This is a genomic window from Shewanella septentrionalis (genome assembly GCF_025370265.1).
GTDB classification, from domain to species: Bacteria; Pseudomonadota; Gammaproteobacteria; order Enterobacterales; family Shewanellaceae; genus Shewanella; species Shewanella hafniensis.
In genome coordinates this window covers 1-57,671 of the sequence record NZ_JAMTCC010000014.1, presented here as the reverse complement: position 1 = coordinate 57,671, position 57,671 = coordinate 1, and the positions used below count along the sequence as shown (strand labels likewise).

Here is a 57,671-nt window from a genome sequence, read left to right as displayed (position 1 = left end):
ACAATGGGATTCGGCCTGCCCGCCGCGATGGGCGTAAAAATGGCCATGCCTGATGCTACTGTTGTGTGTGTCACGGGTGATGGTTCCATCCAGATGAACATTCAAGAGCTTTCGACCGCGCTGCAATATGATACGCCGGTTAAAATCATCAACTTAAACAATCGTTTCCTTGGCATGGTAAAACAATGGCAGGACATGATTTACTCTGGCCGTCACTCACATTCCTATATGGATTCAGTGCCAAATTTTGCCAAAATTGCCGAGGCCTATGGTCATGTTGGCATGACGATCAGCGATCCCGCCGAACTTGAGTCAAAAATGGCTGAAGCGCTGGCGATGAAAGACAGACTGGTCTTTATCGATATCATGGTGGATGAAACTGAGCACGTGTACCCCATGTTGATCCGCGGTGGTGCGATGAATGAAATGTGGCTGACCAAGACGGAGAAATGCTAATGCGTCGAATTATATCTGTATTATTAGAAAACCAATCCGGCGCCCTGTCTCGTGTGGTCGGTTTGTTTTCACAGCGCGGTTATAACATTGAAAGTTTAACAGTGGCGCCAACGGACGATATCACCCTGTCGCGGCTTAATATCACAGTTGTTGCCGATGAAATGGTGTTAGAGCAGATAGAGAAGCAGCTACATAAGTTAATCGATGTGTTAAAAGTATCGAATATTACTGAGTCTGCTTATATTGAACGTGAGCTTGCCCTTGTTAAGGTCCGTGCCCAAGGCGAATTTAGGGAAGAAGTGAAACGTATGGCGGATATTTTCCGCGGTCAGATTGTCGATGTCACCGCCAATTTATACACCATCCAAATGGTGGGCACGTCAGATAAACTCGATGCGTTTATTCATGCGCTGGGAGAAGTCACCAAACTGGTCGAAGTCTCACGCTCCGGCGTGGTGGGTTTGGCCCGCGGCGAAAAGGCCATGAAAGCCTAGTTTTCCCTCGGAAATCTCGCGGACATTTTCGCATAAGCACAAAAACATCAAGGGGAGCATAATGCTCCCCTTGTTTTTAAGCGGTTATCACAGCGTCAATTATGACTGGCTGTCTAACAAGCGCGATGAGGTGATCTCAATTTTGCGTGGTTTCAATGCTTCAGGAATTTCACGCACTAAATCAACATTGAGTAAGCCATTTTCTAAACTTGCACCAAGCACAGTAACATAGTCTGCCAGCTGGAAAGTACGCTCAAAACCGCGTTCAGCTATGCCTTGATACAGGTATTTACGCTCGGTTTGGCTTTCGGCTTTATTGCCTTTCACCAGTAATTTTTCACCTTCACTGCTGATCTCAAGTTCATCCATCGAGAATCCGGCTACGGCCATCGTTATGCGATAACGATTTTCGCCGAGTAATTCGATGTTATATGGAGGATAACCTGAGTTACCATTATTGGCGGCGGCATGTTCTGCCAATTGCGCTAAACGGTCAAAACCAATGGCACTGCGGTAAAGTGGTGTTAAATCATAAGTACGCATATTCATATCCTTGTCTTAAGCAATATGGAGAATTGGCGGACTGTTTTCAGGATGAAAACGGTTGTAGAGTCTGCCGAATTAAATCTTCTGTCCTTACGGCACAGAATTCACACTAGGACCCTCATCGAGCGATCCTGAAATAGATATAAGGACGGGAGAGAAAATTTCAAGCAAGAAAATTAAAAAAATGTGCAGAATTTTAAAAGAACAATAAAAACAAGCGCTAATTCAACTTTAAAACCGTGAAGCGAGACGTAATTGGTATCGCGGCATTAGATTCATTGCGCACGGCAAGCAGTATTCGCTAAATTGTAGCCAATAAAAAAGGAGCCTAGGGCTCCTTTTTCAGTCTTAGCATCGAATTAACGAGTGCGTGGACACAGTTCTTCAGCGCTGAAGAAGTAAGCAATTTCACGAGCAGCAGATTCAACAGCATCAGAGCCGTGAGCCGCGTTTTCGTCAATGCTTTCAGCGAAATCAGCACGGATAGTACCAGGAGCCGCTTGAGCTGGGTTAGTTGCACCTAAAATTTCACGGTGAGCTAAAACAGCGTTTTCGCCTTCTAATACTTGGACCATGATAGGACCAGAAGTCATGAATGCAACCAGAGCACCGAAGAAGCCGCGCTCGCTATGCTCAGCATAGAAACCTTCAGCTTGTTCTTTAGTCAGGTGTAACATTTTTGATGCAACGATCTTAAGACCAGCAGTTTCAAAACGATTGTAGATAGCACCGATGTGGTTTTTTGCAACAGCATCAGGTTTGATAATAGAAAATGTGCGTTCGATCGCCATAACTAGCTTCCTTTGTCAGCAAGTTTAAAAAATTCGCGCGGATTATACGAAATTTAAAAGCTAAATCCTATCTTTATAGCAAATTAGTCTGAGATATTGCGCACATTCGCTTTATTCGTAATCAGCTTGATCACGCAAAAGACCCCGCTAGGAGGATAAATCCTCAGCAGGGTCCATTAACTCATTAAAAAATGGGATTATTTTCTATTTTTTGCCCAAATACCTGCCCAAGCAATCAAAGCGACTAAAATGATTGCGGGAGCAAGATCTAACAAGTGATGGAATAAACCGACACCGCCATGTCCTGGATGAGCCCAAGCCATTGAAGGGACAAGCATACATAACAATACAAGCAAAAGTTTCATGTGAACATCCTTGCAGTTGCGATAACAAAGTTAAGCCATTTAAATGCCTTAACCAATATACAACAAGGTACGATATCCGCTAAAAATGAACTTGACTGTGATCAAACTCTCGCCAAATATCCTCTGCGCCACTGCAAAAACGTGAGGTAAATCACCTTAGTTAAACGTCAAATGGACAAGATGCCTCACATAAAAAACCGTATCGCCACTGTGCTCACTACTTTTCCTCAATCCAACACTGCTGAATCGCTTCCAGTATTTTTTCATTACAGTGCTTAGGATCATCGGCAAAATCATCCAAGGCTAACACCCACTCATACAATTGGGTGAAATGCAGCTGAGTGGGATTCACCTCTGGGTGTGCTTCGAGTAATTCCAACGCAATATCTAACGAATCTATCCAAGTTAATGTCATCGTTTACCCCTATTCGGTTCGCTTTAATGGGTAAGCGATTGCTTAACGGCGTTACCCATAAGGAGGTGAATCAAGTGTTGATGTTCCGCAGTCAATACTCGACAGCAAGAGCATTAACCCTGTGCTTGCGTCACCTTTTTTACTTTTATCGCATTTTTTTCAACAAAATCAATAATAGCACCCGCCACATCTTTCGTGGTGGCGCCTTCAATTCCTTCAAGACCGGGTGAGGAGTTCACTTCCATGATCACAGGACCGTGGTTTGAGCGTAGCAAGTCAACACCAGCCACATTAAGCCCCATAGTCTTAGCCGCACGAATGGCGACTGAGCGTTCCTCTGGGGTTAATTTGACTAAACTTGCCGTGCCACCACGGTGCAAGTTAGAGCGGAACTCTCCGGGCATAGCTTGGCGCTTCATGGCAGCGATCACTTTATCGCCGAGCACAAAGCAGCGAATATCTGCGCCATTAGCCTCTTTGATATATTCCTGCACCATAATGTTGGCTTTAAGGCCCATAAAGGCTTCAATCACGCTCTCAGCCGCTTTACGGGTCTCGGCTAATACCACGCCAATACCTTGGGTGCCTTCGAGTAATTTAATCACCAGAGGCGCGCCACCCACCATATCAATTAAGTCGGGAATATCACTCGGTTTATTGGCAAATCCAGTAATGGGCAAGCCAATGCCGCGGCGTGACATCAACTGCATAGAACGCAATTTGTCACGTGAGCGCGAGATCCCTACAGAATCATTTAAAGCATAGACGCCCATCATCTCAAACTGACGCAACACCGCCGAACCATAAAAGGTAATCGACGCCCCAATACGGGGGATCACGGCATCAAATGCGGGTAACTCTCGCCCACCAATGTGGATACTCGATTGCCGCATGTTGATATTCATATAACATTCAAGGGGATTAATTACGTGTACTTCATGACCACGTAATTGAGCCGCTTCAACGAGTCGCTTCGTTGAATATAGCTCAGGCCCTTGCGATAAGATCGCTATTCTCATTTGGTCTCCGGCAACCATTAATTTTGAGCGCATAATACGCCTGCGCAGGGATAAATCAAACAACTAGAGGCATAGACAAGATTAGTTGCACAAATGCTCAACGCCAAAAGCAAAAAACCAGTCACATGGACTGGTTTTAACAATTATCGCGGCAGCATTAATTGCCTTCGCTGACCATGTTAACCGTGTATTTAGGGATCTCAATCACCATGTCAGTGTCGACCACTTTCGCCTGACAAGATAGACGGCTTTCGGGCTCAAGTCCCCAAGCTTTGTCTAACATGTCATCTTCCAGCTCATCACTTGGCTCAAGATCATTAAAGCCTTCACGCACAATACAGTGACACGTGGTGCAAGCACAGGACTTTTCACAGGCATGCTCGATATTGATGCCATTACGCAGCGCAACATCAAGAATGGTCTCACCAACATTCGCCTCAAGCACTGCGCCATCTGGGCACAACTCGGCATGGGGAAGAAAGACTAATTGGGGCATTACATCACCTATATGTTGTCGATCGACTGGCCTTTAAATGCCACTCGAATAGAATTGTCCATACGTCTGGCAGCAAAATCTTGGGTTTGCTCATCCAGTTTTTCAATCGCGAGTTTAATTGCATCGGCATCATCGCCCGTAGCCACTTGCGCCACATTGGCCATGATGGCGTCAATTTGCCCACGCTCATCGGCATTCAGCAAGTCGCCATCTTTCGCTAACGCGGCATGTAAAGACTCGAGTACCCTCGCCGCCTCCACTTGCTGCTCGGCCAGCATACGACGACCGATATCGTCTTTGGCATACTTCATCGAATCTTTCAGCATAGTGGCAATTTCAGTATCCGATAAACCAAAAGATGGCTTAACTTGAATGCTAGATTGCACGCCGGTGGATTTCTCCATCGCGGTCACGCTAAGTAAACCATCTGCATCCACTTGGAATGTCACACGAATATGCGCCGCGCCTGCGGCTAACGGCGGAATACCTTTTAGCGTAAAACGCGCCAGTGAGCGGCAATCGGCAACGAGCTCACGCTCGCCCTGCACCACATGGAATGCCATGGCCGTTTGACCATCTTTAAAGGTGGTAAATTCCTGTGCTCGCGCAACCGGAATCGTCGTATTACGCGACACCACTTTTTCCACTAAGCCGCCCATGGTCTCAATGCCTAATGACAAAGGGATCACATCGAGGAGCAACAAATCAGATTCAGGTTTATTACCCACTAAAATGTCGGCTTGAATGGCCGCACCAATCGCGACAACACGGTCGGGATCGATAGACGTCAGTGGTGGTTTACCGAAGAAAGCTTCAACCTGTTCACGCACTAATGGCACGCGCGTTGAACCGCCAACCATCACAGTTTCAAGCACTTCATCTGTCGTCACGCCCGCATCACGCAGGGTACGGCGACAGCTAGCAATGGTCTTCTTAACCAACGCCGCAATCATGGCATCAAATTCAGCTTTAGAAACGATTTGCGTGAGTTCAGTCCCATCGGCAAGGATCACTTTTGCTTCAGTTTCTGCTGCATCCGTTAAGGCTTCTTTGACTCGACGCGATTCAATCAACAGTTGACGGCTTAATTGTGAGTCGATGTCGCTAAGCTGCCACACTTGTTGCATATGTGCTTGGAGTAAATGATCGAAATCATCGCCGCCAAGCGCAGAATCACCGCCGGTGGCTAACACTTCGAATACGCCGCGATTCAAGCGCAAAATAGAAATATCGAAGGTGCCGCCGCCTAAGTCATAGATGGCAATTACGCCCTCTTGCTTAGAGTCTAAGCCGTAGGCAATCGCAGCAGCCGTCGGTTCATTCAACAGACGTAGCACTTTAACACCCAGCAAAGCTGCGGCATCTTTCGTGCCTTGGCGCTGGGCATCATCAAAATAGGCCGGTACGGTTATTACGACACCTTGCAGCTCGCCACCTAAGGTTTTTTCAGCACGGGCAATCAGCGGACGTAAAATCTCCGCAGACACTTGCACGGGATTTACTTGGCCTTGGGGAGTCACGAATAAAGGTAAACCGTTTTCGCTTTCGGCAAACTCGTAGGGGAATGATTGCTCGCCGGCTTTGATATCAGCCAGGCTGCGGCCCATAAAACGCTTAACCGAAACGATCGTGTTTTGCGGATCCTGCGCCGAACTCAACGCCGCAAGGGCGCCAACTTCGACTGAATCTTGGGTATAACGCACGATAGAAGGTAATGAATGCTGTCCAAGTTCGTCCGGCAGAGTTGCCGTCTCGCCACTTCGAACAGCCGCCACCAAAGAATTGGTCGTACCTAAATCTATGCCAACGGCAAGTCTATGTTGGTGCGGCGCGGCACTTTGACCGGGCTCAGCTATCTGCAAAAGGGCCATATATATCCAACTTAGTAATGCCAACCCAAGCGTGCTTGAGTCAGCAAAGTAACATAAACACGGAAAATCAATCTAACAGAGCGTCTTCGACTCTGGTCAACTCGTCGTGTAATTTTGCCATAAATTTGAGTTTGCGAACTTGATCCGCCGCTAACAATGCATCTTCAGCCTGCTCACTGGTTAACAGTTGAGTCAATTGCTGAGTGAGTTGCGCGCGGTACTGCGCAAACGATTGATATAGTTCGTCAATACTCGCTTGAGGATCGGCACTATCGCGTATGTCTTCCAACGCCTCACGCCATTCCATTTGCTGCATCAAGAAGCCAGTATCTTTCACTGTCGTGGTTTCATGGCTTAATTCAATGCCACGCAGCGACAACATATGCTCGGCGCGGCGAATGGGATCTTTTAAGGTTTGAAAACCATCATTGACTTGCGCCGTGCGCTGCACCGACAGCAATTTTTGCTGCTCAGTATCATTGGCAAATTTATCGGGATGAACCGCCCGTTGCAGTTCGCGATAGCGTTCTGCAAGTAAGGCGGTATCAATATCGAAGGCAGGGGAAAATTTAAACAGCTCGAAATAATTCATGCGTCAACTTTAGCGGTTAAACAGTGAAACTCTCACCGCAACCACACTCACCTTTTGCGTTAGGATTGTTAAATTGGAAGCCTTCGTTCAGCCCTTCTTTAACAAAATCCAGCTCGATCCCTTGAAGATAGATGAGGCTCTTGGCATCGATGATGATTTTCACATCTTCGATATCAAATACTTCATCGTCATCATTTAAAGAATCAACGAACTCAAGTACATAAGCCATACCAGAACAGCCTGATGTTCTTAAGCCGAGACGCAGGCCTACACCTTTGCCTCGATTGACTAAGAAAGATCTGACACGATCGGCTGCCGCTGGGGTCATTGTAATCGCCATCTTAACTCCAGATGTTACTTAGCTTGTTTCGATTTGTACTCGTCGATAGCAGCTTTAATGGCATCTTCAGCCAAAATTGAACAGTGGATCTTCACCGGTGGCAATGCCAATTCTTCAGCGATATCTGTGTTCTTAATCGCCGCAGCTTGTTCGATAGTCTTGCCTTTAACCCACTCAGTTACCAGTGAGCTAGACGCAATCGCGCTACCACAACCGTAGGTTTTGAACTTAGCGTCTTGAATGATGCCATCAGCACCAATTTTCAACTGAAGTTTCATCACGTCACCGCAAGCAGGCGCGCCTACCATACCGGTCACGACCGAAGGATCGTTTTTATCAAAAGAACCAACGTTACGTGGGTTCTCATAATGATCTATCACTTTTTCACTGTAAGCCATGGTACTGCTCCAAAATTATCTATTGTAAAGGTCAGAATTAATGATGTGCCCATTGAACTTGGTTCAGGTCGATTCCATCTTTAAACATTTCCCACAAAGGAGACATTTCTCTTAATTTATCAATAGATTGAGTAATTACTTCGATAGCGTGATCGATTTCTTCTTCGGTTGTGAAACGGCCGATAGAGAAACGAATCGAGCTATGTGCCATTTCATCGTTTAAGCCAAGCGCACGTAATACGTAGCTAGGCTCTAGGCTGGCAGAGGTACAAGCCGAACCCGATGAAACCGCTAAATCTTTCAGTGCCATCATTAACGACTCGCCTTCAACATAGTTGAAGCTGACGTTGAGGCTACCGCTAACGCGCTCAATCGCATCACCATTGATATAGGTTTCTTCAATGTGCTTGATGCCATTCCATAATTTGTCACGCAATGCACCGATACGAGCGTCATCAGAGGCCATTTCCGCTTTTGCGATTGCAGCAGCTTCACCTAAACCTACGATTTGATGCGTTGGTAACGTACCGCTACGCATACCACGCTCATGGCCACCACCGTGCATTTGCGCTTCTAAGCGAATGCGTGGCTTACGACGAACATATAGCGCGCCGATGCCTTTAGGGCCATACATTTTGTGACCAGAAATCGAGATCAAATCCACTTTAGTGGCTTGCACATCGATAGGCACTTTGCCTGCACTTTGCGCTGCATCCATGTGGAAAATAATGCCTTTTGAACGGCACAGCTCACCGATTGCATCGATATCGTGGATCACACCGATTTCGTTGTTCACGTGCATGATGCTGACAAGGATAGTGTCGTCACGCATTGCCGCTTCTAAACGTTCCATCGGAATGATGCCGTTAGCCGCTGGCTCTAAATAAGTCACTTCGAAACCTTCGCGCTCTAATTGGCGACAGGTATCAAGAACGGCTTTATGTTCAGTCTTACTGGTAATGATGTGCTTGCCTTTCTTGTGATAGAAATGAGCAACACCTTTAATCGCTAAGTTGTTCGATTCCGTCGCGCCAGAGGTAAACACAATTTCGCGGTGATCGGCGTTAATTAACTCGGCAATTTGATTGCGAGCAATATCCACCGCTTCTTCAGCTTGCCAGCCGTAGCGGTGTGAACGTGAGGCTGGATTACCAAAGATGCCGTCCATTGTCATACATTGGAACATCTTTTCCGCGACTCTTGGATCAACAGGCGTGGTGGCGGCGTAATCTAAATAGATAGGAAGCTTCATAACACACTCCGTACTGAGCAGTCTCTGGTAGAGGCTACATACAACGTACAAAAATTATTTTTATATATAACAAAGGCCGTTATAAACTGACTCTTTGTTCCTTTTGCATAGTGTCTTGCTTAAGCGAGATAAATTGCACATCTCGTTTCTGCATCAAGCCAGCAAGACTGATACCATCTAAAAAATCTGAAATTTGTTTGCTTAAATCGCCCCAAAGTGAATGGGTTAAGCAGCGAGTTCCACTCTGACAATTGCCAAGTCCTTGGCAACGAGTCGCATCGACAGACTCGTCTACAGCATGGACAACCATGCCGACTGAAATATCATTGGCTTCTAGGCCTAAGCGATAACCACCGCCCGGTCCACGTACACTGGCAACTAAACCGTGTTTTCTTAGCTTAGCGAAGAGTTGTTCCAGATAGGAAAGCGAAATCCCTTGTCTCTCAGAGATGTCCGCTAAGGGAACTGGTCCCGATGCCGAGTGGATGGCCACATCTAGCATAGCGGTTACTGCATAACGACCTTTTGATGTAAGTTTCATAACTACCATAGCTCCCGAACAGGTATGCATTATTTCAACATACCCGAGTAATTCAGTCAAGTATTAAAACCTACTAAAACACTCAAGTATATGAGTGTACAAATAACCAATACCCTTTCATCTTGGTGGGGTATTTAACCTTTTTCCGGCTTAAGATTCAATGCTAGAGCGCCAATTAATCGACATCTAGCACGATATAAACCCAGGATAAAAGTGATCAGTACACTATGGCGCGGTCAAACTAAGGTTTGACCGCTGTATGAGCCTTTATAACAAGATCCGCTAAAGTAGAACCGTTGAAACTAGACTTTTAAGTCACTCAGACCATTACGTTAAAGTTAAATACTCGGATCAAACTCATCGATAGCATTTTGTCGCTTATCGGCGGCGGCTTTCTCTGCATCATTAAACTCGCCCATATCCAGCTCTGGCAGTTTTTCGGTGCAGACATTACCACCTAGCCCTTGAATGGCTTGACACAACTCTTGAACTTTCGAGTCCATCAGATGCATATGATCCAGCATCTGCCCTATCGCATTGGCAACAGGATCGGGATTATCCGGTGATACTGCGTATGCATCAAAACCGTATTTTTTCGCCATCGCGCTACGGCGTTCAGTTTTCTCTTTCGATTGCGGTGACGGTGATGCCACCACGCGCCCAGGAATACCGACTACTGTGGTATCTTTTGGCACATCTTTCACCACAACCGAGTTTGAACCCACACGCGCACCGTCGTGCATGGTAATAGGACCGAGGATTTTTGCCCCCGCGCCCACCACCACGTTATTGGCTAACGTCGGGTGACGTTTCCCCGCCTGCCATGTGGTTCCACCAAGCGTTACACCATGATAAAGGGTGCAATCATCGCCAATTTCAGCCGTTTCACCAATCACCACCCCCATGCCATGGTCGATAAAAAATCGATGACCTATGGTGGCGCCGGGATGGATTTCTACACCCGTCAACCAACGGGAGAAAGTCGATAAACAACGTGCCGTTAAGCGCCAATCGCGCTTCCATAGCTTATGGCTTATCCGATGCAACCAAATGGCATGCATGCCCGGATAGTTAACCAAGATCTCAAACGCGCTGCGCGCCGCAGGATCACGGTGATATATAGATTCAATGTCTTCTTTTAGCCTAGCTATCACGCCCATTGTTTATCCCTTTACGGTCATTCTGTATGGTAATTATTGATGATTAGGATTTGGCTATTTGTCTTTAGAACCCGTCACTTTCTCAATAGAGGTCAAAATACCCCTGAGAATATTCATCTCCTGACTCTCAATCCGTGCGCGGCTAAACAAGCGGCGCAGTTTCATCATCACTTGTCCGGGATGATTCTTAATGATAAAGCCAGTTGATAGCAGCGTCGTCTCAAGGTGTGCAAAGAAACGTTCCTGATCGGCGGCCAAGGGATACTCAGTCAGCTCTTCTTCAGCCACTTCTTTTTGTGCGAGGTGGGCAACACGGGTTTCATAACAAATGATTTGTACGGCTTGCGCAAGATTGAGCGAGCTGTATTCAGGATTTGCAGGAATCGCCACATGATAAGTGCACTGTTGCAACTCTTCATTGCTCAACCCGTGGTTCTCACGGCCAAACACGATTGCAACGGGGCCTTTAAGTGCCTCGGTCGCTAATCTCACCCCAGCTTCTCTTGGCTCTAACATCGGCCAATCTAAGGTGCGACTGCGCGCGCTGGTTGCAATCACGAGGCTGCAATCGGCAATCGCTTCAGCGAGTGAATCCACTTTCACAAGATGTTTCAGAATATCCGATGCACCCGCGGCTAATGCAATGGAATGCCCATCGGGTTCAACACGCGGTTCTGCAAGGTACAGATTTGACAGACCCATAGTCTTCATCGCTCTGGCAGTGGAACCAATATTGCCGGGGTGCGAAGTCCCCACTAAAACCACTCGAATATTACTTAGCATGAAACAACTTAATTTAATTCATAAAACGTTGGGGACGAATATTATCACAGCCATTGCCGAATGCTTATATGAAAATCGGTATTTGATATAACTATCAAATCGGGTATAATGCCGCCCGCTATTTTAACGTTCTTTAACATCCAGGGGATTGCAATGCATCCGATGCTGACGATTGCTGTACGCGCTGCCCGCGCGGCCGGCCAAAATATTATGCGCGCCTATACCGAACTTGACCGTATTGAAGTCAGTTCAAAAGGTATCAACGATTTTGTTACCAGTGTAGACAAGGAAGCAGAAGCGACAATTACTTACCAAATTCGTAAATCTTACCCTGATCACACTATCGTGGGTGAAGAGAAAGGCGAAAACCGCGGTGAGAATAACGACTACGTTTGGATAGTTGACCCTCTGGATGGCACTAACAACTTTGTTAGAGGCATTCCCCACTTCGCGATTTCTATCGCTCTGCAACATAAAGGTAAAACTGAAGTTGCGGTTGTTTACGATCCTGTCCGTGAAGAACTCTTTACCGCCGTACGTGGTAAAGGCGCAAAACTCAATGATTTCCGTCTGCGTGTTACCAACGTGAATGAATTAGCGCCTACCATGATTGGTACTGGCTTCCCATTCAAGGCGCGTCAACACACTGAAACTTATATGGCTATTTTCGGCGAAGTCTTCGGCCAATGTGCTGACTTACGTCGTGCAGGTTCTGCCGCATTAGATTTAGCCTATGTTGCTGCGGGTCGTTTAGACGGCTTCTTCGAAATTGGCTTAAAGCCATGGGATATCGCTGCTGGCGATCTTATCTGCCGCGAAGCGGGCGGTACGGTTACCGATTTCACTGGCAACCATAACTATTTGATTTCTGGTAACATCGTTGCAGGCTCACCTAAAGTGACCACAGAATTAGTTAAAATCATGCGTCCTTTATTGAACGAAGCTTTAAAGCGTTAATTGTAGGCGTTAGTCTCGAAGTGTTAGTCTCGAAGCGTTAGCCTCGATTAACACTTAGCTTTCCAAAACGCATAGATACAAAACGTTAGACATAAAAAAGGCCAGTGGCAATCTCTTCTAAGAGCGCTCACTGGCCTTTTTGTTTATGTGGCTTTCATTCTAAATCCTTCAGTACTCGAGCCATCAAGTCTCACATCCGCAATCGCCAAAACATAGTATTTGAGAAATAGTATAGTGATTGAGAATAAGAAGAGTGTCCTGCAAGCGTCAGCACTGATTTCAGCACCAATCGGCTAACAGGACGCACAACCTCTGATTACGTTATCTACCCGCTAAGGCTTGTGCTGGCGCAATCTGACTGGCTTTCCAAGCAGGATAAAGCGTGGCGATTAAGCTCATCACAAACGCCATCACAATCACCAACACCGCATCTGAGCCATGTAACTCAGACGGTAAAAAATCGACAAAGTACACATCGGCTGACAGCAGTTGAATACCGAGTAACTGCTCCATCGTACTGGCAATCGCACTTAAATTCAGTGCCACACTCACGCCGATAATCCCGCCAAGACCACAGCCAAGCAGACCATTCAAGGCGCCCTGCACCATGAAAATCCCCATCACAGCAAGGCGGCTCAGGCCCATAGTCATCAAAATTGCAATCTCAGAGGCTTTATCCCGCACCGCCATCACTAAGGTGGAAACGATATTAAAGCAGGCGACACCAATCACCAGCACAAGCACTAAGTACATGACTGTGCGAACCAACTGAATATCTTGATATAAATGCCCTTGGGTACGGGTCCAGTCACTGATATACACCGACTGCTTTTGCGCATAACCAAGCTCGCGCACTTTGACGGGCGCATCAAACACTTTATCGACGCTAATACGCACGCCAGTCACGCCGCTCTTCATGTTCAAAATCTGCGCCGCGTACTGCATAGGAATATAAGCCGTGGTCAGCTCAAGCTCGCCGCCAAGATTATAGGCGCCAGACACCACAAAACGATGGCTCTTCGCCGCGCGTAAACTGCCCGCCGCTTCTGGATCCATATCCTGCACATATAAGGCCAGCGTATCGCCAACCTCAAGCCCCAATTTAGTCAACAAACTCTGCCCAAGGACGATGTGATTTTCATCTTGGCCTAGACTCTGCCAGCTGGCATCGCTCATAAATTGCGCCAGTGTCGAGACCTTGATTTCTTCTTTTGGATCGATCCCCACCACGGCTAAGCCTTGAAAGCCGCCGGGCTTTTGCACTAAACCTTGCATGCGGATAAAAGGCGCCGCGCCACGAATACCTTCAATTAACAGCGCCCCCTCGGCAACACTCTGCCAGTTCGCGATAGGTTCGCTCACACCGACGATGTCCGCCTGCGGCACGACGCCAAGCAATCTATGTTCTAACTCGCGCTCAAAACCGTTCATTGCCGACAGGACGATGATCAATACCGCCACACCTAAGGCGATGCCCGCAGTCGATGCGAAGGAAATAAAGCTAATAAAGCTGTTGGATTGGCGGGCGCGATAAAAACGCCAACCAATGGATAAAGCTAACGGTCCTTTCATACTTGGGTTTCCGCCGCTAATTGCAGGAAGCCGTTCTTCATCATCAGTTGACGATCCATACGGGCAGCCAATTTATGATCATGGGTCACCACCACAAACGCCGTACCCAGTTGTTCGGCGAGTTCGCGGATCAACTCATAAACGGCATCGCCGCTGTTGGCATCTAAGTTACCCGTAGGTTCATCAGCCAGCACTAATTTAGGTTTATTAATCAAGGCCCTTGCGATAGCCACACGTTGACGTTCGCCGCCCGATAGCTCGGCAGGAATGTGCGTCATGCGATGCCCTAAACCGACCCGCTCCAATAAGGCTTTAGCATCGGCGAGCGCCAGCTTACGATCTTTACCTTGAATAAACGCCGGCATAGCGACGTTTTCTAGCGCAGTAAATTCAGGCAATAAATGATGGAATTGATAGATAAAACCTAAGTCTTGGTTACGGATCTGCGCTTGGCGTGCACTGGACACTTGATATAAATCTTCGCCTAACAGCAAGACTTTACCTGCGGTTGGTTCATCCAACGTGCCCATGATGTGCAGCAAGGTACTTTTACCTGAGCCTGAACTGCCGACAATCGCCAACTGCTCGCCCTTAAACACTTGCAGATCAACATTAGACAACACTTGCGTGGTCACGGCGCCATCATGGTAACTCTTACTGACACTCTGCACTTGCAGTAACACGTCTTGCATTGAAGTTCTCTCTTAAACAGGCTTTGGCATCGATTTATGTCATCAAATCAATGCATTTAATTATTCGTATATTGAAATCGTTATTCCATCGTCGCTCAGTCGCAACGACAGGTTTAGTCGTATCCCGTTACTCATATCTGAGCGCAGTCGCGGGTTGCACATTGGCGGCGCGCAGTGCGGGATATAAGGTCGCCAGCAGGGTCACCAGCAGCGTACCAATCACGATCACAGACAACTGCATCAATTCCAGTTTCACCGGCAAACTTTGCCCTACGCCTAGAATAGAAATCCCTAAGGTGGTCATAATGCCATTCAGATTCAAGGTGATGAGTATCCCAACCGCCAGCCCCAGCACTAAACCGAGCACTGCATTGAGCGACCCTTGCACCACAAAAATGCCCATCACGGCGGGTGTGGTCACGCCTTGAGTTTTGAGCACCGCCACATCTGTGGTTTTATCGACCACCATCATGACCAGCGCCGAGACGATATTGAATGCGGCCACGGCCACAATCAGACTCAACATCAGCGACATCATGTTCTTTTCCATTTTGACCGCGCTGAACAAGTGGCCATAGGTATCACGCCAATCGCTGGTTGTCGCCTTAACACCTTGTTTAGCTAATATATCCTGAACTTTAGGCGCTAAAGCGGGTGCGCTAAAGGGATCGGCTAAATAGAGTCTAAGCTGATCGATAGCCTCACTGGGTTGGCGCATCAGCCGTTTCGCATCTTGATAATGGATATACGCCACGCCCGCATCGACCTGAGAGCCCATTTCAAAAATGCCCGAGACTAAAAACTTACGTTGGCTCGGCACTGGGCCTAAGGGCGAGTACACCACACCATCGCCACTCAATAATCGCACCGTATCACCGGGGGCGACTTTAAGTTGCCTTGCCAGCTCAGAGCCTAAAATCACCTTGTAGTCGCCGCTCGTCAGCTGCTCAAATGCACCTGAATAAGTGTGCTGGGCAACCGAAGATAACTTTTCCGCTAACTCGGGGAACACGCCATAAACCTGTACAGCACGAATACTCGCCGCCGATTGCACCATGGCCTGCGTCGACACGCTCGGCGTCACGCCTAATACGCCAGGTAAGGCTTTAAGCGCACTCGCCTGCTCAGTCCAATCGACTAAAGGCGCTTCACTATAAAGGGTTAATTGCGGTACTGCGCCTAAGATACGTTGCTTGAGTTGGCCTTCGAGACCATTCATCACAGAGCTCACGACAATGAGCGCGGCAACGCCTAAAAAAATGCCCGAAACGGCAAATAGAGTAATGAACGACGCGAACGCGTTCGCTTTTCTGGCCCGCCAATAACGGTAACCAATATAGAAAGGAAATCCTGGATTCATTGAAAGAGGGTTGCGTCCTGTGTGCTGAACTTGCTAAATCATGAAGATGGGCACGATAATAGGGGTATTGGTCCTATAAATAAAGAGGCAAGCCTTGTTCACTGACACCAATCCGTATTTTAGTGTGCCTCACCCTTTTACCGCCTACTTAAGTCTGTGGCCGAGTTCCGAGCCATTACCCTCTGAAATGGCATTAAGATCAATGCAATCATTGGGTATTCAGCTACTCAGCGAAGTGAAAACGCTCGAAGCCAATTGCTTGCTGCAACTGCGCCATTTAGACAACGACGCTAAAGTGGTGGTGGACTTTTTAAAGCTGCAATCCCGCAAAGTGGATTTAGTGCTGCAGCATGTATTAGAGAAAGAAACCCAAGAAGGCGAAAAATGCATTGGCAATCAGTTTGGTGGCAGCGGCCTAAGACTACTCACACCCACAGCCTTGGACATCGGCTCAAACTATAAAATCACCCTGTTTATTCACGACGAGTTAGTCGCCATTCTTTGTTTTGGCAAAGTGACCGCCTCTACCGCGCAAAAAAAGCTATCCACCGAGTGCAGCGCCGATAGCGATACAAATAGCGGCGACACACAAAATGCCGAACAACATACTCAGGCGGAACTTCACTCTCCTGCCACGCAGTGGCAAACCGACTTTGAATTCAGTCAAATTCTCGAAGCTGACGTGGAGCAATTAGTCAAAGCCAGCCTCAATGTGCAGCAGAAACAACTCAAGTTACGTAAACTCGCCAGAGACGAGCGTCAATAGCCACTGACTTTTCACTGGCACCTGCGCCATCAAGTCTCTACAATGTCTGCAACTCTTTGTGAATGAATCAGTTTATCGTACGCCAATGACTCACATATCAGCCCTAACGCCGCCAGCCGTCAAAAATGGCAATCAAATTCAGACTCTGTCCACCGTGGGCGGCGTTTGCCAAGCCGTTACACTCGCCAGTTTAGCGCGTCAACATAAGGGGACGACCTTAGTTGTCACCAGTGATACGCCAAGCGCCTTAAGCTTAGAGCTAGAACTGAGTTATTTGCTCGGTAAAACAGGCATTAAGGTCAGATTATTCCCTGACCGCGAAACCTTGCCCTACGACAGTTTTTCGCCCCATCAGGATTTGATCTCCCAGCGACTCGAAACCCTGTCGCAGTTGTCTCAGATAGAGCAAAACATCGTTATCGTGCCCGTCACGACCTTAATGATGCGCCTGCCACCTAAGGCCTATTTAAGCGCCAACGTGTTTGTGCTGAAAAAAGGCGATAGCTACAAATTACACGATGTACGCCAGCATTTAACCGACACTGGCTACCATTCCGTGGAGCAAGTGTATGAACACGGCGAGTTTGCGATTCGCGGCTCGATTCTGGATATCTTCCCCACTGGGATGAATATGCCACTGCGCATCGAGCTATTCGATGAAGAAGTGGAGACCATTCGCCATTTTGATCCAGAAACCCAACGCTCATTGCAACCTGTCGACTCGATTCGCCTATTGCCCGCGAAGGAATTCCCAACCGACAGTTCGGCCATAGAAGGGTTTAGGCAAAGATACCGCCGCCGTTTTGAGGTCATAGTCAAAGAGCCGGAATCGGTTTATCAGCTAGTGAGCCGTAACTTGATGCCGGCGGGGATCGAAAACTACCTGCCGCTATTTTTTGATGACACCGCCACCCTATTCGATTACTTACCCAAGGACACTCAACTCGTCACCTTAGGCGATATCGAAAAGTCGGCGCGCGCCCATCTGCAAGAAGTCGAGCATCGCTATCAAGACAGGCGCGTCGATCCACTGCGGCCGCTACTGGCGCCTAAAGAGCTGTATTTACTCATTGAAGAGTTATTTGCCGCCTTTAAACCGCTACCACGTTACCAAATGCACGTGCCGACAGATGGCACTGAAACGACAAAAGCTGTGGTTATTGCCGCCAGCACCCTGCCCGATATCAGCGCCAACCATAAATTAAAGCAACCACTGTTAGCGCTGCAAGATTACGCCAGCAGCGCCAAGCGCATGTTGTTTAGCGCTGAGTCCGAAGGTCGCCGCGAAGCACTGCTTGAATTGCTCGCAAAAATTCAGTTAAAACCTGCGCTGTTTAACCATTTTGATGAATTTATTCAAAGTGATGCCAAGTTAGGGCTCATCGTGTCGCCGCTGTCACGCGGTTGTTTACTGCAGATCAGCGCCAAAGATGGCATCAGTATCATTTGTGAAACTGAGCTCTTTGGCCATCGAATCTCCCAGCAACGTCGCCGTGAAAAACAGCGTCAGATCAGTAACGATGCCCTGATTAAAAACTTGGCCGAACTCAAAGTCGGTCAGCCCATAGTGCATTTAGAGCACGGCGTTGCACTTTACAGGGGCTTAGTCACCCTAGATACAGGCGGACTGGTCGCTGAATACCTGCAATTGGAATACGCTGGCGGTGACAAACTGTATGTGCCAGTGTCTTCATTGCACCTTATCAGCCGCTACAGTGTTGGCGCCGATGAAGACGCCCACTTAAATAAACTCGGCAACGAGACCTGGGCTAAAGCCAAGAAAAAAGCCATTGAAAAAATCCGTGATGTTGCGGCCGAACTGCTCGATGTCTATGCCCGTCGCCAAGCGCGTCCCGGCGAAAGCTGCACGATTGACGAAGAAGAATACGCCCAATTCGCCCGCGGTTTCCCTTTTGAAGAAACCGTCGATCAAGAAAGCGCCATTATCGCCGTGTTAGCCGATATGCAATCGCCGACCGCAATGGACAGATTAGTCTGCGGCGATGTGGGCTTTGGTAAAACCGAAGTCGCTATGCGCGCCGCCTTTGTGGCCGTCAACGCCGGCAAACAAGTGGTCGTGCTGGTTCCGACCACATTGCTTGCCCAGCAACACTATGAAAACTTTAAAGACAGATTTGACGACTGGCCCGTAGTCACCGAAGTGATGTCACGTTTTCGTACCGCCAAAGAACAGAATCAAGTGCTGCAGCAACTGGAAGAAGGCAAAGTCGATATTGTTATCGGGACTCACAAGTTACTGCAATCTGAGGCCAAGTTTGAAAACTTAGGCCTGCTGATCATCGACGAAGAACACAGATTCGGTGTGCGTCAGAAAGAGAAAATCAAGGCGCTGCGTGCCAACGTCGATATCTTAACTCTGACCGCGACGCCAATTCCACGGACCTTAAACATGGCCATGTCGGGCATGCGCGATTTATCGATTATCGCCACCCCGCCCGCCAAACGTTTAGCGGTAAAAACCTTTGTGCGGGAATCCGATCCTGCAACTGTGCGCGAGGCTATTTTGCGGGAAATTCTCCGTGGCGGCCAAGTGTATTATCTGCACAATAATGTTGAAACCATTGAGAAATGTGCCCAAGGTATTATCGATCTACTGCCTGAAGCGCGAGTCGTCGTTGCCCATGGGCAAATGCGTGAGCGTGACCTTGAGCGGGTGATGTCTGACTTTTATCACCAAAGATTCAACGTGTTAGTCTGTACCACTATTATCGAAACCGGTATCGACGTGCCCAGTGCCAACACCATTATTATTGAGCGCGCCGACACCTTTGGTCTGGCGCAGTTACACCAATTACGCGGCCGCGTCGGACGCTCGCACCATCAGGCCTATGCCTATTTAATGACGCCGCATCCTAAACGTATGACCCCAGATGCGCGTAAGCGTTTAGAAGCCATTGATGCTCTTGAAGATCTCGGAGCGGGATTTATGCTGGCGACTCAAGATTTAGAGATCCGCGGTGCAGGTGAACTCTTAGGTGATGAGCAGAGCGGCCATATTTCGAAAATTGGTTTTAGCTTATACATGGAAATGCTCGAAGCGGCAGTCAAAGCTTTAAAACAAGGCAAAGAGCCATCGCTGGCGCAAATGCTGAATCAACAATGTGAAATTGAACTGCGTATCCCCGCCCTACTGCCTGAGGCCTATGTGAGCGACGTCAATATTCGTCTATCCCTCTATAAACGCATTGCTGGTTGCGAAACCGAAGCGGCGCTGGATGAGTTAAAAGTCGAATTGATCGACCGTTTTGGCCTATTACCCGAACCGACGCGCAACTTAATGGAAATGACCCTCTATAAACATGAGGCGACTCGCTTAGGGGCGACTAAAATAGAAGTGCACAGTAAAGGTGGCAGCATCGAATTTAGTCATGATCACGTCATCGATCCTATGTTTATTATTGGATTACTCCAAAGCCAGCCACAAATCTATCGAATGGAAGGACCGAATAAGTTAAAGTTCAGCCTTGCGGCCGAAACCAGCAAAGACAGGCTCGCTTTAGTGAAACTCTTGCTCGAACAATTATCGCAACATCGTCTTGGAGATAAATAGTGTTACGTAAACTCGCGGTCTCTATCGCTACCCTCATTGCACTATCGCACAGTCAGGTCGTCCAAGCGGAAGCTTGGTTCGAAGTTGAAGTCTATGTATTTGAACGCCAAAGTCAGTCAACTGAGCAATGGCCAGATACGCCGATCAAGACGAAAACCGATAAAGCGATAGACTTGATCTCTCCAGCGGTTGCACAAGTCGTTACCCCAATGGCGAGTGAGTCGGCGCCTTGTACGCTAGTATTTGATGCCGATGCCAATAGCCATTGCGCTGAAAGCTTAAACGGTGATCCAACGTCTGAGCCTATAGCCGCCGCGCCAACCAGTGTTGAATATCGCTATCCGCCAGTGATCCCATCAGAAATCAGCAGCGCAACGACCAGCTATGCCAGCGCCAATGGTGGCCCAGTGTTATTAGCACGCAGCCAAAGCCAGTTCGCGAGCATTATCAATAGCATCTCCCGTGAACGCGGCACGCGCAGTTTACTGCACATGGCGTGGCAACAACCGATGCGCGGCAAAAGTGGTTCTGTGCCTATTCGTTTATTTGCGGGTAAAGATTTCTCAGGTACATATCACTTTGATGGCAGAAAAATTGTTACGCCAACTCAAACTGAACCTATGATCAATGCCGATGGCACGCCTATGCTTGCATCTGTGGTCTCACCGGTTTGGGAATTAGATGGCACGTTAAATATCTACTTGAGCCACTATTTGTATATTGAAACTGCACTGAATATGCGAAAAGAAGGCAGGAAGCTATTACCAGCAATGCCAAGCGATGCCGCCGATACCAGCGCAACACTCACGGCGCCTAAAGTCATGACACCGTTTTTAATGTCGGTGCCTTTGGAGCAAAACCGCCGTGTGAAGAGTGAAGAAATCCATTATTTAGATCACCCCGAAATGGGCATGGTGATCCAAATTCGTAAGATGGCACAACCTAGTGCACAGCAAAAAAGTCAGAATGCCGAATCGATACAAACGGTTGGGCAATACTGAGTCAGCAAGTAAACAGCGAAAGGCTTGAGTTTTACTCTAAAATGAATGACTTAGACTGTACTGCTGTTTAAGACTGCACTTTTAGCTTAAGACTGAACTGCTGTTTAAGACTGTACTATGGAGAAGTCGAGGTAGATATCATCGGCTTCGTCTTCTCCCACAGTAACCGTTAATCCCTCGGTACAAGGCACGCCCACTTCGCACCAAGCAATCAAGTTATTCACCGCAATATCACTGCCTTGGGCTAATACTTCGACACTGCCATCGCGGCAATTGGTGACATAGCCTGTAACCCCCAAGGCTCTGGCCTTTGTCAGGGTCGCATGCCGACAACCCACACCTTGCACTTTTCCGGTCAAATTAATTAATACTCGCTTCATCTCACGCTCCTGTTTCACGGAACCTTGTTATAGAAATAAGCATAGCCGCAATTATCCGAAGGCTAAGTGTTAACCTATGGATCTATAGAGCAAAAAACAAACGATATTTAATTTTAGGCAAAAAAAACAGCTAACAAGACTGCAGTTAGCTGTGTCGGGCGACATACGCAAAGGGATATCCAATAAATGGACAAATACAACAGCGACTCTGTAGCATTTTGTTACAAAATAGCAAGGCTGGCTACTTTACACAATAAATAATTATTTTCAAGAGTTTGAAAAATAAAACTATCCCTCCCTAATGAATATAATGCTTTTAGCTGAAAATCGGCTCATGCCTCTGCCTGCATTGTTCATTTAACAAAACACCGCGGTGAAAGTTGCAGAAGTATGAGGACTCGTTGACTTTCAACGCTGGGATTGTGTTTGTTCAGGCCAGCGAGCAATTGCGAAACGAGGGTTTGGGAAGTAAGGGGGTTAGAAGTGAGGGTTGTAGAATTGAAGTGTCGCTATGCCACGCTAATAACGGGTACTGTGTATGGCGAAGCGTTACAGCAAGACAAGCAAAAATATGCAAGCTACACATTCAAAAGACAAAAGTAAAAAACCGGCATAGTCTGCCGGTTTCTGTTTTATTGCGCGATAAGTTGATTACGCGATAACCAGCTAGTCGCTGATCATCTGACCATTTTGATAGCGATACTCGGATGAGGGTTCGCCATTAAAGTAATACACCGACCTGCCGTGCAGTTGATTATCAAGATACTCATCACTTTGTAGCAGGCTGCCATCTTCGTTAAAACTGTAACCTTTACCCTGCAATTGACCTTTATCATCATACTGCGTCTGCCCTAATAAATGGCCGTTGGCGGAAAAGGCTTGCCAGTGACCCACTTCGTGTCCTGCTTTATAGTGACCATGCCAGAGCTTAACCATGCTGTAGCTGCTTTCATCTTGCAGCAGCCATTGGCCTTCACGCTGACCGTTAACATACTGACCTTGGGCTTGCAGCTGTTTATCAAAACCACGCAGTAAATATGCGCCATGTAACTTAGCGTTTTTATAAAACTCTCGGCGCATTATCGTGCCATCGGCTGCGATTTCTGTTTGTTCGCCACTCAACTCACCTTGTTGGTTAAACTGCTCATTGCGCGTCGTGTCACGGGTTTGCGTGACCCACTTGCCGACCTTTAAACCTAAGTGGTATTGGCCGCTGACAAAACTGCCGTCCTCTACATTATCTTCCCGATAGGCACCGTGCATTTGACCTTTGCTATAGCTCGCACGTTGGACAGCGCCATTCCAGCCAGCACCGATATACAAGCCTTCATATTGCCCCTTGAGTTGTTCATCGCGTTCAATCAATTCACCTGCAGAGTCAAAGCGCTGACGTAAACTCCAATCTTTTACAGTATCTTGCTGATATTTATGGGTTAGATTTCCAGTAGCATCGAAGCGCTGTTCCGTGCTAATAAGGCCTTTAGCGAGGTATTGAGTATCGGTTTGGGTGGCGACATTACCAACATCATCATAGGTAATATTTTGTATTTCGCGGCCATCATTATCGTACTCTTGCTGCATGGCTAACAGCCCTGGCCCTTTAAAACGCTGCTGGTTTCCTACCTGCTTGCTATGCTGATAATGTTTGATCTCTTGCAGAATATCTGCGGCCTGATAAATCAACACTTCTCCGTGCATTTTTCCATTCAGGTAAAACTCTTTGGTGTATAACCAGCCCTCTTTGGCCCAATACAGTCGTTCACCTTGGTATTTTCCCGCCACCATATTCACGCTTTGCTCTGGCTTACCATTGTCATAGAAGCTCTCATATCGCCCTTCCATACCGTTTGCGCCATAGTTTGCGCGCGATGCCAGCTGGCCGTTGGCATGATAACTTTCTGCCGAACCCCACTGGGCATCATTCACTCGGTGCTCATAGCGCTGAAGTTGGCCATTTTGATAATAGCTTTTCTGCTCGCCGTTCAGCTGACCATTCTGGTAGTGGTACTCTCCCGACTGTGTGCCATCTTCCCTGTAATGCAGATGCGTGCCCTGATAATGTCCTTGCGCATCGCTGCTGCCCTTGCGAGACAATTGACCGTCGGGGTAGAAAAACTCGAAATCGCCAACGATAAAACTCTCGACTAAATTGGGATTGTTGACACTGCCCTTAAAAACCGGTTTATCCGTTTCTAAATAAAATAGCTGCACTGGCCACTCGCCATTTTGTTCTGTCGGCGCTTGCTCCAGATAATAAATGGCTTCGCCCGGCACATCGCTAAGCCGCCATTCTTGGTCGAGTAAAATTCGCTCAGCCGACAAATTAAACGACATAAGTAGCGCAGATAATAGTAATAAGACTCGCATTTTCTGCTCCTTAAGGTAACGCAGGGAATGTATTAACCCACTGTTTATTTACAGGTTCCCCGCTTATCGTCAGCTGTTCTATCTGTGCTGCGCGCCCCGCCAGCACAAACCAGCGTTGCTCACGTAATACTTGCTGCAACGGACGTTGATAAAAATCACTACTGTCACCTTGCATAGCAGGCGCAAGGGGTAAATTCTGCGCATTTAGAAAACGATAGCGCCGCATAAATTCGGCCACGGTTTGAGTGGTATCCAAATCTGGCAACTGAGTGACATCAATCAACCAACTTTGCTCGGGATGATATGCGAGTGCTTGCCATTGAGGCGTTCCAGTACAGGCCAAGGTGCTGCTGACATTGATGTCGTAAAAATTGCGGCGGATCCCATCGGCGCTACTCAGTTGGTACAGCACAAACTTATCCAGCCCAGCACCAAAACCCGTGTTGTTGCTTGCGCTGGTGTTTGTCCATTGCAGTGTGTGCCCGTTGACCTTAGGGGCATCGACCACACTAAGGGTGCACACCGCTGCCTGCTCAGACGTTAACAGCATACTGACGCCGTATTTGGCGACGATTTGCGGCTCAAGTAAGGCGGGATCGACGGTTGTGCTAGGTTGCGGCTGATTATCATAGGACGCATACATATCATCGCTATAAAGCAGTTGCTGCTGCGCCGGCGGATATGCGACATTTTGCGCGTAATCTAGGGTCGGCATAAAACGAATATTCTTAGTCAGTTCTCCGCTGTCAACCGCAGTATTTATATAGAGTGTCAGCGTCGACGGCGCGGCGGCAAAGGTAAACTGTGTAATCGTTTCATATTGCGCCGATGAAGTCAGCGCCAGCATATTTTGCTCTGCCGACGTTAACCAATCCGGTCCAGTGGCTGGCGGTGAAAGATAGTGCACCATAGCGCCTTCGGCACCGTCATAGCGCCGGTATAACCACGTTTTGTCAGCGCCGCCTCGCGATTTCAGCAGATAACTGAATGGCTTGTCGGTGATTGGCGAAAGTTCCAGCTGTAAATCTTCATACTGCAAGCTCACAGTTTTGTTGGGGTCGGGGGTCAGGTTAAGCTTGACCAGTTTCGCACCATGATAATGGGCCGTCGCGCGAAACTCAGCAACCTGAGCTAAGAGGTCATTTGGTGCATTCCAGCCAATAAGCAGATTTTGCTGCACAGATTGATGGAAACCATCCTGTTCTGGATAACTGTAACTGCCCACCTTGCTCAGTTGCAGTGGCAGCACAGTGCCATCCGCGCTGTGTGCCGTGATATCGGTTAAGCTAAATCCGCCTTCGGGTTTAAAACCTGAAAAGTCATGATGATAGGTTAGATTTAATAGATCATCTTGCTGGTAAAAGTAACCCGCATCATAGGCAAACACAGCATCAAGGCCTAAGGTCTTATTGATGTCATCCAGCACAAAGTCAGGCTGTTTTTGATACTCAAAGGCTGGAAAATCATAATCAAAACCTAAACGCTGTGTTAAATCACCCAACTGGCGCTGCTGCGGCAACATAATAACGTTGCTGCGCACTGTGCCCTTATAGCCGTAACGCTCAAACGGCGCTTCTGCCACTAAAGCTAACTGCGCTAACCAACCCCGCTCACGTTCTAACATCAGCAGACCGTATATTTTGGCTTGCTCACCATCACTTTCAACTTTGGCTAACACATGCGTATCAGTGACTTGCAATACAGTAAGTTTGGCATTGGCGTGGCCTTGATAGGTAGGAAGCGCGACGACCGCCCCCGCTTTGGCGGGTATGGTGCTAAGAAAGGCCGATGAGCTAAAGAGCTTTTTCAGTTCCTGCTCAAGCTCTGCGCCGCGTTCAGCCAGCAGCGCCTGCCATACCGGTTTGTTCAATGCACTGAATTCTTTAACGCTGCCATCGTCTAGATTTAATGTAAATTCAAACCCCTGCGAGAAAATAGCGTGCATTTCTGGATTACGATCAGCCCGCTGGCCACTACTGACGCCGCTCCCTTGACCATCGCGCATGTTCATGTAATCGACGTGCACTTGAAACCGACTGTTTTTGCCCGTTTCGAGGACCTTATAACGCAGTAATTGATGTGAGCTGGTGTTAACCGTTTCGGTACGCTGACCGTTGTCTACAGTGATGTTGGTGGTGCTATACAGCTGATACGAGCGCTCTTCTCCTTTCTCAGGTGTGAACTCAACATCAGCATCCCCAAAAGAACAGGCCGATAATAAACAGCATGCAACTACGCTAACCAAGTACTTCATGGTTATTCCTTGTATCTCAAACAAATAGTAAGCGCCGCATTATGCCCTTTCATGCCTAGTAAATAAAATGCTTTGCTATTTATGCCAGTTCAGCACAACACCTTAATGCACGACTAAAATATCCTTTTAGATAGTCACAGGTACAGCAATGCCAATCTTAACTAACACTTCTGCTGTTCGTTTAGCTAAAAAGATATTTGCCCCAAAGCAAGATAATTTTGTCGTCAGTTTGCGGCTTAAATTGTCATTGCTTCCCCAGTGACACGCCATAAACTCGTCCCTGAGGGCTCGACGGCGGCATCCATGCCGCCAACGGTCACTGGTGCAACAATGCCAATCCTCACTAACCCTCTCGCTGTTCGTTCATCTAAAAAGCGATTGCCCCATTGTGGGCTAGCCTAAGATTTAACACACATTTCCTTTGCTATTAATTGACCTATTTTTTCTAATGATAGAGTATGTACTTAATTTGGTATTAATTCAGTTATTTAAGACTTCTTATATGGATATTAACTTCTCTTGCATTAGAACACATGATGGTAGTAAAAACTCAGGATTTGAAGAGTTGATTTGCCAAATTGCCCATCTTCAAAAGCCAGATGATGGAAAGAGGTTCGTTAAGAAGGATGGCGCTGGAGGCGATGCCGGTGTTGAATGTTACTGGATTCTTGAAGATGGATCAGAGATATGCTGGCAAGCAAAATACTTTTTAAATGGAATGAATTCTTCCCGTTGGCAACAAATAAATGAATCATTTACTACAGCCTTAGAAAAGCACTCCAAGCTAACACATTATATCGTCTGCTTACCTCTAGATAAAGCTGATAGCAGAAAAAAAGGAAAAAGTGGGAAACAAGTAGTTTCTGTCGAAGATGAGTGGCTAGAACATATTAAAAAGTGGGAGGGCCAAGCAAAAGCCGTTGGTCGTAAAATTGAGTTCTCATACTGGGGTAAACATGAGATTACAACTTTTCTTACGCTTGATGACCCCCTTTACTCCGGTAGAGCTTTGTACTGGTTTAACGAACCATTTCTCGGGAAAGAGGTATTCAGAAGTATCGCCAAAAGGTCGCAAGACAGCTTAGGAGATAGGTATACCCCTGAGTTTCATGTCAAACTGCCTATTGCAAAGAGTTTTGATGGCCTTTGTTTGAATTTCTCATGGTGGGATCTTCTCAAAGAGAGAAGATCAGAGCTAAAAGACGCTAGCTCTGATGTTATTTCTTTCTTAAAAGCAGAAGATAAAAAAGGGGATGTTTCATTAAACATTGAAAGCATAAATAGCTTAGCTGATCAGCTTAATGATTTTTGGGATGAATTTGGCAAAGGAATTGCAGACAAAGATTTTCACCATCGAATATCAAAAATAAACTCTTCGCTAGAAGATCTATCTAAGCTATATGCCGAGGTATATAAAGATGTGCATGATAAAATCGATTGGTCTGAAAGAAAGGATAACTCTAAAAGTAATCTGTATAAATTAGACAATGCAATAGATGATCTAGCATCTTTCATAAAGCAAAAAAAGGCTATCTCGTCCCAGACAAAAGCTGCGCTTCTTTACGGTGAAGCAGGAATAGGTAAATCACACCTCCTATGTGACCTGAGCTTACATAGAATCAATATTAATTTACCCACATTGTTTTTATTAGGTGCTCAATATCAAGGTGGGAACCCAACTGGTTTTTTAAAGGAGTCATTAGACTTACAAAACTATAGAAGCTCCCAAGTCTTAGGAGCTATAGATGCAGCAGGTGAAGCATCGGGGGCCAGAGCACTCATTGTCATTGATGCTATAAATGAGGGAAATTACAGAGATGACTGGCATAACCAAATAACAGGATTTTTGTCGGATTTATCACGATTTCCATATATTGCTGTTCTGTTTAGTTGCCGCAGCACTTATCTAAGTTATATTCTTCCCGATAGTGCAAACGAAAGCTTATTGCCTCGTATAGAGCATCATGGGTTTAGGGGGCATGAGCATAGGGCTGCGGAGAAATTTCTTTCCCAGCAAGGCATATCCAAACCAAGCGCGCCAATATTAGCGCCAGAATTTACAAATCCCCTTTTCTTGAAAACATGCTGCCGAGCTCTAAGGCAAAATAAACAGAACTCATTTCCAAAAGGGCTTAATTATATTACCTCATTATTTGATTTCTATGTTTCAAGTATTGAAAGGGTTGTAGCAAAAAAGAAAAGATTCAATCCGAATGAGAATATCGTTAAGTCCACACTTATCAATATCGCTTCAAAATTGTTACCAGATAATCTTGAAGGCCTTCTGAAGCAAGATGTTAGAAAATTGGTCAATAATTACGATCCAAACCCGAATCATGGGGATAGCCTTTTCGACATATTGATCGATGAGGGCATTCTTTCTGAGGATGTTTCTTATAAAGAAGAACAGCGTGGAAATCTTATTGTCAGATTTACATATGAACGATTTAGTGATTATTTTATTGCTCAGGAATTAGTAAATCAGGTAGATGACATTAAAGTAGCCTTTTCAGATGGAGGTTCTATAGGGCAATTACTGAAAGATAATGGTTACTATCGCTTTTCTGGAATATTCGAAGCCTTGGCTATCATTGTTGCTGAATGCTTTAATAGGGAATTAGAAGATTTGCTTCCTGATGATATTGAAGTTGGAAAAAGGCAATTAGATGAGACTTTTCAGAATACTGTTTTATGGAGGAGCCCAAGCTCTTTTTCTGAAAGGACGCTGGAGCTTTTAAATAACCTAAAGAGTCATTCCTATAGTGACCCAGCCCTGGATATCTTGTTGAAATTGTCAACGGAACCCAATCATCCATGGAATGCTGAGTTGCTTCATCGAAATCTTGCAAAAAAAGCTATTGCTGAGAGAGACTACTTTTGGTCTATACACATAGCATACGGTGATAGCTCTGAAGAAGATGATGAATATGAGTCCATCATTAGAACAATTATTGAGTGGTCACACTCTGGCATAGTCGATTCTGTAGAAGAAGAGCGAATTAGGCTCTGTGCTATTACCCTTATTTGGTTTTTGACTACCCCGAATAGAAGAATAAGAGATCGATCTACAAAATCACTGGTAAGAATTCTTTCTATTTACCCTAATCTTGTTGAAAAATTATTAAACGATTTCTCGCATCTAGAAGATACATACTTAACCGAGAGGCTTTATGCCGTTGCATATGGTGTCGTTTGCAATACCAACAAAGAAGATATTATTAGAGGTATAGCGAGTACTACATTTGAATTGATATTTAGAGATGGTGAGCCACCTTCGCACATTCTTCTTAGAGACTATGCCCGAGGAATTTTAGAGTATGCCTTGCATATTGGAGTGCTTTCAGCAGAAATTGCTCCGGAACAATTCAGGCCACCTTATAAGAGCAGCCCAGAACTGGATAATCCATCACCAAAAGAGATAGAGCGCATAGCAGGAGATGAATTTTCATCAAGAATCAAAAGTTCTTTAATGGGCTTTCCTGGTGACTTTGGAAACTACACCATGGGTTGTGTGCATAATTGGTCTGCAACACCTATAGCCTTACCAAAAATTGAGAATGGATATGAGATTAAGAAGCGATTTGCGCACGAGCTATTAACTGACGATGTGCAAGAAGAATATTTGGCAAAAATAGAACCAATGCCAGTAAGTGATAATTCAGTTTCACCAGAAGATTTATTAAAGGCTATTAAAAGAATTGAGTTTGATTCCGAAGACTATAAACGCAGCTTTGAGGAACAAAGAAAAGAACAAGAAAAGTTTGATAGCAGGGTAAGCACACAACTCAGTGACGAGCAGAAAGAGTATTATCGTTGGTTATCTGGGATAAGAAATAATAGGCCAGCAGCCTTTAGTAGGAAATGGGCTCAAAGATGGGTTTGCAAACGCGCTCATGAATTTGGTTGGACTGAAGACCTATTTGCTGATTTTGAAAAAAGGTGTTCTTACGGAAGGGGTGGCGGCCCCAGTGGAGGAGCAATGGAGCGTGTAGGGAAAAAATATCAATGGATGGCCTTCCATGAGTTTTTGGCCAGACTTTCTGATAACTTCCATTGGACTAATAGGGGTTATAGTGATGTTTCAGATGATGATATTTATGAAGGGCCTTGGCAAATAAGCAAACGCGATATTGATCCTACTAACTGGGCAAGACAATCTGGAGAATACAAAACTTATCACAACAAACAATGTACTTGGTGGCAACCTTATCGCTTCCCATTCCCAAAGGAAAATGACGTGGTAGCCAAAACTAACTTCTTGTGGGATGAAGAGATTTTACCTGAGTTCTCTGAGTTGCTTCAAAGGACAATGCCTACTGATAATTCTAACTGGCTAGTTTTGCATGGCTTTTGGTCCGAAAACAGGAAGTATACAGATGATGATATCGAGGGTCCTTATCTTGACGGTTGGTTCAGGATCAACTCTATTTTCATCCACAAAGGTGATTATGATTCATTAGCCAAAGGAGTTGAGGGGAAAACACTTTGTGATCCTCATATTGTCAGCGCACCATCAACGCAACACGAAGGATTTTTAGGGGAATATCCTTGGCACACTATATATCGCCATCTTTCTGGGTGGAGGGAGCCAGAAGAGGTCTTTAGGGATCAAATTGCCGTCGAACACCTTGTCCCATTTTCTAAATATGAATGGGAAGAAGGCGGTAACGACTATTCTCTTAATAGCTCACTCTACTTTCATATGCCAGCCAAGGAATTGATTAAGGACATGGATTTGGCTAGATCTTCTGGTCGATGGGGACGTTGGGAGCATAAGGGGCAACTTGTATTCTGTGATCCAAGCCTTGAAGAGTACGGCCCTTCATATGCATTAATGCGTTCTGACAAGGTACAGAAATGGCTTGATGATAATGATATGGAGATTGTCTGGTTAATAGGCGGAGAGAAGGAAATGTTTTCTTCTGGAGCAAGTCAATTTTTTGGCCGTTTGGCGTATAGCGGCTTGTTTAAATATGAAGATGGAAAACCTGTAGGCAATATATGGTTCAACAAGGAAGAGTCAAAACATTGAGACATAAGCTAGTTCACAACATAATCTTATAGCAATCGTAATCGGAACCACGTTTACATAAGTTTGGGTCTAAATGAAGTGGCACACTAATTTTGGCCACCTAAATAGAGGTGATATTATTGCCTCATAGATGACCTTAGGTGAACATATGAGACCGACAACCAGAAAAATATTTAGTGCTGAATTCAAACTTGAAGCTGCCCAATGTGTTGGTGCAGTAATTTTGAGCAGGCATTTGTAGGTCATTGGGATACTAGAAGTTATCTGAAAACCAAATTTTGTCCGATCTTTGTAACACGGAAATATCCCAAAGTGTGTTGCGTATGTCTTTTAAATCTACAGGTTACGTGAATGCACGAAAGGTGAGCCATGGTGATTGGCGAGACGACCGTCCGCCCCATGGACGGGGCGGTCGAGCATCCAAGGATGGACTGGCTGCGTGTCGGTGAGTAAATACCATGGTGAGCCTATATGCAGGGATATCAGCCAACACTAAAATTCTACTTCATCTAGTAACACTCACAATGTGCGCGGTTTGAAGTATTAAAGCCAAAACCATAAGGCGGAATAGCCGATGAGATAAACCCACTCCCCCTCTTAAATATAAAAAGAGGAGTGTTACCTTTATCAAATCGATATCAATCAAGCCAATTTAAAGGCTTTTATTTTGGGGAGATGTGCGGCGAGTTGGGGGAATTTGTGGGGCTGAACGTCATCCCAATCAATCGAATAGTAGGCGCTTAATTCACTGGCGAGTTGCAGATTATCGAACATCTCATCATTAACAGAAAATATGCACATGGCCTTGTGAGTATTCTTTTCACGAAATTGCGACACGCACTTATTAGCAATGTCGGCATATTCTTCTGGGCGGTCAATCTTGCCCTGCATATTATCTTCTGGATGCAAATTGGGGTTAATCAGCACAGATTTAAGCCCATTTAAAAAGCCAATGCGTTCGGCCCAATAAGCGCCGAGTCCCACGCCGACCATTAACGGCGCGGGATCGTCGCTATGCTTCATTTGCTTAGCGACTTCCTTGAGCAAGTGTTGCATGTCGTGCTTAGGGTGCAAGGTGCTGTAACTGACCAAACGTACGTCAGGGTCGATAAATTGCAACTGACGCATTTTTTCGTGATTACCTGGGCTAGTCGCATCAAATCCATGAAGATAGAAAATCATATCAAGGCCTTTTAATCATTTTTGATTACAGTGAATTAACTAACCCTAGCAAAAGAGTGATCTCACACCTTGCGCTACATCAAACTTTCGCCTGTTGGGCCAAACAAATTTGCTCCGCAAGCTGCTTCGCGTTTTCCCAACGGGCGGTATTATCGAGCGCTGCGGCCGTTTGTGCGGCATTGGGCTTGAGTAAACTTGCAGGATGCTGCGGCGCACTCGCTGGCCATGTAAAACCATCCAGCAGCGACATTACGCCCGCATTGTCATTGCACACTAAAATCATATCGCAACCGGCGGCTAAGGCAGCGCTGGCCCTTGCACGGTAATCGCCCGCAAATCCTGCGCCTTGCATGCCAAGATCGTCGGAGAAAATCACCCCGTTAAAGCCAAGCTCTTTGCGCAGCACTTGTTTTAGCCAGTATTCAGAAAAACCCGCAGAGTTGGGGTCGACTTTAGGATAAACCACGTGCGCGGGCATCACACCTAATAACTTTTCTTTTGCGATCAATTCTCTAAACGGCAGGATATCCTTTGCAAAAATCGCCTCGGCATCGCGCTCATCAATGGGTTTCTCGTAGTGCGAATCCGCCACTACACTGCCGTGTCCGGGGAAATGTTTACCCACGGCGCCCATGCCAGCGGCGGCCATACCCGCAATAAAGCTTTCGGCCAGTGTAATCACCTCGGCAGGCTCTGGGCTAAAGCTGCGTTTACCAATCACTTGACTCACGCCGTTTAAGTCCAATACGGGCGCGAAACTTAAGTCGATATCGCAGGCCAGTAGTTCAATCGCCATCAAGAAACCGAGCTCACAGGCCCAGCGTTTGGCTAACGCTATATCACCCTTTGCCGCAGGTAAAATGTCGCCCATGGCGGGAATAACGGTAAAGCCATCGCGGAAGCGTTGTACTCGACCGCCCTCATGATCGACGGCAATTAATAGTTCAGGGCGGATTTGGCGTATCTGTTGTACCAGACGGATCAACTGATCACGGCTTGAAAAATTGCGGGAAAATAGAATTAAACCACCCACCTGTGGATGACGTAGCATCTCAGATTCAGCCTCACTGACGTCCAACGACAGTAGGTCCAACATTAAATAGCTCATACTTCTCCCTAAAAAATTTCATTAATACTCAAAAAATAACCACTCAAGCCATAAGTAGTCCACGCTCACAAAAATGCTCAAAAAAGCGAACCATCTGCCCTTGTAGCGCGTTTAAATCCTGTATTTTTGGCCATAAAATGGCCAGCAAAAAAGTCCCAATTAAGTTCAGCTTATCCGAACTATAACGAATTAAAAAAACTAATGTGAATTGTCACGCTAATCTATGGGATACTGAGGTTAGAGTATCACACAAGCAGATTTCGCATGAAAGAGCGCCGCCATTGACCAGAGTACACGCGCAAGATTAGCGTGCTTCAATCTGCAGAGCGAGCAATCCCATGCACTCAGACTAAAATAATAAACAAGACACAACAGGACTTCTATCATGATTAGCGTATTTGACATGTTCAAGATCGGCATAGGTCCATCGAGTTCACATACTGTCGGCCCAATGAAAGCGGGCAAAATTTTTATGCAAAACCTGACTGACTCAGGACTCGTGACCCAGATTGATGAATTAAGAGCCGAGCTCTTTGGCTCCCTCGGCCAAACAGGCAAAGGCCACGGCACGGGCAAAGCAGTGATTTTAGGCTTAATGGGTGAAGATCCAGAAACCGTAGACACTGACAGTATCGACGGCATTTTAGAGCACGTCTCTAAGGACGAAACCTTAACCCTGCACTGTGGCAAAGTGGTTAAATTTACCCGCGAGCAAGGCATAACCTACCACAGACGCAAAACCTTGCCAGCACACGCCAACGCCATGACCCTGTACGCTTATTGTAAAAATGAGTGTCTTTTCGAGCGTACTTATTATTCTGTCGGCGGCGGCTTTATCTTAGATGAAGACGAAATCAGCCAACGTAATGCATCCCCAGCATCACAAATCGAAGCGGCACCTTTTGATTTTGGCAGCGCAGCGCAATTATTAGAATTGTGTGGCGAACAAGGTCTGAGTATTTCTTCTTTGATGATGGCGAACGAACTGAGTTTAGCCACCGAAGATGAAGTCAAAGCCAAGCTGTGGAACATTTGGCAGACCATGAAAACCTGTATCGAACGCGGCTATCAGAAGGAAGGCATTTTACCTGGCGGCCTAAAACTGCGTCGCCGCGCCCCTGCCCTGTACCGTCGTTTGAAAGCCGAAGGCCGTAACAATGTCGATCCATTAACCGCTATGGATTGGGTCGATTTATTCGCCCTGTCGGTCAACGAGCAAAATGCAGCCGGCGATCGCGTAGTGACAGCACCCACAAACGGCGCTGCGGGAATTATCCCAGCAGTATTATGCTACTACGATACTTTCGTACAAGAAGTGGATATTGATGTCTGCGCCCGTTACCTATTAACCGCCGCCGCAATTGGTATTTTGTACAAGAAAAATGCCTCAATTTCGGGTGCCGAAGTCGGTTGCCAAGGTGAAGTGGGCGTGGCCTGTTCTATGGCCGCTGGCGCACTGACTGAAATCATGGGCGGTACGGTTGAGCACGTTGAAAATGCGGCTGAAATCGGCATGGAACATAACTTAGGTTTAACCTGCGATCCTGTGGGCGGCCTAGTGCAAGTGCCTTGTATCGAACGTAATGCCATGGGCGCGATCAAAGCGATCAACGCTTCTCGTATGGCCCTACGCGGTGACGGTAACCATAAGGTTTCACTGGATAAAGTGATCAAAACCATGATGGACACCGGCAGAGATATGCGCAGTAAATACAAAGAAACCGCCAAAGGCGGCTTAGCAGTCAACATTGTTGAGTGCTAAGTGCTAAGTGCTAAGTGTTGAGTGCTAAGTGCTGAGTGTTAATTCACTCTCGTTAATCGCTTAAATCGCACCATAAAAAATGCCGCAACTCACAAAGTTGCGGCATTTTTGTTTTAGCGCATCGGCGTGACTGCTGAATCGGCTATTTAAGGCTTAAAGTATAAGCTATGGAACTTAAGGTGCTCTTCAATAAAGCTCGCGATGAAGTAGTAGCTGTGATCGTACCCCGCTTGCATCCGCACATCCAAGGGATAACCCTTGGTATGGGCGATATCCACCAGCGATTGTGGCATCAATTGGGTATCTAAAAAGCTGTCGGCTTCACCTTGGTCAATCAGTACTGGCACTTCGCTAATCGCGAGCTTAAGCAACTCACAGGCATCATACTGGCGCCAATGTTCACGATTTTCACCTAAGTACTCGCTAAAGGCTTTAATACCCCAAGGTGCATTACTCGGATTCGAAATCGGGCTAAAGGCTGAAATTGAGCTGTATCTGTGCGGATTACTCAGGCCAATCACCAAAGCACCGTGACCGCCCATCGAATGGCCGGAGATGGCGCGCTGGGTAGTGACAGGAAAATGGGCTTCAATCAACGCCGGCAGCTCGTGGACTATGTAATCGTACATTTTGTAATGACGATTCCAAGGTGCTTTTGTCGCATTGAGGTAAAAACCCGCGCCTAAGCCTAAATCGTAAGCTTTATCCGCCGCATCGGGCACATCGTCACCGCGAGGACTGGTATCAGGGGCGACAATTGCCATCCCAAGTACCGCAGCCATGCGCTGTGCACCCGCCTTCTGCATAAAGTTTTCATCGGTACAGGTTAGACCTGAAAGCCAATACAACACAGGCACAGGTTTATTCACCGCCTCAGGCGGCAGATAAATGGCAAAGCGCATCTCGCAGTTTAACGACTGAGATTGATGGCGATACTGCTTATGCCAACCGCCGAAGCTCTTGTTACAACTGATATTTTCTATGGTCATACAAGTCCTTTTAAGCTCAATCTTTTAGCGCTTGTCTTAGCGTTAGTAATGGCATTTGTCTTAGCGTTAGTCATCTGCTCAGTGAACACAGCAGACAGATTTGCATCTGTCTGCCGGTTTGTCACATCAAGCTGAAGCATCAATTGACAGTGCGAAACCGCTTATTTATCAAAATGGATCACGCTGCGGATGCTCTTACCTTCGTGCATCAGCTCGAACGCTTCATTGATTTGCTCAAGCCCCATAGTGTGCGTGATAAAGTCATCGAGCTTAAACTCACCCGCCATGTAACGCTCAACAATGTGTGGCAGTTCAGAACGTCCTTTCACGCCGCCAAAAGCAGAACCGCGCCACACTCGACCAGTAACAAGCTGGAATGGACGGGTTGAAATCTCTTGCCCTGCACCGGCAACACCGATGATGACCGACTCGCCCCAACCCTTATGACAACACTCTAAAGCGCTGCGCATCACGTTGACGTTGCCGATACACTCAAATGAGTAATCTACGCCGCCGTCTGTCATTTCAACGATTACCTCTTGGATAGGCTTATCGAGTAATTTAGGGTTGATGCAATCGGTCGCGCCGAGTTTTTTAGCTAACTCGAACTTAGATTCGTTGATATCAATGGCGATAATGCGGCTGGCTTTTGCCATAGTCGCACCAATGATCGCCGATAAACCGATACCGCCGAGGCCGAAAATCGCCACGGTCGCGCCTTCTTCCACTTTGGCCGTGTTCATCACAGCGCCCATACCGGTAGTCACGCCACAACCTAACAGACAAATTTCTTCTAATGGTGCGCTCTTATTGACTTTCGCCAATGAGATTTCCGGCAGCACAGTATATTCAGAGAAAGTCGAGCAGCCCATGTAATGGAAAATTGGCTTACCATCGAGATAAAAACGCGTGGTGCCATCGGGCATTAAGCCTTTACCTTGGGTCGCACGAATTTTTTGGCACAGATTCGTTTTGCCCGATAGGCAGAACTTACACTCGCCGCACTCAGGGGTATAAAGTGGGATCACATGATCGCCCACTTGCACGCTGGTCACGCCCTCGCCCACTTGCTCAACGATACCGCCGCCTTCGTGGCCTAGAATTGCTGGGAATACGCCTTCAGGATCGTCACCGCTCAGGGTAAACGCGTCCGTGTGACACACGCCTGTGGCCACAATGCGCACTAAGACTTCGCCCGCTTTAGGTAACATCACATCCACTTCTTCAATCTTCAGTGGTTGTCCTGGTCCCCAAGCAACAGCGGCCTTTGATTTAATAAACTGCGGATTTTCGTTCGACATTGTTACCGTCCCTTGATAGGTAATAAGAGAAAATTATTGTTGTAATCGATTCAACTTGAGCTAAAGCCTATTGGTTCAAGCATATTGGCTCAAACATACGGACTCAGCATAAAGAGCTCTGCATAAGGGCCAACGCATACGCAGATGCCCATTGCACTTATGCTGTTGAACTGATGCTACTGCACTGATGCTAATCAATAGTAAGATTGTATTTGTTTCTCAGCGAGAGACAATCTAGTATTCAAGCAATTCATTTTTACTGAGCAACAACAATGTATCTCTGGGATGGCATTTCTGAGTTTGTCGCAGTGGCTGAGGCTGAAAGTTTTACCTTAGCGGCGCAGCGACTGAATATCTCCACCGCCCACGTGAGCCGTCAAGTCAGCGCCTTAGAGAATCGTCTCGGCACTAAGCTGTTTTACCGCACCACCCGCAAAGTGTCGCTAACCGAAGAAGGCACCATTTATTATCGTCATTGCCGCCAATTACAAACGGGGTTAGAAGAAGCCGAGCGCGCCATCTCAAACCTAAAGGACTCACCCCAAGGCCTAGTCAAGCTCACGGCGCCCGTGGCCTATGGCGAGAAATTTATCATGCCGTTACTCAATGATTTTATGGTGCAATATCCCAGCGTTGAATTTAGCGTCGACTTGACCAATCGCACCTTAGACTTGATTGAAGGTGGTTACGATCTGGCCATTCGCCTCGGCAAACTCGCCGACTCAAGTTTAATGGCCAAACCCTTAAGCAGCCGTACTCACTATGTGGCCGCCTCACCGAGTTATGTGGAAAAGTACGGTCAGCCCCATACCTTATCTGAACTTAGCCAGCACAATTGTTTGATCGGTAATCATAATTACTGGCGCTTTGTGGAAAATGGCCGTGAGCGCAATATCAAAGTGCGCGGCAATCTCAATTGTAACAGCGGCTACGCATTAAGGGATGCGGCGCTAAAGGGAATTGGTATAGTACAACTGCCTGATTATTATATTGAAGAAGATATAAATGCAGGACGTTTACTGTCCTTACTCGACGGTCACCGCGAAGCCAAAGAAGGCATTTGGGCGCTCTATCCACAAAACCGCCACCTGTCGGCCAAGATCCGAGTATTAGTCGATTACCTCGCCGAAAAACTCATCGAACAGGACTAATCTTTTTCTGAACATCTGGTTGTTGAGCAGTATTTTGTGGAGCAGTCTGTTGCTAAAAAATCTATTGCTGAGAGGTTTATTGTGGAGCCGTCTGTTGTTGAGCGGATTACTCAGTTCGAACAAACGAAGCGATAACAGACAAGACGCCGCAAACTAGCGCCAGTTTTCCCGTAAAGTGTAATACAACATGCCTAACGCCAGCGCTTGATTGCCGAACCATTCATTTAACGGAATACGGATATGGCGCATGCCGGCAAACAAATCAAATTCACGTAATTGTCCATCCATCGCATTGGCCATGATCTCAGCCATAATGTGTGATGTCGCCACCCCATGCCCAGAATATCCTTGGCAATAGAATACATTAGGCGATACTTTGCCGAGCTGCGGGATACGGTTAATCACAATTCCTGCCATTCCCGCCCAGGCAAATTCGATATCAACGCCCTTTAATTGTGGAAACGTACGCTCAATTGCAGGCCGTAATTCCGCCGCCACATTTTTAGGATCGCGGCCGCTGTAGTTAGTGCCACCACCGAACATCAACCGTTTATCTGCAGTCAGGCGATAGTAATCCAGCACAAAGCGACAATCGTACACGGCTAAATCCTGCGGATTGATTTGCGAAGCGATCTCATCAGGCAAAATTGCAGTAGCACAATTGCCTAAGGACGCTGGAAATAACATGCCGCGCAGTTGAGGACGCGCGAGTTTATGGTAGGCATTCCCCGCGATCAGCACGCTATTGGCGCGCACTTTTCCCTTGGCGGTGACAACGGTAGCAAGATCGCCCTCCTCAATATCGAGCACGGGCGAGTTTTCAAAGATCAACGCCCCAAGACCTGCTGCGGCGCGGGCCTCACCAAGACATAAATTGACTGAGTGCAAATGCATATTGCGCCGATTAACTAAGCCGCCGTGATACAAGGGCGAGCCTAAATAGGCGGGCATTTCATCGGCGGAGACCAAGGTCATAAACTCCCCCATGCCGCGACGCTGCGCTTCATCATGCATAGCCTTAAGCTCGTGCATATGCTGCATCTGGTAAGCGGTTTGAATATGACCAAACTTTAAATCACACTCTATGCCGTACTTGGCCACCCGATTTTTAATAATGTCATGGCCGCGCCAACGTAAATTCCACACATAATCTTCAGCTTCATTGCCAATCTGACGACGCAGCTGTTTTGTCATCGCCGCATCGCCAGACAAACTGCCCGTCACCTGCCCGCCGTTGCGTCCGGTTGCGCCCCACGCAATTTTATTAGCCTCAATAAGTGCCACCTTGTAGCCCTTCTCGGATAATTCCAGCGCCGTTGCTACACCGGTAAACCCGCCACCGACAATCACCACATCGACGCGAATGTCACCTTCTAACTGAGGATAATTCGACTCTTGGTTTATGGTGGCATTGTAGTAGGAGGCGCAACGCTGTGCTGGCATAGTCATTCCTTGATGTTGAAAGTTAAGTGTTGAAAGTTAAATATTAAAAGTTGAGTGTTGAACGTTAAGTACTAAAAGCTGTGTGCTGATAGAGTGTTGAACGTTAAGTACTAAAAGCTGTGTGCTGATAATGAGTGTTGAGTCTTAGTTTATAGGCGCGAGTGTTAACACGTTTTCCGCCGACGGTTGTTTTATATTTTTTACAAGCGTTCAGAATTTGAGAGTATATCTGAGTTGAGATCGAGGTCAATAGTGGCTTGTACTAACCGCTTGCTGGATATAACAAAGGGAGTTGGGCTGGCTCCTGCTTGACGAGCCTGAAATCGAAAAGCTTGAGATGAAAGTATCTGAAATGGCGGCCCTGTTATTATGGGGCTAGAGATTAAGGAGCCAGAGATTAAGAACATGAGCTTAGGCGCCGAATATTAAAGCGTGGCTCATTTTATCTTTTAAGCCTTATGCTTTTTGCTGGTTTAAGATAGGCTTGTCCGGCGCCATACTCTTTTAATCTCAACTGCCTAGAGTCCATTATGTCACTATTACCCATTGCCCAGCCACTTACCCAATTGCCGTTTTCACAAGCGTGCGAAAACAACAAAGCGCCGATTTTAGCCGTATTAACGCAGGCATTCTCACTCAACCAACATGTACTCGAAATCGGCAGTGGCACGGGCCAACATGCGGTGTATTTTGCAGCAAATCTTCCCCATTTAATCTGGCAAACCAGCGATCAAGCTGAGTATATTGGTGGCATTAGCGCAAGGTGTGAGCAAGAAGGCGGGCTATTTAATGCTGGGGCAAATCTAGCTTTACCGCTTATCCTTGATGTTACCGCGCCATGGCCGGTGGAGGGATTAACACCTGATATTGATGGCGTATTTACTGCGAACACTTTGCATATTATGAGCAAAAATATGGTTGAAGCGTTTTTTACTGGTCTTGGTCTGTATCTCCCCCAACTCAAGACTCTTTGCATTTACGGTCCCTTTAACTACCAAGGCGAATTTAGCAGTGACAGCAATCACCAATTCGATACCTTTTTAAAACAGCGCGATCCCGCCAGCGGCATTCGCGATATCGAATGGATTTGCAGTTTAGCCAGCAAGCAAGGCTTAACACTCGAGCAAGATGTGGCTATGCCCGCAAATAATCGATTACTGCATTTTGTTAGAGGCTAGTTTCTTGTTAAAAGCTAGCTTTGGTTTAGTCCGTTTTGATCTCGGCGGTTCTATGTCCATAGCTCAACACTCGAGTGGCTTTCCACTGTTCGTTCTGTTTGCGCCATACGATCACAAAGTCAGCTAGGCCATCGCAACTGCCGGTTTCAAAGCTGCAAAAACGGTGAACGCCTTGCTCTATCGCGCCAAACTCTTTCACCGGAAACACTTTCATCGTACCCGCAACTAACTCGCGGCGGTAATGGCCACAGGCGTATTTTTCGGTATTGGCGATCATGTCTTTACGGTTCCACGTTACGCCACCTCTATCGTGGTAGAACTCAACATCTTCAGTGAAAAACGCTGCGTGTTTCTTGAGTTCAGCGGGGGCTGCGCACTTATTGAAACTGTCAAACACTGCAAAATCCACTGCTGCAATTTGGGTAGATAAGGTATCTTCTAAGGCAGCGGGTTGCACAGTGCCTGCATGTGGAGCCTCAGCGGTTTTAACTGATGCTGCATTAGCTAATGCGGACGCATCTGTGGCAACAGCGGGTTCGGTAGTGGCGAGTGACAAAGTTAAAACGGCGACTGTGGCTAGGCTATAGAATGCTGGATTCATATTCTCTCCGTGAATGTTGGCTGTAAATTTTTATGGCGACGCTCCACATCACAAAACTGCATAGCGCCACACATCTGCAGCAGAAGTATCAGCAAAGCGTATGCCAATTAAAATACCCTTTAAAATCATGCAAATATAATTACGGCTTGAGTTAATCTGTAGAAGCTGTCGACAACTTGTGGCTAATCTCACTATTTTTACGCGATTTACCTCACCGCGGCGTTTCACTTTTTCGCATTCGCTATTTCGTATTCGCTTCTCACATTCGCTGATCACACTCACTTTCTCATATTTGTTTCTCAGCAACATCAGCTTAGAAGTGCAAGCTTCCCTCAACAGACATACCCGCTATCATGCTGTTATTAAACAGTAAAATTTACATAGCCTTTACACAAAAGCGGGATCTGTGCTCTTGATGCACTATTTAAGAATAATTATCATTCGCCGAAATTACCCAAGGAAGAATGATATGTCCCGATTTATCCGCCGTACTCGCCTAATCTGTCACGCATCTGCCACAAAATCGACTCTTACGCTGAACCGCCTATCACGCGCCATTGGCTTAAGTCTGTTGTTACCCGCAGCCTGGGCAAGTGCCGCAACGACTCAAGATGCCACAGCAGAAATGGAACGTATGGTGATCACAGCAACGCAAACTAAGCATACAGAACTGTCGGCGCCCGCATCTGTGTCTGTGATAAACCGCAGTGAACTTGAAGCGCTAGTGATTGACGATCTGGCCAGCGCAGTGCGTTATTTACAGGGTGTGAACATCAGCGAAGGCACGCCCTATGGTCGCAATGAAATTAGCTTGCGCGGACTGGATTCGGACTACACGCTGATCTTAATCAACGGTCGCCGAGTCAACTCCCGCGAAGCACTAACCTCCGGTTATGGCAACGATTTTGACTTGTCCTCTATTCCAATGTCTGCCATTGAGCGTATCGAAGTCGTGCGCGGGCCTATGTCCTCCCTGTATGGCTCCGAAGCCTTAGGCGGCGTGGTTAACGTGATTTTGCGCCAACCCACTGACGACTGGCAGACCAGTGTCGGCGTGCAATACGATACGCCCACCAGCGGCAAAGGTGGCGACAGCACTAAGTACAATTTCTACACCAGCGGCGCGCTAATCAAAGATAAACTGCTGGCAAACTTAATCGTCGACAGCAATCAACGTGATGCCTGGCGCTCAGATTTAAAACCCACAATCGATGCGTTAGAAGACAGAGATGAAATCAGCGCCCTCGCTAACCTGCAATGGTTGATTGATAGCCAGCAAGATCTGCAATTTGATTTAAGTTACGCCAACGACGAACGCGAATCGGATTGGAATAACTACGGCACAATTCTCACCAATAACCAACGAGCCGAGCGGATAAGCTCAGGTCTAACCCACAATGGCCACTGGAACTGGGGCGATACTCGCCTGCGCTATTACTATGAAAATGTTGAGGTAACTGACGACTCGGCGCTGATCGCCGAGATTGGGCATATCACCCAAACCAACCACAATCTCGACGGCCAAACCACAGTCTTACTGGGGGATCACATGTTAACCAGCGGCGCGGAATACCGTTGGACTCAGCTTGAAAACAGCCGCAATATTTTGGGTGATGGCACCTTAGACGACAGCCAGTCGGCCTTGTATCTGCAAGATGAATTTAGCTTAGGCGAACTCAATATCACCTTAGGGGGGCGCGTCGATCACCACGATGTGTACGGCACCGAATTTAGCCCACGCGTGTATTTGGTGTATAACTTAAGCTCTGAATGGGTGATCAAAGGTGGCGGTGGCAAGGCATTTAAAGCGCCAAATATGTCGCAATCCCAAGCCGATTATATTATCCCCGCTTGTCGCGGCGCCTGCACCGTTGCGGGGAATCCCGATCTACAGCCCGAAACCTCAGTGAACTACGAGTTATCGACCCAATATCAAACCACGGATTTTGGTGGCTCGATCACCTACTTCCACAATGATGTAGAAAATAAAATCATCACAGAAACTTGGGATAGAACGCCCGGTGCAGTATTAACTTACCAAAACGTGAACGAAGCTAAGATCACTGGTTGGGAACTGCAGGCTTGGTACGATGTAAGTGACACGGTCAGCATTAGCGGTAATTACAGTAAAACCGATGCCGAAGATAAGCAAAATGGCGCGCCTTTTACCCTAACGCCGGATGACAGCTACAACCTGAAACTGCAATGGCAGGCATTGGATGACTTATCCACCTTTATCGCCTACCACTACACTGGCGATCAGTATCTACGCACCAATGTAAAATCAGAAGGTTATGGTTCACTCGACCTAGGGGCAAATTACCAAATTAATCCTATGTTCAGAGTCAAACTCGGCGTCACTAACCTAACGGATGCTGAGCGCGACCAAGTGGCTACCGATCTTGATTACATTCAAAAGAGCCGCAGTATTTATGCGGGCGTGACGGCAAGTTTCTAATAGCAATCAGCCACAGACATGGGTTTATCTAGGTAAAAACGGGCTTGCGAAACTCTCGCCAGCCCGTTGTTTATGAATTCGTTGTAAGCTTTCGAACTTTTAGAACACTTCCTCAAGCGAGCTGCCTTAAGGAATTTGTTTTAAGTGATCGGCTTTAAGGGAGCAGCTCTAAGGGATCTGTCTTAAAAATTCCAGCGCTTTATCTAGGTCGCGGGTGCGCGCCATCGGCGGCAGTGAGTTTAAAAAGGCTTGGCCGTAATAGCGATTCACAATGCGATTATCACAAAGGATCAGCACACCACGATCTTTTTCATCGCGAATAAGACGGCCAACACCTTGTTTCAGCGCAATAATCGCCTGAGGTAAGGACACTTCAGTAAAAGGATCGAGTCCCTGACGACTCACATTGTCGGCTCGGGCACGATACAGGGGCTCATCCGGCGACACAAAAGGTAATTTGTCGATGATCACGCAGCTTAACAATTTGCCGCGCACATCCACCCCTTCCCAAAAACTACTGGTGCCGAGCAATACCGCATTGCCGAGTTGGCGAAACTTAGTCAGCAGACTCTGTTTACCCGCTTGACCTTGTACCAGCAGCGGATACTGAGTGCGAGTTCGCAGTGCCAACGCTGCTTGTTCGAGCATTTTATGGCTGGTAAAAAGAATAAAAGTCCGTCCCTGCGCTGCGTCTATCGCTTGCACGCACACCTCCACCAGCTGTTTTAATGCTTGCTGTTGATTGGTCACGCTGCCAAGTTGTCTCGGCACACAAAATACCGCTTGGTGGGGATAATCGAAGGGACTGTCGAGAATACTTTGCTGCGCATCGACGATGCCCATTTCTCGGGCGAAATGGGTAAGGCTGCGATTAACCTGCAAAGTTGCCGAGGTAAATATCCAGCTGGTTTCAGGCACAAATAACTGCTGGCACTCACGGGCAATATTGATGGGTGAAATTCGCAGCACCACAAAACGACTACCAAATTCAATGCTGTAGGCCGCCAGATTATTATCGCAGTTAAAAAACACACTGAGCTTATTATTCAGCTCCGCCAACTTGATGGCGATATCATCTAACAATTCACTGCGGCCAATATGGGCCATTAATAAATTCTGCAGCGCAGTTAATTCCGCTAATAAATCCCATGACGCCGCCGCGAGCGCTTTATTGCCCAGCACTAAACGCCAGTCGGATTCACCGCAGGAATATAACTGATTATGCCAGTCACTTAATTTAGCGAGGCAACGCTGACAAAATTGGGCGAGTTGCCCCGTATCACTGAGTTCGGTCTGATAAATAGCGAGTAGCTTTTGAATAAAATCATCGATAGTGCGACTCGAACATTGCTGGCCAAAATAGTTAACGCAAATATCGGGTAATAAATGCGCTTCATCGAAAATCACTACGTCGGGATCGGGCAGTAACTCGGCAAAGCCCGTGTCTTTGAGTACGCTATCGGCGAAAAATAAATGGTGGTTAACCACAATAATTTTGGCATCCATGGCACGGCTGCGCGCCTTGCGCGTAAAGCAGGCATCATAAAAATCGCAGCGCTTACCAATACAGCTTTCTTTGGTACTGACCACGAGCGGCAGCGCCGAGGAATTCTCAGGTACTGAGGTCAAGCCGCCAATATCGCCATCTTTACAGGTGCTCGCCCACTGATTGATTTTCAACAAATCATCCAATAAACGCGCATCGATATGTGTCGCCTCGCTCATTTGCTTATCGAGTCGCCACTGGCACAGATAATTATTGCGCCCCTTAAGCAGCGCCAGTTTGGGCTCAATTCCCAACATGGCGACCAGCGCGGGTAAGTCTTTAAAAAACAACTGCTCTTGCAGATTTTTACTGCCCGTACTGACGATAACTTGCTTGCCGCTCAATATCGCGGGGATCAAATATGCAAAGGTTTTACCCACCCCTGTGCCCGCCTCAATCACCACATTACTCTTAGACGCTATCGCCTCACTCACTTGCTGCGCCATTTGCATTTGGCTTGTTCGCGCACTAAACCCTTGAATGTGCTTAGACAATACTCCATCGGGCAAAAATGCGCGTTGCACTTCAGACGCAAGTCGGCTCACCGCAGCAGCGCCTTTTGCGGCAGCAGGCTTAGCCACAATTTCTTTAGAAGAAGCATGCTTTGATGTCGGTTGGCGGGAGCGAGTCAAAGGGAGAATCAATCCTTTATCAAGGTGTTAGGAAACGTTATAGAAACCATGCAGTAAGGCCACACTATAAGCTGCTGCGGGCTGCTGAGCGAGTGCATTGTGATGACTTTAATTAACCACAAGCACTGGTTAGTACCGCAAGCCGCGGCGGTAAACGATAGCGTTAAGCTTAACGGCTCGAAGCATTATGCTGATTTAAGATAAGACTACAAGTTAGCAAGGATAATTTCGCGGGTTCTTTCCCTCGCGCCATACATGAGCCGCCATTTAAAGCTGTTCATTATGGGTAGTCAGTTTTGATACAAAGCTCCCAAAACAAGATATTTGAGTACGCGCAGCATTAATTGCCATTGTTTCCCCAGTGACTCGCCATAAACTCGTCGCTGAAGGCTCGACGGCGGCATATATGGATATATTCACGGCGTGTCACTGGAATGACTGTGCTTAATGATTACATACACATTGACTTCACGACTTTCTCGGTCATTGGAACAGATTACGCTGATGCTAGTTCGGCACGACTTACCAACACATTTCGGCCCACTTTAAACATCCCCTCAACAAATAGACTCAATCGCTTTATTTAGCGATAACCACCTGCCTTTCACAAAAACGCATAAATATTCTCATTTAATTCAAAATTGCTGTTGCAAAGGCTCATAAAAGCGGTTAGTTTAAATCCACTTATACGGATAGACGTCCGTAACAACGCATTCAACGCTTTACTGTATTTCGAGCAGTTGAGCCAATAAAGTTTAATACCGAGAGAGTAAAATGAGCCCACTACTGAACGCTATCCACCACCATCACCACCATATGCGGTAGCCTTCGGATGCTCACTGCCGGAGGACTATATCCTTCTGGCGGACTGATTCAAGATGATCATAAACCCCTGGAAGGAATTCCGGGGGTTTTTGCATTTAGGCGTTAATTTGGGTTTTAATTTTGATTTTAATTTTAATAGAAATTTTAGATATTTTATAAATTATCAATACGTTAGTTAGAGATCTTAGCTAGATTACTTAGCTAGAGCCCATTGAACGGCAAGGCGTATTAAACCGATTAAACAACACACTTTTGAATCTTTTAATTTTGATACTTTTGAGCGAGATAACACTATGACTGAATCGAACCGTTTACGCATCGCCATCCAAAAATCTGGTCGTCTTTCTACTGACTCTCAGCAACTGCTAAAAAGCTGTGGTGTTAAATTTTCCATTAATGAACAACGCCTTATCGCTCACGCCGACAATATGCCTATCGATTTACTGCGCGTTCGTGATGATGATATCCCAGGATTGGTCATGGACGGCGTGGTTGATATGGGGATTATCGGTGAAAACGTGCTCGAAGAAGAACAAATCGAGCGTCAAACACTGAACAAGCCCGCAGATTGCCTCAAACTGCGTCAGTTAGATTTCGGATCATGTCGCCTCTCGTTAGCCGTACCAACAGAATTCAGTTACGCCGATGCCTCCTCGTTAGAAGGATTACGCATCGCCACTTCTTACCCGAACCTGCTGCGCCGTTTTATGCAACAAAAAGGCATAACTTATCGCGACTGTATGTTAAAAGGCTCGGTTGAAGTCGCCCCACGTGCCGGCCTTGCCGATGGGATTTGTGATCTCGTGTCAACGGGCGCTACCTTAGAAGCCAACGGTTTATACGAAACCGAAGTAATTTACCGCTCTATGGCCTGCATCATTCAGTCGACCCAAACCCAAACGCCGACTAAACAAGCACTCATCGACAAAATTCTATCCCGCGTCAACGGCGTTATCCGCGCCCGTGAGAGCAAATACATCCTGCTGCACGCGCCAACCGAAACCTTAGACCAAATCGTCGCCCTGCTGCCCGGTGCTGAAAACCCCACCGTATTGCCATTAAATGATGATACTAACCGCGTCGCTATCCACGCCGTCAGTACTGAAGATTTGTTCTGGGATACTATGGAACAGCTAACCGCACTCGGTGCCAGCTCGATTCTGGTGATGCCAATCGAAAAAATGATGGGGTAATGTATGGAAATCCTAACTTGGTCAACCTTATCAACCGCCGAGCAAAAAACGGCGCTGAAACGCTCACCCTTAATCGGTGACAGTGGCTTAGAGCAAAGCGTTCGCGCCATTCTCGATGCGGTGGCGACGCGGGGTGATGCCGCCATTCAAGAATTTAATCAAAAATTTGATGGCTTCAATAGCGCTAAGATTGGTGAACTCCGTATGGGCGAAGCCGAAATAACGGCGGCAAGCGCACGGGTATCGCCAGAGCTGAAAGCGGCGATATCCAAAGCCATGGCGAACATAGATGTGTTTCACAGCGCCCAGCAATTTCGCCCGATTGATATGGAAACCGAGGCGGGAGTACGCTGCGAGCTACGTAGCGAACCGATTGAAAAAGTGGGTTTATATATCCCCGGTGGCAGCGCGCCATTGATTTCGACCGTGATGATGCTTGCCCTGCCCGCCAAAATTGCCGGCTGCGAACAAAGAGTGTTAGTCAGCCCACCGCCCATCAACGATGCCATTATCTATGCCGCCAATGCCTGTGGGATCACTGAAATCTATCAAGTGGGCGGCGCGCAGGCGATTGCAGCACTGGCCTTTGGCACGGAAACGATTCCGGCGGTCGATAAGATTTTTGGCCCAGGTAACCGCTATGTGACTGAAGCTAAACGCTTAGTGTCACAGGATGGTCGCTGCACTGTGTGTATCGATATGCCCGCTGGCCCTTCTGAGGTGTTAGTGATTGCCGATAGCGACGCCAATTGCGAATTTATCGCCGCCGATTTGCTTTCACAAGCGGAGCACGGCCCTGATTCACAAGTGATTTTAGTGACGGATTCGCAAGCTATCGCCGATAGTGTGAATGATGCGCTGACGAGACAACTCGCCGTCCTGCCGCGTTGTGATATCGCGGCAACGGCGCTACTGAGCAGTCGTACTTTGGTTGTGGACAATATGCTGCAAGCCGCGCAGGTTTCCAATCAATATGGGCCTGAGCACTTGATCATTCAAACGCGCTTACCCCGTGAGGTGCTGAAAAACATTCGCGCCGCTGGCTCAGTGTTTTTAGGCCCCTATACACCTGAATCTGTTGGCGATTATGCCAGTGGCACCAACCACGTGCTGCCGACTTACGGTTACAGCCGCGCCGTGTCGAGCCTGTCATTAGCCGATTTTAGCCGCCGCTTTACCGTGCAGGAACTCAGTGCTAAGGGCTTAATCGGATTGGGGCAAGCGGTCATGACGTTAGCCAGTAACGAATTGCTCGATGCGCACAAAAATGCCGTAGCCATTCGTCTAGCTAGCCTAGAGAAATGATCCGCCTAGATCTTAAATGATTAGCGCTTAAGTGATTGAAAATAGAGCTGAGTGAAGAAAATGAGCCAAGTGAGCAGCATGGAAAAAACAGCAGAACCCGCAGCATTAGCATCGACGTTAGCACCATCAACGTTAGCGCAATCGGCGTCGCTAAATTTAGCCGAGCGCCTAGCGCGCCCTGAATTACTGGATTTAACGCCCTATCAGAGTGCTCGCAGACTGGGCGGTCGTGGTGATATTTGGATCAATGCCAACGAATCGCCGTTTAATAATGTCGATACGGCTGCGCTCGATTTATCGAAATTGAATCGTTACCCAGAATGCCAACCGCCGCAGCTTATCAATGCCTACAGCGAATACAGCGGCGTAAGCGCCAGCAAGATAGTCGCCAGCCGCGGCGCCGATGAAGCGATAGAACTGTTAATTCGCGCCTTTTGTATTCCAGGCGTCGACAGCATTGCCTGCTTTGGCCCGACGTACGGCATGTATGCCATCAGTGCGAACACCTTTAATGTGGGCGTTAAAGCGTTAACTCTCAGCGCGGAATATGGCTTGCCGACAAGCTATGCCGAGGACGTTCGCGGCGCAAAACTGGTGTTTATCTGTAATCCCAATAATCCGACTGGGACTGTGATCGACAAAGCCATTATCGAGCAAGCGATCAAAGCCCTGCCCGATTCGCTTGTGGTCATCGATGAGGCCTATATTGAGTTTTGCCCTGAATACAGTGTGGCGGATTTACTGGAAAGCTATCCGAATCTAGTGGTACTGCGCACCCTATCAAAAGCCTTTGCACTCGCCGGCGCACGCTGTGGTTTTATGCTAGCAAACGAGGCCGTAGTCGAAATTGTTATGCGCGTGATTGCGCCCTATCCTGTGCCGCTGCCAGTGAGTGAGGTCGCCACGCAAGCGCTATCAAGCGTAAGCGTTGCGCGGATGAAAGTGCAAGTCGCAGAATTAAATGAGCAAGGCGCCAGACTCACAGCGGCGATCAGCGCTTATTGTTCAAAATCGAATAGTTCAGATTCGCGCGCCCGCGTGCTTAAGCCTAACGGCAATTATGTGCTGGCTGAATTTGATGATGTCGCCAAGGTCGCGGCGTTACTGCAAGGCAGCGGCGTTGTTGCCCGCGCCTACAAAGATCCAAGGCTTGCCAAGGCAATCCGCTTTAGCTTCAGTTCAAAGGCGGATACCGATGTGTTAGTGAATTTATTTGAATCGCAAAGCACTGAGCAATCACCAGAAACGAATAATAAGTAACTGAACATAAAAACTAATAAAACCAATAAAAAGCGAATGCCGCGCTGAAGGTAAAATCAGCTTAAGCATTAGCTAAACGAATTGAATTTGAAGGTAGAGCCATGAACCCACAATTTATCCCGAACGTTGCACAAAAAATTCTGTTTATCGACCGCGATGGCACCTTGATTGAAGAACCCGTCACCGACAAACAGGTCGATAGCCTGGCTAAATTAGTGTTTGAGCCACAGGTGATCCCCGCTTTGCTACGTCTGCAAAAGGCGGGATTTTGTTTAGTCATGGTCAGCAATCAAGACGGCCTTGGCACACCGTCTTTCCCGCAGGAAGATTTCGACGCGCCCCACAATATGATGATGCAAATCCTCAAAAGCCAAGGGGTGAACTTCGAAGATGTGGTGATTTGCCCACACTTTAATGATGAAAATTGCAGTTGCCGTAAACCTAAGCTTGGGCTAGTAAAAGACTATCTCACCCAAGGCTGCATCGATTTCACTCAATCGGCGGTGATTGGCGATCGCGAAACCGATGTGGAACTGGGCAATGCCATGGGCATTAAAAGCCTTAAATATCAACGCGACACTTTAGGTTGGAACGCCATCGCCGATGCGCTGCTCAATAAAGGCCGCACCGCGACGGTCGTGCGCACCACCAAAGAAACCGATATTCGTGTGACTGTTGATCTCGACAGCCCCGTTAAAGGCAAAATCGACACTGGCATTGGCTTTTTCGACCATATGCTCGATCAAATTGCCACCCACGGTAATTTTAGAATGGATGTGAAAGTCGATGGCGATCTGGAAATCGACGATCACCACAGCGTGGAAGACACTGCGCTGGCCATAGGTGATGCCCTGCGCCAAGCGCTCGGTGACAAACGCGGCATTGCCCGTTTCGGCTTTATTCTGCCGATGGACGAAGCCAAGGGCGAATGTCTGCTGGATATCTCTGGCCGTCCTTTTATCAAATTCTCGGCCGATTTTGAACGTGAGCACGTAGGCGAAATGGCCACAGAAATGGTGCCACACTTCTTCCGCTCCTTTGCCGATGGCCTGCGCTGTACGCTGCATGTGTCGACCGAAGGCGATAACGATCACCACAAGGTCGAAGCCCTGTTTAAAGTGCTCGGCCGCGCGCTACGCCAAGCGGTTAAAGTCGAAGGCGATATTCTGCCATCGAGCAAAGGCGTGCTTTAAGGCATCAGCATAAATCGTTTAAGAGGTTAGGATGCAACAAGACACTCTATTAACAGCCGGCCAGCAATTAACAGCAAATGAATCGCCAGATGCTGAAACCGTCATCATAGACACGGGCTGCGCCAATTTAAGCTCAGTACGTTTCGCCTTCGAGCGTTTAGGCGCTAAGGTATTGGTCACAGACGATAAAGCCAAAATCAAAGCGGCAAAACGCGTGGTGCTGCCGGGTGTGGGTACGGCGGGTGCGGCCATGGCGTCTTTGCATGAAAAAGGCTTAGTCGAACTCATTCAAGGCCTGACTCAACCTGTGCTGGGCGTGTGCCTTGGCATGCAAATGCTCGCGGCGATTTCTAAGGAGCGCGGCGGCAAAGGTCAAGATTGTGAGTGCTTAGGCATAATCCCAACCGACATTTGTGAGCTGGATACGCAGTTACTCAAAGCTGAAAGCCTACCTTTACCGCACATGGGCTGGAACCAACTTAAGCTAACAACAAACTCACAAGGCGCCAACAGCCCTAACGTTCACCCGCTGTTTGCGGGTATTGAAGATGGCAGTTATGTGTATTTCGTCCACAGTTACCGCGCGCCATTAAGTGAATTTACCTTAGCCGAATGTACTTATGGTGAAGGTTTTAGCGCCGCCATCGGCAAAGGCAACTTTATGGGCGTGCAGTTCCACCCCGAAAAAAGTGCCGCCGTGGGCGCGCAAATTCTGCGTAACTTTTTACAGATGGACGAGTTACAGATGAACGAAGCTCTGATGAACGAAGCGCTGCAAAGCAGCTCTGCTGATGGCCAAGCGGGTGTAAAGAAGGCTGACCAATGAATAAATTACTTATTAAAAAACCACTTACTAATGAATCATTTATAAACAAATCAATCAAGGATCTAATCTTATGATTATTCCTGCAATTGATTTAATTGATGGCAATGTCGTACGCCTCTATCAAGGTGATTACGGTCAGCAGACCACCTTTGATTTAAGTCCTTTGGCGCAGCTGCAATCCTATGAGGCACAAGGCGCGAAGTGGTTACATATTGTTGATTTAACAGGCGCGAAAGATCCCGCTAAACGCCAAACTCTCCTTATCAGTCAACTCGTGGCGGGACTAAACGCTAATATTCAAGTGGGCGGCGGTATTCGTACTGAAGAGCAAGTCACTGAATTATTAGCTATCGGCGTAAAACGTGTGGTGATTGGATCACTGGCGGTGAAAGAACCTGAGTTAGTCAAACAATGGTTTATCAAATACGGCAGCGAAGCGATTTGCCTCGCACTCGATGTCAATATCAACCAAAGCGGCGAGAAAATTGTCGCCGTATCCGGTTGGCAAAGTGGCGGCGGTAAGAGTTTAGAATCCCTCGTAGAAACCTTTAGCGCGGTCGGCTTAAAGCATGCGCTAGTAACTGATATTAGCCGTGACGGCACCTTAACGGGCGCGAATACCGCGCTTTATCAAGAAATTGCTGCAAGTTATCCCGATATCGCTTGGCAAGCCTCCGGCGGTATTGCGACTCTTGAGGATGTTGCCGCCGTGCGTGACAGCGGCGCGGCGGGCATCATTATAGGCAAAGCCTTGCTTATCAATCAGTTTAACGTGGTGGAGGCAATCCAATGCTGGCCAAACGACTAGTCCCCTGTTTAGATGTGAAAGACGGTAAAGTAGTGAAAGGCGTGCAGTTTCGTAACCACGAAATTGTCGGTGATATCGTGCCCTTAGCCGCGCGTTATGCCGAAGAAGGCGCCGATGAGCTGGTATTTTATGACATTACCGCCAGCGCCCACGAACGTGTGGTCGATAAATCTTGGGTGAGCCGCGTGGCGGAGCAGATTGATATTCCCTTCTGCGTGGCAGGTGGCATTAAAACCATTAGCCAAGCCCGTGAATTATTAGCCTTTGGGGCGGATAAGATTTCGATTAACTCGCCCGCCTTAACCGATCCGAGTTTGATCTCGCGCCTGCAGGACGAGTTCGGCCGCCAATGTATCGTGATTGGTATCGACTCCTTTTTCGATGCCACCAGCAACAGCTATAAGGTAAAGCAATTTACCGGCGATGAAGCGGCGACTAAGGATACGGTGTGGTTCACCCAAGACTGGGTTGAAGAAGTGCAAAAACGAGGTTGTGGTGAAATCGTGCTCAATGTGATGAACCAAGACGGCGTGCGCGGCGGCTATGATATCAAGCAGTTAAGTCTTGTTCGTGCCATCTGTGACGTACCTTTAATTGCCTCTGGCGGTGCAGGGACTATGGCGCATTTTCGCGATGTATTTATTGAAGCTAAGGTCGATGCGGCGCTGGCGGCGAGCGTATTCCACAAGGCGATTATCAACATCGGTGAATTAAAAGCCTATTTAGCGGCCGAAGGGATCGCGATTAGACGCTAGAGCGGTTCTAGGTTCTAGGTTCTAGGTTCTAGGTTCTAGGTTCTAGGTTCTAGGTTCTACAAACAGATTAAGAGTGAATACTATGTCAACGCAAACAAACACTAAGTCGGATTTCAGCGAGCTGGATTGGGACAAACAGGATGGGCTTATTCCTGCCGTGATCCAAAATCACTTATCGGGCAAGGTATTAATGCTCGGTTACATGGATAAGGCCGCGCTGGAAAAAACCTTGAGCACAGGTGATGTGACCTTTTTCAGCCGCTCAAAACAGCGTTTATGGACTAAGGGTGAAACCTCGGGCAATACCCTAAAGTTGGTGGCTATCGATAAGGACTGCGATAACGACAGCCTGTTAGTGCAAGTGATCCCCAACGGCCCAACCTGCCACAAAGGCACCGAAAGTTGCTGGTTAGATGACAATGCGCACCCCTTTTTGAACAACCTCGCCAGCTTAATCACCTCGCGTAAAGGGCAAAATGCCGATTCCAGCTATACAGCGTCTTTATTTGCGCGCGGCACTAAACGTATCGCCCAAAAGGTCGGGGAAGAAGGTCTCGAAACCGCCCTTGCCGCTGCGACCCACGATAAGGAAGAGTTAGTTAACGAAGCCTCAGATCTTATCTATCACTTGCTGGTATTGCTTGAAGATCAAAACTTAAGCCTCAGTGACATCACAGCAAACTTGCTGGCAAGACATCAAAAGGCACTGCAGAGCAAAGCATAAACGTCTCACTGTCTCTGATTTCAAGCTAGTCTCTGATTTCAAGCTAATCGCTTACATCAAGAAATGCCGCACACTTAAGCCAAGTCTGCGGCATTTTTTATCACGCGATAAACGTGGCGAACTCCTCTTTCTTCTCCCCTCGTTAACCATAAACTCAGTGTGAGTTAGGTATGTCTTTAAGCTTAGTCACATGACAAAAAACAAACAAAATACTGTTGTAATGGTTGACAAGTACACCTCAACTCCCTATGGTAGCCTCCGTTGCCGTTAGGTTATTAAGGCAAGGCATAAAAACACTTATCCGTTTTTACTCAACACACGCTAAGGCAAGTTTTATGTGTTTCACACCCTTTTATTATCCCTATCTGTAGCCGCAATGGCATAGATAGGCTCCCTCGCCTGACCTTCCATTGTGGCCATATCCTTTCGGATCCGCTGAGCGCCACTGTCTCATTTGCTTAAATCATTTTGTGCTTAAAGCGCATCAAAATCCTTTAAGACAGTTGCTTTAGGATCAAATCTTTAGCTCATTTTCTTGCAACACGCTTTTGAGATCATGTTATGACACAGAATAAAATTTTCGGCAGTCTGCTGCTTATCGCAGGCACCACAATCGGCGCGGGTATGCTGGCTTTGCCTATCGCTTCGGCGGGACTTGGTTTTGGTACGTCCTCCGCCATCATGTTGATCCTATGGGCGCTAATGGCCTACACGGCACTGCTAATGGTGGAAATCCATCAATTCGCCCCCAGCGATGCCAGCCTTAATCACTTGGCGCAACGCTTATTGGGTCGTAAGGGCCAGTTGATCGCCAATAGCGCCTTGATGTTTTTACTGTACGCCCTTTGCGCCGCCTACATTGCCGGTGGCGGTGAGCAAGTGAACCAAAAGCTGAGCACTTGGCTAGGGCTAAGTTTGCCACCACAGGCGGGCGCCATCCTGTTTACCCTGCTGATTGGGGCGATTGTGGGCATGGGAACTCACTGTGTGGACCTTATCAACCGCGGTTTGTTTGCCCTTAAGCTATTGGCATTACTGCTTATGTTGGCCTTGTTACTGCCGCAGGTAGAAAGCCCACATTTGCTCGAACTCCCACTCAACCAAGGTTTAATTATCACGGCTATTCCGGTGATTTTTACTTCCTTTGGTTTCCACGGTTCGATTCCATCAGTGGTGCGCTACATAGGGGTTGAGGTCAAAGCCCTGCGCAGGATCATGCTACTCGGCTCCGCTTTACCACTGGTCATTTATCTTTTGTGGCAAGTAGGTAGCCAAGGTGTACTGAGCCAAAGCCAATTGCTCGAAAATCAGAGCTTATCGAGCTTTATCAATCAACTGGCGAGCGTACTGCACAGCGAATACTTAAGCAGTGCGATCAGTTTGTTTGCCGATCTCGCCCTTGCGACTTCGTTTTTAGGAGTGAGTTTAGGCTTGTTCGATTTTATGGCTTCGACCTTAAGACGAGAAGATGATTTTTCTGGTCGTAGCCTAACCGCTGCCATCACCTTTTTACCGCCCTTAGGTTTTGCCCTCTTCTACCCACAAGGTTTTATCACAGCCTTGGGTTACGCAGCGATTGCGCTGGTAATCCTCGCCATCTTTCTACCTGTGGCCATGGTGTGGACACAGCGCCAGACGCGAGATGCGGCCAATATGCCGACGGGATATCGGGTCGCGGGCGGCAAGTTTGCCTTAATGCTCACCACACTTTGCGGAATCGTGGTTATCGCCGCGCAGATGTTTAGCTAGCTCCAATTCACTCACCAAGAGTGAGTTAACTAAAAGTTAGCTAGCTCGAATAAAAGATTAGGTACAAGAGCCTGTAAAGCTTCAACTATTGACAGCAGGCTCTTGTCTATTCGATGATCCTTTCACATTAGTCAGCTAAGCCCTTGGGTGTTAAACTGCCTCTGATGATCGTGCACGCTGCGACAGCGCCTAAGAAAACGGCTTCTAAAGT

General features: G+C 47.3%; 47 protein-coding genes (1 of these 47 running past the window's edge). 20 read left to right on the top strand and 27 right to left on the bottom strand.

Annotated features, from left to right (window positions below; genetic code table 11):
* Both NE536_RS09955 and ilvN read left to right on the top strand, forming a co-directional pair.
* On the top strand, window positions 1–456 hold the 3' portion of the coding sequence (locus NE536_RS09955) for an acetolactate synthase 3 large subunit (protein WP_006081845.1). 1,263 nt of this gene lie to the left of the window's left edge; the window shows 456 of its 1,719 coding nt (coding positions 1,264–1,719); the start codon falls outside the window, past its left edge; it ends in the stop codon at window positions 454–456.
* Complete coding sequence (gene ilvN / locus NE536_RS09950; protein WP_006081846.1) at window positions 456–950, top strand: acetolactate synthase small subunit; 495 nt, start codon at window positions 456–458, stop codon at window positions 948–950. Before NE536_RS09955 ends, ilvN begins: the two co-directional genes overlap by 1 nt.
* Window positions 951–1,049: 99 nt before the next feature.
* Here ilvN and NE536_RS09945 read toward each other — a convergent pair whose 3' ends face one another.
* The 14 genes from NE536_RS09945 to trmJ form a co-directional block, all read right to left on the bottom strand.
* The gene (locus NE536_RS09945; protein ID WP_006081847.1) at window positions 1,050–1,493 is read right to left on the bottom strand and encodes an Hsp20 family protein; all 444 of its coding nucleotides are present in this window, start codon (window positions 1,491–1,493) and stop codon (window positions 1,050–1,052) included.
* Between the two features lie 362 nt (window positions 1,494–1,855).
* A complete protein-coding gene (gene ndk / locus NE536_RS09940; protein WP_006081848.1) occupies window positions 1,856–2,287 on the bottom strand; it encodes a nucleoside-diphosphate kinase in 432 nt (143 codons plus the stop codon).
* A 197-nt stretch (window positions 2,288–2,484) separates the two neighbouring features.
* A complete protein-coding gene (locus tag NE536_RS09935) occupies window positions 2,485–2,652 on the bottom strand; it encodes a hypothetical protein (protein WP_106650660.1) in 168 nt (55 codons plus the stop codon).
* 217 nt (window positions 2,653–2,869) lie between these two features.
* Window positions 2,870–3,067 (bottom strand): Fe-S cluster assembly protein IscX, encoded by a 198-nt coding sequence (iscX, locus tag NE536_RS09930; RefSeq protein WP_063883516.1) that lies wholly within the window; start codon window positions 3,065–3,067, stop codon window positions 2,870–2,872.
* A gap of 113 nt (window positions 3,068–3,180) precedes the next feature.
* Complete coding sequence (gene rimK, locus NE536_RS09925; RefSeq protein WP_006081851.1) at window positions 3,181–4,086, bottom strand: 30S ribosomal protein S6--L-glutamate ligase; 906 nt, start codon at window positions 4,084–4,086, stop codon at window positions 3,181–3,183.
* Between the two features lie 157 nt (window positions 4,087–4,243).
* Window positions 4,244–4,582 carry an ISC system 2Fe-2S type ferredoxin gene (fdx, locus tag NE536_RS09920; RefSeq protein WP_006081852.1) on the bottom strand — a complete coding sequence of 113 codons (339 nt, stop codon included), beginning with the start codon at window positions 4,580–4,582 and terminating at the stop codon, window positions 4,244–4,246.
* Window positions 4,583–4,590: 8 nt separating this feature from the next.
* The gene (hscA, locus tag NE536_RS09915; RefSeq protein ID WP_261272594.1) at window positions 4,591–6,453 is read right to left on the bottom strand and encodes a Fe-S protein assembly chaperone HscA; all 1,863 of its coding nucleotides are present in this window, start codon (window positions 6,451–6,453) and stop codon (window positions 4,591–4,593) included.
* Between the two features lie 67 nt (window positions 6,454–6,520).
* Window positions 6,521–7,045 carry a co-chaperone HscB gene (gene hscB, locus NE536_RS09910; RefSeq protein ID WP_012089341.1) on the bottom strand — a complete coding sequence of 175 codons (525 nt, stop codon included), beginning with the start codon at window positions 7,043–7,045 and terminating at the stop codon, window positions 6,521–6,523.
* A 16-nt stretch (window positions 7,046–7,061) separates the two neighbouring features.
* Window positions 7,062–7,385 carry an iron-sulfur cluster assembly protein IscA gene (gene iscA, locus NE536_RS09905; protein WP_006081855.1) on the bottom strand — a complete coding sequence of 108 codons (324 nt, stop codon included), beginning with the start codon at window positions 7,383–7,385 and terminating at the stop codon, window positions 7,062–7,064.
* A gap of 14 nt (window positions 7,386–7,399) precedes the next feature.
* Window positions 7,400–7,783 carry a Fe-S cluster assembly scaffold IscU gene (gene iscU / locus NE536_RS09900; RefSeq protein ID WP_006081856.1) on the bottom strand — a complete coding sequence of 128 codons (384 nt, stop codon included), beginning with the start codon at window positions 7,781–7,783 and terminating at the stop codon, window positions 7,400–7,402.
* Between the two features lie 37 nt (window positions 7,784–7,820).
* A complete protein-coding gene (locus NE536_RS09895) occupies window positions 7,821–9,035 on the bottom strand; it encodes an IscS subfamily cysteine desulfurase (protein ID WP_006081857.1) in 1,215 nt (404 codons plus the stop codon).
* Window positions 9,036–9,114: 79 nt separating this feature from the next.
* Complete coding sequence (gene iscR / locus NE536_RS09890; protein ID WP_006081858.1) at window positions 9,115–9,576, bottom strand: Fe-S cluster assembly transcriptional regulator IscR; 462 nt, start codon at window positions 9,574–9,576, stop codon at window positions 9,115–9,117.
* 338 nt (window positions 9,577–9,914) lie between these two features.
* Complete coding sequence (cysE, locus tag NE536_RS09885) at window positions 9,915–10,736, bottom strand: serine O-acetyltransferase (protein ID WP_006081859.1); 822 nt, start codon at window positions 10,734–10,736, stop codon at window positions 9,915–9,917.
* A 54-nt stretch (window positions 10,737–10,790) separates the two neighbouring features.
* A complete protein-coding gene (trmJ, locus tag NE536_RS09880) occupies window positions 10,791–11,519 on the bottom strand; it encodes a tRNA (cytosine(32)/uridine(32)-2'-O)-methyltransferase TrmJ (RefSeq protein WP_006081860.1) in 729 nt (242 codons plus the stop codon).
* 153 nt (window positions 11,520–11,672) lie between these two features.
* Here trmJ and suhB point away from each other — a divergent pair, with 153 nt between their 5' ends.
* Window positions 11,673–12,476, top strand: coding sequence for an inositol-1-monophosphatase (gene suhB, locus NE536_RS09875; RefSeq protein ID WP_006081861.1), 804 nt, complete (start codon window positions 11,673–11,675; stop codon window positions 12,474–12,476).
* 321 nt (window positions 12,477–12,797) lie between these two features.
* On the opposite strand, the gene lolE is transcribed toward suhB, so the two are convergent.
* The 3 genes from lolE to NE536_RS09860 form a co-directional block, all read right to left on the bottom strand.
* Window positions 12,798–14,048 carry a lipoprotein-releasing ABC transporter permease subunit LolE gene (gene lolE, locus NE536_RS09870; protein WP_012587529.1) on the bottom strand — a complete coding sequence of 417 codons (1,251 nt, stop codon included), beginning with the start codon at window positions 14,046–14,048 and terminating at the stop codon, window positions 12,798–12,800.
* Complete coding sequence (gene lolD / locus NE536_RS09865; RefSeq protein WP_006081863.1) at window positions 14,045–14,740, bottom strand: lipoprotein-releasing ABC transporter ATP-binding protein LolD; 696 nt, start codon at window positions 14,738–14,740, stop codon at window positions 14,045–14,047. Before lolD ends, lolE begins: the two co-directional genes overlap by 4 nt.
* Window positions 14,741–14,867: 127 nt before the next feature.
* Complete coding sequence (locus NE536_RS09860; protein WP_261272593.1) at window positions 14,868–16,100, bottom strand: lipoprotein-releasing ABC transporter permease subunit; 1,233 nt, start codon at window positions 16,098–16,100, stop codon at window positions 14,868–14,870.
* A gap of 94 nt (window positions 16,101–16,194) precedes the next feature.
* On the opposite strand from NE536_RS09860, the gene NE536_RS09855 reads away from it, so the two are divergent.
* The 3 genes from NE536_RS09855 to NE536_RS09845 all read left to right on the top strand — a co-directional run bounded on the left by NE536_RS09855 (window position 16,195) and on the right by NE536_RS09845 (window position 21,438).
* Window positions 16,195–16,866: a hypothetical protein gene (locus NE536_RS09855; RefSeq protein ID WP_261272592.1), complete on the top strand. Its 672-nt coding sequence runs from the start codon at window positions 16,195–16,197 to the stop codon at window positions 16,864–16,866.
* Between the two features lie 85 nt (window positions 16,867–16,951).
* Window positions 16,952–20,437 (top strand): transcription-repair coupling factor, encoded by a 3,486-nt coding sequence (gene mfd / locus NE536_RS09850; protein WP_261272591.1) that lies wholly within the window; start codon window positions 16,952–16,954, stop codon window positions 20,435–20,437.
* Window positions 20,437–21,438: a peptidoglycan binding protein CsiV gene (locus NE536_RS09845; RefSeq protein WP_261272590.1), complete on the top strand. Its 1,002-nt coding sequence runs from the start codon at window positions 20,437–20,439 to the stop codon at window positions 21,436–21,438. The genes mfd and NE536_RS09845 overlap by 1 nt, the downstream gene beginning before the upstream one ends.
* Before the next feature lie 104 nt (window positions 21,439–21,542).
* Here the strand turns inward: NE536_RS09845 and NE536_RS09840 are convergent, their stop codons facing one another.
* From NE536_RS09840 to NE536_RS09830, 3 genes are all read right to left on the bottom strand, one after another.
* Window positions 21,543–21,818: an acylphosphatase gene (locus NE536_RS09840; RefSeq protein WP_261272589.1), complete on the bottom strand. Its 276-nt coding sequence runs from the start codon at window positions 21,816–21,818 to the stop codon at window positions 21,543–21,545.
* 666 nt (window positions 21,819–22,484) lie between these two features.
* Complete coding sequence (locus NE536_RS09835) at window positions 22,485–24,185, bottom strand: toxin-antitoxin system YwqK family antitoxin (RefSeq protein ID WP_261272588.1); 1,701 nt, start codon at window positions 24,183–24,185, stop codon at window positions 22,485–22,487.
* A gap of 10 nt (window positions 24,186–24,195) precedes the next feature.
* On the bottom strand, window positions 24,196–26,439 hold the full coding sequence (locus tag NE536_RS09830; protein ID WP_261272587.1) for a hypothetical protein: 2,244 nt from the start codon (window positions 26,437–26,439) through the stop codon (window positions 24,196–24,198).
* Between the two features lie 502 nt (window positions 26,440–26,941).
* Between NE536_RS09830 and NE536_RS09825 the strand changes: the two genes are divergently transcribed.
* The gene (locus NE536_RS09825) at window positions 26,942–31,471 is read left to right on the top strand and encodes an NACHT domain-containing protein (protein WP_261272586.1); all 4,530 of its coding nucleotides are present in this window, start codon (window positions 26,942–26,944) and stop codon (window positions 31,469–31,471) included.
* 642 nt (window positions 31,472–32,113) lie between these two features.
* Here the strand turns inward: NE536_RS09825 and ycfP are convergent.
* Together ycfP and nagZ are read right to left on the bottom strand one after the other, a co-directional pair.
* Window positions 32,114–32,653, bottom strand: a complete 540-nt coding sequence (gene ycfP, locus NE536_RS09820) for an alpha/beta hydrolase YcfP (protein ID WP_261272585.1) — start codon at window positions 32,651–32,653, stop codon at window positions 32,114–32,116.
* A gap of 79 nt (window positions 32,654–32,732) precedes the next feature.
* Window positions 32,733–33,761 carry a beta-N-acetylhexosaminidase gene (gene nagZ, locus NE536_RS09815; protein WP_259561193.1) on the bottom strand — a complete coding sequence of 343 codons (1,029 nt, stop codon included), beginning with the start codon at window positions 33,759–33,761 and terminating at the stop codon, window positions 32,733–32,735.
* Between the two features lie 385 nt (window positions 33,762–34,146).
* Here nagZ and NE536_RS09810 point away from each other — a divergent pair, with 385 nt between their 5' ends.
* Window positions 34,147–35,523 carry an L-serine ammonia-lyase gene (locus NE536_RS09810; RefSeq protein ID WP_106650679.1) on the top strand — a complete coding sequence of 459 codons (1,377 nt, stop codon included), beginning with the start codon at window positions 34,147–34,149 and terminating at the stop codon, window positions 35,521–35,523.
* 146 nt (window positions 35,524–35,669) lie between these two features.
* On the opposite strand, the gene fghA is transcribed toward NE536_RS09810, so the two are convergent.
* Together fghA and NE536_RS09800 are read right to left on the bottom strand one after the other, a co-directional pair.
* A complete protein-coding gene (fghA, locus tag NE536_RS09805; RefSeq protein WP_261272584.1) occupies window positions 35,670–36,512 on the bottom strand; it encodes an S-formylglutathione hydrolase in 843 nt (280 codons plus the stop codon).
* 161 nt (window positions 36,513–36,673) lie between these two features.
* On the bottom strand, window positions 36,674–37,813 hold the full coding sequence (locus NE536_RS09800) for an S-(hydroxymethyl)glutathione dehydrogenase/class III alcohol dehydrogenase (protein ID WP_261272583.1): 1,140 nt from the start codon (window positions 37,811–37,813) through the stop codon (window positions 36,674–36,676).
* Window positions 37,814–38,085: 272 nt separating this feature from the next.
* On the opposite strand from NE536_RS09800, the gene NE536_RS09795 reads away from it, so the two are divergent.
* Entirely contained in the window at window positions 38,086–38,964 is an 879-nt protein-coding gene (locus NE536_RS09795) for a LysR family transcriptional regulator (protein ID WP_259504008.1), read from the top strand.
* Window positions 38,965–39,117: 153 nt separating this feature from the next.
* Here NE536_RS09795 and NE536_RS09790 read toward each other — a convergent pair whose 3' ends face one another.
* Window positions 39,118–40,407 (bottom strand): NAD(P)/FAD-dependent oxidoreductase, encoded by a 1,290-nt coding sequence (locus tag NE536_RS09790; protein ID WP_261272582.1) that lies wholly within the window; start codon window positions 40,405–40,407, stop codon window positions 39,118–39,120.
* Window positions 40,408–40,937: 530 nt separating this feature from the next.
* On the opposite strand from NE536_RS09790, the gene NE536_RS09785 reads away from it, so the two are divergent.
* Window positions 40,938–41,585, top strand: a complete 648-nt coding sequence (locus NE536_RS09785) for a DUF938 domain-containing protein (protein ID WP_261272581.1) — start codon at window positions 40,938–40,940, stop codon at window positions 41,583–41,585.
* Between the two features lie 25 nt (window positions 41,586–41,610).
* On the opposite strand, the gene NE536_RS09780 is transcribed toward NE536_RS09785, so the two are convergent.
* Entirely contained in the window at window positions 41,611–42,186 is a 576-nt protein-coding gene (locus tag NE536_RS09780; protein ID WP_261272580.1) for a DUF4440 domain-containing protein, read from the bottom strand.
* Window positions 42,187–42,655: 469 nt separating this feature from the next.
* Here NE536_RS09780 and NE536_RS09775 point away from each other — a divergent pair, with 469 nt between their 5' ends.
* On the top strand, window positions 42,656–44,644 hold the full coding sequence (locus NE536_RS09775; RefSeq protein ID WP_261272579.1) for a TonB-dependent receptor domain-containing protein: 1,989 nt from the start codon (window positions 42,656–42,658) through the stop codon (window positions 44,642–44,644).
* A gap of 168 nt (window positions 44,645–44,812) precedes the next feature.
* Here NE536_RS09775 and yoaA read toward each other — a convergent pair whose 3' ends face one another.
* Entirely contained in the window at window positions 44,813–46,822 is a 2,010-nt protein-coding gene (yoaA, locus tag NE536_RS09770) for a DNA repair helicase YoaA (protein ID WP_261272578.1), read from the bottom strand.
* 1,118 nt (window positions 46,823–47,940) lie between these two features.
* On the opposite strand from yoaA, the gene hisG reads away from it, so the two are divergent.
* From hisG to NE536_RS09725, 9 genes are all read left to right on the top strand, one after another.
* The gene (gene hisG / locus NE536_RS09765) at window positions 47,941–48,840 is read left to right on the top strand and encodes an ATP phosphoribosyltransferase (RefSeq protein ID WP_006086295.1); all 900 of its coding nucleotides are present in this window, start codon (window positions 47,941–47,943) and stop codon (window positions 48,838–48,840) included.
* 3 nt (window positions 48,841–48,843) lie between these two features.
* Complete coding sequence (gene hisD / locus NE536_RS09760; protein ID WP_261272577.1) at window positions 48,844–50,145, top strand: histidinol dehydrogenase; 1,302 nt, start codon at window positions 48,844–48,846, stop codon at window positions 50,143–50,145.
* 60 nt (window positions 50,146–50,205) lie between these two features.
* Complete coding sequence (gene hisC / locus NE536_RS09755) at window positions 50,206–51,405, top strand: histidinol-phosphate transaminase (protein ID WP_261272576.1); 1,200 nt, start codon at window positions 50,206–50,208, stop codon at window positions 51,403–51,405.
* A gap of 101 nt (window positions 51,406–51,506) precedes the next feature.
* On the top strand, window positions 51,507–52,598 hold the full coding sequence (hisB, locus tag NE536_RS09750) for a bifunctional histidinol-phosphatase/imidazoleglycerol-phosphate dehydratase HisB (protein WP_261272575.1): 1,092 nt from the start codon (window positions 51,507–51,509) through the stop codon (window positions 52,596–52,598).
* Window positions 52,599–52,629: 31 nt separating this feature from the next.
* Window positions 52,630–53,424 carry an imidazole glycerol phosphate synthase subunit HisH gene (hisH, locus tag NE536_RS09745; RefSeq protein WP_261272574.1) on the top strand — a complete coding sequence of 265 codons (795 nt, stop codon included), beginning with the start codon at window positions 52,630–52,632 and terminating at the stop codon, window positions 53,422–53,424.
* Window positions 53,425–53,494: 70 nt separating this feature from the next.
* The gene (gene hisA, locus NE536_RS09740; RefSeq protein WP_259212399.1) at window positions 53,495–54,232 is read left to right on the top strand and encodes a 1-(5-phosphoribosyl)-5-[(5-phosphoribosylamino)methylideneamino]imidazole-4-carboxamide isomerase; all 738 of its coding nucleotides are present in this window, start codon (window positions 53,495–53,497) and stop codon (window positions 54,230–54,232) included.
* Entirely contained in the window at window positions 54,214–54,987 is a 774-nt protein-coding gene (gene hisF / locus NE536_RS09735) for an imidazole glycerol phosphate synthase subunit HisF (protein WP_071939389.1), read from the top strand. Before hisA ends, hisF begins: the two co-directional genes overlap by 19 nt.
* Window positions 54,988–55,069: 82 nt before the next feature.
* Window positions 55,070–55,711, top strand: coding sequence for a bifunctional phosphoribosyl-AMP cyclohydrolase/phosphoribosyl-ATP diphosphatase HisIE (hisIE, locus tag NE536_RS09730; protein WP_261272573.1), 642 nt, complete (start codon window positions 55,070–55,072; stop codon window positions 55,709–55,711).
* 561 nt (window positions 55,712–56,272) lie between these two features.
* On the top strand, window positions 56,273–57,460 hold the full coding sequence (locus tag NE536_RS09725; protein WP_261272572.1) for an aromatic amino acid transport family protein: 1,188 nt from the start codon (window positions 56,273–56,275) through the stop codon (window positions 57,458–57,460).
* Window positions 57,461–57,671: the final 211 nt, after the last annotated feature.

What these genes read in the sequence shown, in the direction of transcription:
- NE536_RS09775 (WP_261272579.1), top strand. Translation starts at nt 42,656, where the DNA reads ATGTCCCGATTTATCCGCCGTACTCGCCTAATCTGTCACGCATCTGCC.
- iscU (WP_006081856.1), bottom strand. Translation starts at nt 7,783, where the DNA reads ATGGCTTACAGTGAAAAAGTGATAGATCATTATGAGAACCCACGTAAC.
- NE536_RS09810 (WP_106650679.1), top strand. Translation starts at nt 34,147, where the DNA reads ATGATTAGCGTATTTGACATGTTCAAGATCGGCATAGGTCCATCGAGT.
- fghA (WP_261272584.1), bottom strand. Translation starts at nt 36,512, where the DNA reads ATGACCATAGAAAATATCAGTTGTAACAAGAGCTTCGGCGGTTGGCAT.
- hisA (WP_259212399.1), top strand. Translation starts at nt 53,495, where the DNA reads ATGATTATTCCTGCAATTGATTTAATTGATGGCAATGTCGTACGCCTC.
- hisC (WP_261272576.1), top strand. Translation starts at nt 50,206, where the DNA reads ATGAGCCAAGTGAGCAGCATGGAAAAAACAGCAGAACCCGCAGCATTA.
- NE536_RS09790 (WP_261272582.1), bottom strand. Translation starts at nt 40,407, where the DNA reads ATGCCAGCACAGCGTTGCGCCTCCTACTACAATGCCACCATAAACCAA.
- nagZ (WP_259561193.1), bottom strand. Translation starts at nt 33,761, where the DNA reads ATGAGCTATTTAATGTTGGACCTACTGTCGTTGGACGTCAGTGAGGCT.
- hisB (WP_261272575.1), top strand. Translation starts at nt 51,507, where the DNA reads ATGAACCCACAATTTATCCCGAACGTTGCACAAAAAATTCTGTTTATC.
- iscX (WP_063883516.1), bottom strand. Translation starts at nt 3,067, where the DNA reads ATGACATTAACTTGGATAGATTCGTTAGATATTGCGTTGGAATTACTC.
- hisG (WP_006086295.1), top strand. Translation starts at nt 47,941, where the DNA reads ATGACTGAATCGAACCGTTTACGCATCGCCATCCAAAAATCTGGTCGT.
- NE536_RS09835 (WP_261272588.1), bottom strand. Translation starts at nt 24,185, where the DNA reads ATGCGAGTCTTATTACTATTATCTGCGCTACTTATGTCGTTTAATTTG.
- hisIE (WP_261272573.1), top strand. Translation starts at nt 55,070, where the DNA reads ATGTCAACGCAAACAAACACTAAGTCGGATTTCAGCGAGCTGGATTGG.
- hisD (WP_261272577.1), top strand. Translation starts at nt 48,844, where the DNA reads ATGGAAATCCTAACTTGGTCAACCTTATCAACCGCCGAGCAAAAAACG.
- lolD (WP_006081863.1), bottom strand. Translation starts at nt 14,740, where the DNA reads ATGCAAGACGTGTTACTGCAAGTGCAGAGTGTCAGTAAGAGTTACCAT.
- rimK (WP_006081851.1), bottom strand. Translation starts at nt 4,086, where the DNA reads ATGAGAATAGCGATCTTATCGCAAGGGCCTGAGCTATATTCAACGAAG.
- NE536_RS09830 (WP_261272587.1), bottom strand. Translation starts at nt 26,439, where the DNA reads ATGAAGTACTTGGTTAGCGTAGTTGCATGCTGTTTATTATCGGCCTGT.
- hisF (WP_071939389.1), top strand. Translation starts at nt 54,214, where the DNA reads ATGCTGGCCAAACGACTAGTCCCCTGTTTAGATGTGAAAGACGGTAAA.
- cysE (WP_006081859.1), bottom strand. Translation starts at nt 10,736, where the DNA reads ATGGGCGTGATAGCTAGGCTAAAAGAAGACATTGAATCTATATATCAC.
- NE536_RS09935 (WP_106650660.1), bottom strand. Translation starts at nt 2,652, where the DNA reads ATGAAACTTTTGCTTGTATTGTTATGTATGCTTGTCCCTTCAATGGCT.
- ycfP (WP_261272585.1), bottom strand. Translation starts at nt 32,653, where the DNA reads ATGATTTTCTATCTTCATGGATTTGATGCGACTAGCCCAGGTAATCAC.
- NE536_RS09825 (WP_261272586.1), top strand. Translation starts at nt 26,942, where the DNA reads ATGGATATTAACTTCTCTTGCATTAGAACACATGATGGTAGTAAAAAC.
- trmJ (WP_006081860.1), bottom strand. Translation starts at nt 11,519, where the DNA reads ATGCTAAGTAATATTCGAGTGGTTTTAGTGGGGACTTCGCACCCCGGC.
- NE536_RS09945 (WP_006081847.1), bottom strand. Translation starts at nt 1,493, where the DNA reads ATGCGTACTTATGATTTAACACCACTTTACCGCAGTGCCATTGGTTTT.
- NE536_RS09840 (WP_261272589.1), bottom strand. Translation starts at nt 21,818, where the DNA reads ATGAAGCGAGTATTAATTAATTTGACCGGAAAAGTGCAAGGTGTGGGT.
- NE536_RS09780 (WP_261272580.1), bottom strand. Translation starts at nt 42,186, where the DNA reads ATGAATCCAGCATTCTATAGCCTAGCCACAGTCGCCGTTTTAACTTTG.
- NE536_RS09860 (WP_261272593.1), bottom strand. Translation starts at nt 16,100, where the DNA reads ATGAATCCAGGATTTCCTTTCTATATTGGTTACCGTTATTGGCGGGCC.
- suhB (WP_006081861.1), top strand. Translation starts at nt 11,673, where the DNA reads ATGCATCCGATGCTGACGATTGCTGTACGCGCTGCCCGCGCGGCCGGC.
- NE536_RS09785 (WP_261272581.1), top strand. Translation starts at nt 40,938, where the DNA reads ATGTCACTATTACCCATTGCCCAGCCACTTACCCAATTGCCGTTTTCA.
- ndk (WP_006081848.1), bottom strand. Translation starts at nt 2,287, where the DNA reads ATGGCGATCGAACGCACATTTTCTATTATCAAACCTGATGCTGTTGCA.
- hisH (WP_261272574.1), top strand. Translation starts at nt 52,630, where the DNA reads ATGCAACAAGACACTCTATTAACAGCCGGCCAGCAATTAACAGCAAAT.
- NE536_RS09725 (WP_261272572.1), top strand. Translation starts at nt 56,273, where the DNA reads ATGACACAGAATAAAATTTTCGGCAGTCTGCTGCTTATCGCAGGCACC.
- iscR (WP_006081858.1), bottom strand. Translation starts at nt 9,576, where the DNA reads ATGAAACTTACATCAAAAGGTCGTTATGCAGTAACCGCTATGCTAGAT.
- NE536_RS09795 (WP_259504008.1), top strand. Translation starts at nt 38,086, where the DNA reads ATGTATCTCTGGGATGGCATTTCTGAGTTTGTCGCAGTGGCTGAGGCT.
- ilvN (WP_006081846.1), top strand. Translation starts at nt 456, where the DNA reads ATGCGTCGAATTATATCTGTATTATTAGAAAACCAATCCGGCGCCCTG.
- hscA (WP_261272594.1), bottom strand. Translation starts at nt 6,453, where the DNA reads ATGGCCCTTTTGCAGATAGCTGAGCCCGGTCAAAGTGCCGCGCCGCAC.
- fdx (WP_006081852.1), bottom strand. Translation starts at nt 4,582, where the DNA reads ATGCCCCAATTAGTCTTTCTTCCCCATGCCGAGTTGTGCCCAGATGGC.
- mfd (WP_261272591.1), top strand. Translation starts at nt 16,952, where the DNA reads ATGACTCACATATCAGCCCTAACGCCGCCAGCCGTCAAAAATGGCAAT.
- lolE (WP_012587529.1), bottom strand. Translation starts at nt 14,048, where the DNA reads ATGAAAGGACCGTTAGCTTTATCCATTGGTTGGCGTTTTTATCGCGCC.
- NE536_RS09800 (WP_261272583.1), bottom strand. Translation starts at nt 37,813, where the DNA reads ATGTCGAACGAAAATCCGCAGTTTATTAAATCAAAGGCCGCTGTTGCT.
- iscA (WP_006081855.1), bottom strand. Translation starts at nt 7,385, where the DNA reads ATGGCGATTACAATGACCCCAGCGGCAGCCGATCGTGTCAGATCTTTC.
- NE536_RS09895 (WP_006081857.1), bottom strand. Translation starts at nt 9,035, where the DNA reads ATGAAGCTTCCTATCTATTTAGATTACGCCGCCACCACGCCTGTTGAT.
- hscB (WP_012089341.1), bottom strand. Translation starts at nt 7,045, where the DNA reads ATGAATTATTTCGAGCTGTTTAAATTTTCCCCTGCCTTCGATATTGAT.